Source organism: Variovorax sp., assembly GCF_965279555.1.
In the GTDB taxonomy this organism is placed as follows: domain Bacteria; phylum Pseudomonadota; class Gammaproteobacteria; order Burkholderiales; family Burkholderiaceae_C; genus Variovorax.
Window position 1 is genome coordinate 3,919,318 of the sequence record NZ_OZ257247.1, and the last position, 55,820, is coordinate 3,975,137.

Consider the following 55,820-nt stretch of genomic DNA (forward strand, 5'->3'; position numbering starts at 1 on the left):
TAGCTCAGGTCGGGAATACCCGCCCACACCGCATGCGGACGGGCCTGGCGCACCTGGTTCCAGCCCATCTGCGGCACCTTGAAGCGGCTGCCGTCGGCCTGCAGCCGCCCGGCCAGGTCGAACTTGACGACCTCGCCCGGAATGAGGCCCAGGCCGTCGGTAGGGCCCTCGTCGCTGCGCGACAGCATCATCTGCATGCCCACGCACACGCCGAACAGCGGCTTGCTGGCCGCCGCCTCGAGCACCGATTCCTGCAGGCCCGAGTCGCGCAGCTCGCGCATGCAGTCGGGCATGGCGCCCTGCCCCGGCAGCACCACGCGGGTGGCCTTGCGGACCACGTCCGGGTCGGAGGTGACGAACACCTCCACGCCGACCTGGTCGGCCGCATGGCGCACGGCCTGCGACACGGAGTGCAGGTTGCCCATGCCGTAGTCGACGACGGCGACGGTATTTGCTACAGATTTCATAGCTGATGGACGAACGCGTTCAGAGCGAGCCCTTGGTCGAGGGAATGACGCCGACGGAACGCGGATCGAGCTCGAGCGCGCCGCGCATGGCGCGCGCGAAGGCCTTGAACACGGTCTCGCACTGGTGGTGCGCATTGACGCCCTTGAGGTTGTCGATGTGCAGCGTGACGAAGGCGTGGTTCACGAAGCCCTGGAAGAACTCGTAGGTGAGCTGGCTGTCGAAGGTGCCGATCATGCCGCTGGTGAAGGGCACGTGCATCACCAGGCCGGGGCGGCCCGAGAAGTCGATGACGACGCGGCTCAGGGCTTCGTCGAGCGGCACGTAGGCATGGCCGTAGCGGCGGATGCCCTTCTTGTCGCCGATGGCCTTGGCCACGGCCTGGCCCAGCGTGATGCCGACGTCTTCCACCGTGTGGTGACCGTCGATGTGCAGGTCGCCCTGGCAGTCGATGTCGAGGTCGATCAGCCCGTGGCGGGCGATCTGGTCGAGCATGTGGTCGAAGAAGCCGATGCCGGTGGAGAGCTTGGCGCGGCCCGTGCCGTCGAGGTTGACGCTGACGGTGATCTTGGTTTCGGCGGTGTTGCGGGTGACGGACGCGATGCGGTCGCCGCTGTCCTGGCTGGTGGGGGTGGTCATAGTGAGGCTTCGAGCGCCGCGAGCATCCGCGCGTTCTCGTCGGCCGTTCCGACGGTGAGGCGCAGGCAGTTTGCGAGCAGTTCGTGCATTTTAGAAACGTTCTTCACCAGAACCCCGCGAGCCTTCATGCCTTCGAAGGTCTTGGCCGCATCGGGCACGCGCAGCAGGATCATGTTGGCGTCGCTGGGCCAGGTCTTGACGCCCGGCAGGCGGCCGAGGCCCGTCATGAGGCGCTCGCGCTCCTCGCGGATCTGGCGGGCCTGGGCCTCGAACACCTCGGCGTGCTCCAGCGCGAACAGCGCGCACTCGCAGTTGAGCACGCTGATGTTGTAGGGCGGGCGCACCTTGTCGATCTCTGCGACCAGCGCGGCCGGCCCCATGAGGTAGCCCAGCCGGATGCCGGCCAGGCCGAACTTGCTGAGCGTGCGCATCAGCAGCACATGGCGGTGCCGGGCCAGCCGGTCGATGTAGCTGCGCGCGGCGAAGGGCTGGTAGGCCTCGTCCATCACCACCAGGCCGCCCTGCGCGCCCTGGGCCTCGACGATCTTCTCGACGACGGCATCGTTCCAGAGATTGGCGGTCGGGTTGTTCGGGTAGGCCAGGTAGACGATGGCGGGCTTTTCGCGGGCGATGGCGGCCAGCATGGCGGCCTCGTCCAGTTCGAAATCGGCCGTGAGCGGCACGCCGACGAACTTCAGGCCCTGCAGCTTCGCGCTCATGGCGTACATGACGAAGCCGGGCAGCGGCGCCAGCACCGTCGCGCCGGGCAGGTCGCAGGCAATGGCCAGCAGCGAGATCAGCTCGTCCGAGCCGTTGCCCAGCATCAGCGCGAAGCCTTCGGGCATCTGCGCGTGGGCGGCCAGCGCGCGCTGCAGCTCGGCGCCGCGGTCGCCCGGATAGCGGTTCAGCGCCAGCGCGCCGAGCCGGGTGCCCAGCTCGGCCTGCAGCGCGGGCGGCAGGCCGAAGGGGTTTTCCATCGCGTCGAGCTTGATGAGGCCGCGCGCGTCCTGCACCGCGTAGGCATGCATGGACCGCACGTCGGAGCGGATGCGGTCGAGCGGCGGGCGGGCGGATTCGGGAGCGGTCATTTGGTGCAGCGGTAGCTGTTCTTCAGGGCGCCGGCCATGACCAGTTGCACAGGCATGTCGGCTTCGTAACTTTCGGCGTTGCGGGTCAGCTCGGTCTGGTAGAGCGAGCGGGCCATGGCGGGCTCGAGGCGGCGTCCCTCGACGCAGAACACGGGCTTGAGCCCATTGCGCTGCGAAGATTCGACGCCTTCCCGCAGGCCCTCGAGCACGCCCACCAGGTAATAGCTGGCGTAGGCCTTGCCGTCTTTCTCGGTGGCCTCGAGCGTGCGCAGTTCGCGGATGCTCATGGCCTGCGCGCCGGCGGCGGCAGCCAGCGCGATCAGCAGGAAGACGGCACGTTTCATGGCGTTACTGGCGATAGCGCGGCGGCGGCGCGTAGGTGCCGTCGGCCGGGAAGGCGCTGGGCGGCGGCGGCGATGCGTCGCGGCGCTGGCGGCGCGGCACGTCGCGCTCTTCGAGCTCGAACAGCGCGGCGCCGATCACGCCGATGTTGCGCACGTCGCCGGCCTCGGTGTTGGCGGCATAGGCGCGCCCGGGCGTGGCGAAACGGAAGGCGGCGACCTCGTTCTGGCTCTTGCGGAAGCCTTCGATGGTCAGCGCCTGCATCGGGCGCAGCACGTAGCCGCCGTTGCGCAGGCTGCCGGCCTTGCCGTTGAGCACGTCCAGGCCGTCGACCGTGGCGATCACCTCGTAGCTGCGCTCGCTGAGGTTGCGAAAGCGCAGCGTATAGCGCGAACCTTCGACACCAGCGAGGCGGAAAGTGTCGTCGCCGCCGCTGCCCCGGCGGGCGCGCTGCAGCGGCAGCGGGCTGCCGGTTTCGTCGAGCACCGACCATTCGACGTCGCCGTCGGCCAGCAGCAGGTTCAGGCGGCGCTCGGGGTTGTTGCCCACCGCACGGCGCACGGCACCTGCTTCGTTGTAACCCAAGGAGGCCATGTCGTCCGGTTGCTCGGACAGGCGCTTGGCGACGACCGTGCGCGTCTTCGATTCCAGGCCCTCGCCCCACTGGGTGCCGAGCCGCGGCGCGGGCGCTGCGCTGGGTGCGGTGCTGGCGGTGACCGCCTGCGGCATCTGGCTGCAGGCGGCAAGCAATGCCGCGCCGGCGACGAGGCCGGTGGCGAACTTGAAAAGTCGCGAACGATAGAGACGATCAATCATCTTGCTGGCTCCTCCCTGAGGGGTTATGGAGCCTCAGATCTTACGCAGGCGCATGCGCGCGGCCTCGGCGTGCGCCTGCAGGCCCTCGCCCTCGGCCAGCGTGACGGCGACAGGGCCGAGCACCTGGGCGCCGGCTTCGCTGACCTCGATCAGGCTGGAGCGCTTCTGGAAGTCGTACACGCCCAGCGGACTGGAGAAGCGCGCCGTGCCGCTGGTGGGCAGCACGTGGTTCGGGCCGGCGCAGTAGTCGCCCAGGCTTTCGCTGGTGAAGGCGCCGAGGAAGATCGCACCGGCATGGCGCAGCAGCGGCTCCCAGCGGTTCGGCTCGCTGCTGCTCACTTCGAGGTGTTCTGGGGCGATGCGGTTGCTGATCTCGCAGGCCTCTTCCATGCTCTTCGTGTGGATCAGCGCGCCGCGGCCGTTGAGCGAGGCGGCAATGATTTCCGCGCGCGGCATGGCCGGCAGCAGGCGGTCGATCTCGGCCTGCACGCGGTCGATGTAGGCCGCGTCGGGGCACAGCAGGATGCTCTGCGCCAGTTCGTCGTGCTCGGCTTGGCTGAACAGGTCCATGGCCACCCAGTCGGGCGGCGTGCTGCCGTCGGCCAGAACGAGGATCTCGCTCGGCCCGGCGATCATGTCGATGCCCACGGTGCCGAACACGCGGCGCTTGGCGGCGGCCACGTAGGCGTTGCCGGGACCGGTGATCTTGTCGACTGCGGGAACAGTGGCGGTGCCGTAGGCCAGCGCGGCCACGGCCTGGGCGCCGCCGATGGTGAAGCCACGCGTCACGCCGGCCACGTAGGCGGCGGCGAGCACGAGCTGGTTCTTCTCGCCCTTCGGTGTGGGCACGACCATGATGATTTCGCCAACGCCCGCCACATGCGCCGGAATCGCGTTCATCAACACGCTCGACGGGTAGGCGGCCTTGCCGCCCGGCACGTAGATGCCGACCCGATCAAGCGGCGTGACCTTCTGGCCGAGCAGCGTGCCGTCGGCGTCGCGGTAGCTCCAGCTTTCACCGCTGGCCTTCTTCTGGGCCTCGTGGTAGCTGCGTACGCGGCGCGCGGCGGCTTCGAGCGCGTCGCGTTGCCCGGCGGGCAGCGATTCGAAGGCGGCCTTCAGCTCGGCCTGCGTGAGTTCCAGTTCGGGCAGCGTCTTCGCACCCAGCTTGTCGAAGCGGTTGGTGTATTCGAGCACCGCCTCGTCGCCCCGCTTCTGCACGTCGGCGAGGATGTCGGCCACGACCTTCTCGATGGCCGCGTCGTCGTCCGCGGACCAATGCAGCCGCGCCTTGAATTCAGCATCGAAGCTGGCTGAAGTCGTGGACAGTCGGGCGGGTGCTGCTTTCAGAGTCATGGGCGTGGGGTTCGTGGGTTTCGTGGGGTTCAGGCGGAAGGAATGGCCGACGCGAACGCGTCGATGATGTGGCGGATCGGCTCGCGCTTGAGCTTGAGCGCCGCCTGGTTCACCACAAGGCGGGCGCTGATGTCCATGATGCGTTCCACCTCGACGAGGTGGTTGGCCTTGAGCGTGTTGCCGGTCGAGACCAGGTCGACGATGGCGTCTGCCAGCCCGGTGAGCGGCGCCAGCTCCATGCTGCCGTAGAGCTTGATCAGGTCGACGTGCACGCCTTTGCTTGCGAAGAAGTCGCGCGACAGGCCCACGTACTTGGTGGCCACGCGCAGGCGGGAACCCTGCTTCACGGCGGAGGCGTAGTCGTAGTCGGCGCGCACGGCCACGCTCAGGCGGCAGGCCGCGATGCGCAGGTCCAGCGGCTGGTACATGCCCTGGTTGCCGTTCTCCAGCAGCACGTCGAGGCCGGTCACGCCGAGGTCTGCGCCGCCGTACTGCACGTAGGTGGGCACGTCGGACGCGCGCACCAGCACCACGCGCACGTCGGGACGGGTGGTTTCGAGGATCAGCTTGCGCGACTTCTCGGGGTCTTCGGTGACCTCGATGCCGGCCGCTGCCAGCAGGGGCATCGTCTCTTCGAAGATGCGGCCTTTGGAAAGCGCCAATGTGATCATGCGGCGGCTCCCGTCACGCGTTCGATGTCGGCTCCGAGGCCGCGCAGCTTGGATTCCATTCGGTCGTAGCCCCGGTCCAGGTGGTAGATGCGGTCGACCAGCGTCTCGCCCTCGGCCACGAGGCCGGCAATGACGAGGCTGGCGGAGGCGCGCAGGTCGGTGGCCATCACGGTGGCACCCGACAGTTGCCGCACGCCGGTGACCATCGCGACCTTGCCTTCGACGTGGATCTGGGCGCCCAGGCGCACCATCTCGTTCACGTGCATGAAGCGGTTCTCGAAGATGGTCTCGGTGACCATCGAGGCGCCGCGCGCGATCACGTTCAGGGCCATGAACTGGGCCTGCATGTCGGTCGGGAAGCCGGGGTATTCGGTGGTGCTGAAGCTCTGCGCGTTCAGGTGTTCGTAGGCGGGACCCTTCGAGCCGATGCGCACGCCGTCTTTCTCGCAGGCCACGGTGCAGCCGGCGTCGCGCAGCTTGTCGATCACGGCGTCGAGGTGGTCGCCACGCGCATGGCGCAGGAATGCCTCGCCACCCGTGGCCGCCACCGCGCACAGGAAGGTGCCGGCCTCGATGCGGTCGGCCACCACGGCATGCTCGCAGCCGTGCAGCTTCTCGACGCCCTGGATGCGGATGTGGCTGGTGCCGTGGCCTTCGATCTTCGCGCCCATGCGGATCAGCATTTCTGCCAGGTCGACGATTTCCGGCTCCTGGGCGGCGTTCTCGAGCAGCGTCTCGCCCTCGGCCAGCGCAGCGGCCATGAGGAAGTTCTCGGTGCCGGTGACGGTGACCATATCGGTCAGGATGCGCGCGCCCTTCAGGCGGGTGCGGCCCTCCGGCAGGCGGGCGACCATGTAGCCGTGCTCGACCACGATTTCGGCGCCCATGGCCTGCAGGCCCTTGATGTGCTGGTCGACCGGCCGCGAACCGATGGCGCAGCCGCCCGGCAGCGACACCCTGGCATGGCCGAAACGCGCCAGCAGCGGGCCCAGGGCCAGCACGGAGGCGCGCATGGTCTTCACGAGCTCGTAGGGCGCCTCGGGGTTGGTCAGGTCGGCGGCGTTCAGGCGCACGGTGCCGTTGTCGTCGCGCTCGGCCGCGACGCCCATGTTGCGCACCAGCTTGAGCATGGTCGACACGTCCTGCAGGCGCGGCACGTTGTGCAGCACCACGGGCTGGTCGGTCAGCAGCGCCGCGCACAGCTCGGGCAGCGCAGCGTTCTTGGCGCCGGAAATGAGTACTTCGCCGCGGAGCTCTCGCCCGCCGCGAATCAGAAGTTTGTCCATCGAAGTTCCAGCGAAATCAGGGGGCCGCCAGGGCCGGAAAGTTATTTTTCCACTGCCGCCCATTCGGCCGGCGTGTAGGTCTTCATCGAAAGCGCGTGCACCTCGTCGGTGTGCATTTTCGCACCGAGGGTGGCGTAGACCCGCTGATGGCGCTGGATCGAGCGCTTGCCCTCGAATTCGGCCGAGACGATGGTGGCGTACCAGTGTCGGCCGTCGCCCTCGAGCGTGATGTGCTCGCACGGGAGATGGGACGTGATGATGGCCTGGAGCTGGTCAGCGGTCATGAGATGGGCATTTATTGGGGAACACCGCGGAACCGGCTTTGCCGGGCCGCTGGTGTTGCCCCGGAAGGGGGTTGGCGAAGCGACACGAAGTGCGAGAAGACTGGGGGAGAACCATGATCTAGCTACGGATCTTGTAGCCGATGCGCAGCAGGTGGACGGCAATGGCGCTCACCACCAGCCAGGCGGTGCCGACGATGCCCAGGCTCAGCCAGGGCGAGGCGTCGCTGACGCCGAAGAAACCGTAGCGGAAGCCGTCGATCATGTAGAAGAACGGGTTCAGGTGGCTCACCTTCTGCCAGAAGGGCGGCAGCGAGCCGATCGAATAGAACACGCCCGACAGGAAGGTCATGGGCATGATCAGGAAGTTCTGGAACACCGCCATCTGGTCGAACTTCTCGGCCCAGAGGCCGGCGATGAGGCCCAGCGTGCCCAGCATGGCCGCGCCCAGCAGCGCGAACACGATGATCCACAGCGGCGCCACGAAGTCGGGCACGGCGAAGAGCATGGTCACCAGGAACACGCCCAGCCCCACGGCCAGCCCGCGGATGATCGACGAGCCCACGTAGGCGAAGAACCAGCCCCAGTGCGACAGCGGCGTGAGCAGCACGAACACCAGATTGCCCATGATCTTGCTCTGGATGATCGACGACGAGCTGTTGGCGAAGGCGTTCTGCAGCACGCTCATCATCACGAGGCCGGGAATCAGGAACGCGGTGTAGGCGACAGTTCCGTACACCGTCACGCGGCCCTCGAGCACGTGGCCGAACACCATGAGGTACAGCAGCGCGGTGAGCACCGGCGCGCCGACGGTCTGGAAGCCGACCTTCCAGAAGCGCAGCGTTTCCTTGTAGAGCAGCGCGCGCCAACCCGTTACCGCCATCATGGAGCCCCCTTGCGCGGCACTGCGTGTCCTCGCCTCCCCCCGAGGGGGAGCTTCGCTTGCTTGGGGCGGCCCGGCGCGGCGCTCATCTCGCGACCTCCAGCGGCGTCTGCTCGCCCGCCATCAGGTCGATGAACACGTCTTCCAGGTCGGCCTTGCGCATTTCCACGTCTTCCACCGCGACGCCGGCTTCGCGGATCGCGGCCAGCAGTTGTTCGACTTCATGGGCGTTCTGCGCAGGCAGCTGCACGATGCGCCCGGTGATGCGCGCGTTCTTCGCGATCTCCCAGGGCAGCATGGCGTCGGTCTTGAACCGGAGCACGTTGCTCGCAGCCGACTTCAGCAGTTCGCTGGTGCGGGCCAGCGCGATCACGCGGCCCAGCTTGAGCATCGCGATGCGGCTGCACAGCGCCTCGGCCTCTTCCAGGTAATGGGTGGTGAGCAGCACGGTGCTTCCCTGCTTGTTGAGCCTGGCGACGAACTGCCAGAGCGTCTGGCGCAGCTCGACGTCGACGCCGGCGGTGGGCTCGTCGAGCACGATCACCGGCGGCTTGTGCACCAGCGCCTGCGCCACCAGCACCCGGCGCTTCATGCCGCCCGAGAGCTGGCGCATGTTGGCCGTGGCCTTGTCGGCGAGGCCCAGGCTTTGCAGCAGCTCGTCGATCCATGCCTCGTTGTTCTTGATGCCGAAGTAGCCCGACTGGATGCGCAGCGACTCGCGCACGTTGAAGAAGGGGTCGAACACCAGCTCCTGCGGCACGATGCCCAACTGGCGGCGGGCCTGCGCGAAGTCGCGCTGCACGTCGAAACCGTGGACGCTGATGGCACCCGACGTGGGGCGCGAGAGCCCCGCGAGCATGCTGATCAGGGACGTCTTGCCGGCACCGTTGGGACCGAGCAGGCCGAAGAATTCGCCCGGTTCGATCTGGAAGCTGACCTCGTCGACAGCCTTCAGCCCTTGCTTGCCTTGGGCCTTCTGCTGTTTGGAGGGGGGATAGGTCTTGGAGACCGATTGGAATGAGATCGCGGGCATGGGAGCCCGCGATTTTACGGGGCGGCTCCACAAGCTGCCGCGCAGCGGCTGATTGCCCTCATGCGGCCGCCGCCGGGCCGGCCCAAGGCGGGCCGCGCCTCCCCCTTGGGGGGTGGCGAATTACACGCAGCGAAGCGAAGTGAAAAGCCGGGGGGCCAACAGTCAAGGCGCGGCGGGCAAAAGACCCGCAACACCGTACAGCGTGGCCAGTTCGCGCAGCCGGGGCGACAGGCCCTTGACCGAGAACCCCCGGCCCAGTGCGCTTGATTCGCGGCGGCATTCCAGCAGCACGGCCAGCGCCGATGAATCGAACTGGGCCAGCGCGGTAGCGTCGACCACGGTGGACGACGAATCGGTCTGGCCCTTCAGCCCCTGCTGCAGCATGCGCATGCAGGCGGGGGCCTCGTCATGGGTGAGCCGGGTGGGCAGGACCAACATCGCTCGGCCCTCAGCCCTTGGCGTTGCCCTTGTTGCGCGCAGCCAGCGCGGCAATCAGGCCATCGATGCCGCTCTTGTTGATTTCCTGCGCGAACTGGGTGCGGTAGGTATCGACCAGCCACACGCCCAGCACGTTCAGGTTGTAGACCTTCCATCCGGCGCCCTGGCCGGGGGTCTTTTCAAGGCGGTAGTCGAGCTGGACCGGGTCGCCGCGGCCCCTGACTTCGGTGCGCACCAGCACATCGGTGTCGTCCGGCGAGCCGCGGAACGGGCGGATGGTGACGGTCTGGTCGGTCACCTGGTCGAGCGCGCCGGCGTAGGTGCGCACCAGGAGGGTCTTGAACTCGTCCTGCAGGCGCTTTTGCTGCTCGGGCGTGGCGGTGCGCCAGGCCGGGCCGACGGCGGAGGCCGTCATGCGCTGGAAGTTGACGTTCGGCATGATCTTGCTGTCGACCAGCACCATGATCTTGTTCACGTCGCCCGACTTGATGCTCGAATCGGACTTGATGGTCTCGAGCACGTCGGTCGAGAGGCGCTTCACCAGCGCATCGGGCGCTTCGTCGGCTGCGCGCGCGGGCTGCACGAAGGCGACAGCGGCCCCGAACAGCAGGGCGCCGGCCAGCATCAGGCGGCCGAGATCGCGTCGTTGCAAGGTCTTGTTGTTCATGGAGAGTCCCTCAATCAAGTTTGAAAATCTGCGAAGCACGTAGAAGCAGCGGCGTGCACAGACAAGAACGGATTCGAGCCGCGCCGGGCCTACCGGGTTCCTGTCCGGGAGGTGAAGCCTTGCAACCGGATGCAAGCAGCTTCGCCTTCCGTGCACACCGTACTCTTACTTTCCGCTGCCGTCGTCGGGCGGATTGCCGTCGTAGATCTGGCTGCGGCGGCGCTGCAGGAACGCGTCGCGCGTGAATGAATACTTGTCGAGCGCCGCATCGCCGAGCAGGCGGCCGGCCCTCAGGTACTGCGAACGGGTGTCGACCACGCGCAGCACGGTCAGCGAATTGCGCCAGGGAATGTCATGCACGTGGTTCAGCGGGTCGCCGTAGAAGTCCAGCGGCTTGGCGGCGGCGTCGCGCACGGTCGACGAGCCCAGCAGCGGCAGCACGAGGTACGGGCCCGGGCCCACGCCCCAGTAGCCGAGCGTCTGGCCGAAGTCCTTCTCGTGGCGGGGAATGCCCGCTTCGGTCGCGACATCCAGCAGGCCGCCAAGGCCGAAGAACGTGTTGACGTTCAGGCGCATGAAGGTTTCCGCGCTGTCCTGCAGCTTGAGCTGGGCCACGTTGTTGGCCAGGCTCCAGACGTCGCCGATGTTGCCGAAGAAGTTGCTCACCCCGGTACGCACCATGGAGGGCAGCGCCTTCTGGTAGGCCGTGGCTGCAGGGACGAGCACCGCGTCGTCGACGGTGTCGTTGAAGCGGGTGACACCGCGGTTGAACGGCTCGAGCGGGTCGGCCGGGTTGGCATTGGGGCCGGTGGCGCATCCGGCCACGAGCGCGAAGACCGCTGCGGCACTTGCCCAGCGCAGGCCGCTACCCATGCGTTGCACGGCGTTTGACAGATTTGATCGTGTTTTCATTTTTTGCTGGCTGTTCCGGCCGACGAGGTATTACCTTCCGCCGCCTTGCTGTACAGGAACTGACTGATCAGGTTCTCCAGCACCACGGCCGACTGGGTCGCGGTGATGGTGTCGCCTGCCTGCAGGTTCTTGTCGTCGGCGCCCGCCTCGATCCCGATGTACTGCTCGCCGAGCAGGCCACTGGTCAGGATCTTCAGAGAGCTGTCCTTGGGAAAACTGTAACGGTTTTGCAAAGCCAGTGTTACGTTGGCCTGAAAGGTCTTGTCGTTGAAGGAGATCGACTCCACGCGGCCGACCACCACACCCGCGCTCTTTACCGCGGTCTGGGGCTTGAGACCGCCGATGTTGTCGAAGCGCGCAGTCACCGAATAGGTCTTCTGGAAATTCAGGCTCAGCAGGTTGGCCGACTGCAGCGCGAGGAACAGCAGCGCCGCCGCGCCGATCAGGACGAACAGGCCGACCCAGATGTCGTTGTTGGAACGTTGCATGGTTTGCACTCTCTAGAACGATTGGGGCCCGGCCCCTTTTAGATACTGAACATCATGGCGGTCAGGAGAAAATCCAGCCCAAGCACCGCCAGCGATGCGGTGACCACGGTCTTGGTGGTCGCCCGCGACACGCCCTCGGGCGTGGGCTGGGCCTCGTAGCCCTGCAGCAACGCGATGAAGGTGACGGTGAAGCCGAACACGATGCTCTTGATGACGCCGTTGCCGACGTCGCGCCACACATCGACGCCGCCCTGCATCTGGCCCCAGAACGCGCCCGGGTCGACACCCAGCATCAGCACGCCCACCACGTAGCCGCCCATGATGCCGACCGCGCTGAACACCGCCGCCAGCAAGGGCATGGTGATGACGCCGGCCCAGAAACGCGGCGCAAGAATGCGCTGCACCGGATCGACCGCCATCATTTCCATGGCGCTCAATTGCTCGTCGGCCTTCATGAGCCCGATTTCCGCGGTGAGCGAAGTGCCGGCGCGCCCGGTGAACAGCAGCGCCGCCACCACGGGACCCAGTTCGCGCACCAGGCTCAGCGTGACCAGCAGGCCCAGCGCCTCGGACGATCCGTACCGCTGCAGCGCGTAATACATCTGCAGCCCCAGCACGAAACCCACGAAGAGCCCCGACACGCCGATGATGGCCAGCGAGAAGTTGCCCAGGAAATGGATCTGGTCGCGCACCAGGCTGAAGCGCCGCATGATCCGCGCGCCAGGGCCGACCAGGCGCATGAAGAGCTTTGCGCCATGGCCCAGGTTGGACAGATGGCGGCGCACCCCGAAGCCGACATCGGCAGGCTTCCACCAACTCATGAGCGGCCCCCTTCGACATTGCCGAAATCGGCTTCGATGCTGACGCCCGGGTAGTGGAAACGAACCGGCCCGTCGGGCAGCGCATTCACGAACTGGTGCACCAGCGGATCGGCGCTGTTGCGCACGTCGTCGGGCGTGCCCTGCGCGGCGATGCCGCCGTTGGCAAGGATGATCACGTGATCGGCGATGCGGAAGGTTTCCTCGAGATCGTGCGACACGATGATGCTGGTGAGCCCGAGCGTGTCGTTGAGCTGCCGGATCAGCCGCGCGGCGGTGCCGAGCGAGATCGGGTCGAGCCCCGCAAACGGCTCGTCGTACATCACGAGATCGGGGTCCAGGGCGATCGCGCGTGCCAGCGCCACGCGCCGCGCCATGCCGCCCGACACCTCGCTGGGCATCAGGTCGCGCGCACCGCGCAGGCCGACTGCGTCGAGCTTCATGAGCACGATGTCGCGTACCAGCGCTTCGGAGAGTTGTGTGTGCTCACGCAACGGGAAAGCCACGTTGTCGAACACGCTCATGTCGGTGAACAGCGCGCCGAACTGGAAGAGCATGCCCATGCGGCGACGCGCCGCATAGAGTGCCGTCGCGTCGAACCTGACGACATCCTGACCATCGAAAAGGACTGCGCCGCGTTGTGCGCGCTGCTGCCCGCCGATCAATCGCAGGACCGTGGTCTTGCCGCCACCCGATGCGCCCATGAGCGCCGTCACCTTGCCGCGGGGCACGGAGAAAGACACGCCGTCGAGGATGGCGCGCGCACCGTAGCCGAACGTGACGTCGCGAAACTCTACGAAAGGATGTGGCTGTGTAGCTGGGTCCATCTCAATAAAAAAGCCGGGCGCTCTTTCAAGCATCCCGGCATGCGGTTTTGCAGCGGATGATAACGGGGCCGCGACGGCGACCGCGAAATTGAAACAAAAATCAGCGCGGCAAGTCGCTGAATCCCATCAGAAACTCATCCACCGACCGCGCGGCTTGACGGCCTTCGCGGATTGCCCACACCACCAGCGACTGCCCGCGGCGGATGTCGCCGGCGGCAAAGACCTTGGGTACGTTGGTGGCATAGCCGCCGATGAAATCGACCGTTGCCTTGGCGTTGCCGCGTGCGTCCTTCTCCACGCCGAAGGCGTCGAGCACGGTGGCCACAGGGCTGATGAAGCCCATGGCCAGCAGCACGAGGTCGGCCTTGAGCACCTGCTCGCTGCCGGCGACTTCCTGCATCTTGCCGTCCCTCCATTCGACGCGAACGGTCTTCAGGCCGGTGACCTTGCCCTTCTCGCCGATGAATTCCTTGGTGGAGATCGCGAACTCGCGTTCGCAGCCCTCTTCATGGCTGGAGCTGGTGCGCAGCTTGATGGGCCAGTACGGCCAGGTCAGCGGGCGGTTTTCTTCCTCGGGCGGCTGCGGCATCAGTTCGAACTGCGTGACGCTGACCGCACCGTGGCGGTTGCTGGTGCCAACGCAGTCGGAGCCGGTGTCGCCGCCGCCGATGACGATCACGTGCTTGCCGTCGGCGCGCAGCTGGCCCTTGACCTTGTCGCCGGCGTTGACGCGGTTTTGCTGCGGCAGGAACTCCATCGCGAAATGGATGCCGTCGAGGTCGCGGCCGGGCACCGGCAGGTCGCGCGACTGCTCGGCGCCGCCGGTGAGCAGCACGGCGTCGAACTCTTTCTGCAGCTGCTCGGGAGTGACGGTTTCCTTGGCCAGGTTCGTGACCTTGGAGCCCTTGCCCAGCGGGTCTTTCGCTGCGCCGACGATCACGCCGGTGCGGAACACCACGCCTTCGGCCTTCATCTGCTCCACGCGGCGGTCGATGTGCGACTTTTCCATCTTGAAGTCGGGAATGCCGTAGCGCAGCAGGCCGCCGATGCGGTCGTTCTTCTCGAACAGCGTCACGTCGTGGCCGGCACGCGCCAGTTGCTGGGCAGCCGCCATGCCGGCCGGGCCCGCGCCCACCACCGCCACCTTCTTGCCGGTCTTGTGCTTGGCGACGCGCGGCGCCACCCAGCCTTCGTCCCAGGCGCGGTCGATGATCGCGTGCTCCAGCGACTTGATGCCGACCGCGTCGTCGTTCACGTTGAGCACGCAGGCAGCCTCGCAGGGCGCGGGGCAGATGCGGCCGGTGAACTCGGGGAAGTTGTTGGTCGAGTCGAGCACCGCGAAGGCGTTCTGCCAGTCGTTGCGGTACACCAGGTCGTTGAAGTCCGGAATGATGTTGTTGACCGGGCAGCCGCTGTTGCAGAACGGCGTGCCGCAGTCCATGCAGCGCGCACCCTGCACCTTGGCCTGTTCAGTGTTCAGGCCGACGACGAATTCCTTGTAGTGCTTGACGCGCTCGTCAACAGGCTTGTAGCCCTCTTCGATGCGCTCATGCTCCATGAAGCCGGTGATCTTTCCCATCGTGCTTTCCTTTGTTCTCTGTACTCGTGGGCGCTCAGACCGAAGCCGGGGCCGTTTGCGGTGCGGGGGCCGTCAGCGCATGCGGCTCAAGGCCGATGTGCGCGTTGTTGCCGGAGCTGGTGAGCTCGACCTTGCGGTCGTGCAGCTCGGCCAGCGCGCGCTTGTATTCGTTCGGGAACACCTTCACGAACTTGGTGCGCGACACGGCCCAGTTGTCGAGCAGCTCGCGCGCGCGCTTGCTGCCGGTCCAGCGGTGGTGCTCTTCGAGCAGCTTCTTGAGCTGGGCTTCGTCGGTCTCGCCGCCGTGCCAGATCTTGCGGTGCACGCTGGCGGTCTGCTCGGCCGAGGTCAGCACCTTGTCGAGCGACACCATCGAGAGGTTGCAGCGCGAGGCGAACTGGCCGTCTTCGTCGTACACGAAGGCGACGCCGCCGCTCATGCCGGCCGCGAAGTTGCGGCCCGTCTTGCCGAGCACGGCCACCGTGCCGCCGGTCATGTATTCGCAACCGTGGTCGCCGGTGCCTTCGATGACCGCCGTGGCGCCCGACAGGCGCACAGCGAAGCGCTCGCCGGCCACGCCGCACAGGTAGGCCTCGCCGGTGGTCGCGCCGTACAGCGCGGTGTTGCCGACGATGGTGTTGCGCACCGCCTCACCGCGGAAGTCGAGGCTGGGGCGAACCACCACGCGGCCGCCCGAGAGGCCCTTGCCGGTGTAGTCGTTTGCGTCGCCGATCAGGTACAGCGTGATGCCGCGCGCCAGGAAGGCGCCGAACGACTGGCCGCCCGTGCCTTCGAGCTGGATGCGGATCGAGTCGTCGGGCAGGCCCTGCGGATGCACCTTGGTCAGCGCGCCCGAGAGCATGGCGCCCACCGAGCGGTTGACGTTGCGCGCCACCTCGATGAACTGCACCTTCTCGCCCTTGTCGATGGCGGGACGCGACTTCTCGATGAGCTTGACGTCCAGCGCCTTGTCCAGGCCGTGGTCCTGGTTCTCGACATGGAAGCGCGGCACGTCGGCCGGCACGTTCGGCAGCGCGAACAGGCGGCTGAAATCGAGGCCGGAGGCCTTCCAGTGCTCGATGCCCTTGCGCATGTCGAGCAGGTCGGCACGGCCGATCAGGTCGTCGAACTTGCGGATGCCCAACTGGGCCATGATCTGGCGCACTTCTTCCGCGACGAAGAAGAAATAGTTGACGACGTGCTCGGGCTTGCCGGAGAACTTCTTGCGCAGCACCGGGTCTTGCGTGGCCACGCCCACCGGGCAGGTGTTCAGGTGGCACTTGCGCATCATGATGCAGCCCTCGACCACCAGCGGCGCGGTGGCAAAGCCGAACTCGTCGGCGCCCAGCAGCGCGCCGATGGCGACGTCGCGGCCGGTCTTCATCTGGCCGTCGGCCTGCACGCGGATGCGGCTGCGCAGGCGGTTGAGCACCAGCGTCTGCTGCGTCTCGGCCAGGCCGATTTCCCACGGGCTGCCCGCATGCTTGATCGACGACCAGGGCGAGGCGCCCGTGCCGCCGTCATGGCCGGCGATCACGACGTGGTCGCTCTTGCACTTGGCAACGCCCGCGGCAATGGTGCCCACGCCGATCTCGCTCACCAGCTTCACGCTGATGCTGGCGTGCGGCGCGGTGTTCTTCAGGTCGTGAATGAGCTGCGCCAGGTCTTCGATCGAGTAGATGTCGTGGTGCGGCGGCGGCGAGATGAGGCCCACGCCCGGCACGGCATAGCGCTGCTTGCCGATGTATTCGGTGACCTTGCCGCCTGGCAGCTGGCCGCCCTCGCCCGGCTTGGCGCCCTGCGCCATCTTGATCTGGATCTGGTCGGCCGAATGCAGGTATTCCGCCGTGACGCCGAAGCGGCCCGACGCGACCTGCTTGATGCGCGAACGCAGCGAGTCGCCGTCGCGCAGCGGCATGTCGACCTCGACGTTGGCCGCGCCGATCACGCTCTTGAGCGTGTCGCCCTGCTTGATCGGGATGCCCTTGAGCTCGTTGCGGTAGCGCGCGGGGTCTTCGCCGCCTTCGCCGGTGTTGCTCTTGCCGCCGATGCGGTTCATGGCCACGGCCAGCACCGAGTGCGCCTCGGTGCTGATCGAGCCGAGCGACATAGCGCCGGTGGCGAAGCGCTTCACGATTTCGGACGCAGCCTCGACCTCGTCGACGGGAATGGCCTTGGCGGGATCGATCTTGAACTCGAACAGGCCGCGCAGCGTGAGGTGGCGACGGTTCTGGTCGTTGATGAGCTGGGCGTATTCCTTGTACGTGTTCCAGTTGTTGGCGCGCGTGCTGTGCTGCAGCTTGGCGATGGCGTCGGGCGTCCACATGTGCTCTTCGCCGCGCGTGCGCCAGGCGTATTCGCCGCCGGCATCGAGCATGTTGGAGAGCACCGGGTCGTCGCCGAAGGCGGCCTTGTGCATGCGGATGGCTTCCTCGGCGATCTCGAAGACGCCGATGCCTTCCACGCGGCTGGCGGTGCCGGTGAAGTACTTGTTCACCGTCTCGCTGTTCAGGCCGATGGCTTCGAACAGCTGGGCGCCGCAGTAGCTCATGTAGGTGCTGACACCCATCTTCGACATGATCTTCGACAAGCCCTTGCCGATGGCCTTGACGTAGTTGTAGACCGCCTTGTCGGCGCTGAGGTCGCCGGGCAGGTCGGCATGCATGGCCACCAGCGTTTCCATGGCGAGGTACGGGTGCACGGCTTCCGCGCCATAGCCGGCCAGCACGCCGAAGTGATGCACTTCGCGCGCCGAGCCGGTCTCGACCACCAGGCCGGCGGTGGTGCGCAGGCCTTCGCGAACCAGGTACTGGTGCACTGCCGACAGCGCCAGCACGGCGGGGATGGCCACCTGCGTCGGGCTCACGCCGCGGTCGCTGATGATCAGGATGTTGTGGCCGCCCTTGATGGCGTCCACCGCTTCGGCGCACAGCGAGGCCAGCTTGGCTTCGACGCCCTCGTCACCCCAGGCGAGCGGGTAGGTGATGTCGAGCGCGTAGCTCTTGAACTTGCCCTGCGTGTACTTGCCGATGTCGCGCAGCTTCGCCATGTCGGCGAAGTCGAGGATCGGCTGGCTCACTTCGAGCCGCATCGGCGGGTTGACCTGGTTGATGTCCAGCAGGTTGGGCTTGGGGCCGATGAAGGACACCAGCGACATCACGATGGCTTCGCGGATCGGGTCGATCGGCGGGTTGGTCACCTGCGCGAACAGCTGCTTGAAGTAGTTGTAAAGCGGCTTGTTCTTGCTGGAGAGCACGGCCAGCGGGCTGTCGTTGCCCATGGAGCCGATGCCCTCTTCGCCGGCTTGCGCCATGGGGCTCATCAGGAACTTGATGTCTTCCTGGGTGTAGCCGAAGGCCTGCTGGCGGTCGAGCAGCGCGACCTGGCTCAGCGGCGCGGAGACCGGCTCGGCCTTGACGCTGTCGAGCTTGATGCGCAGGTTCTCGATCCACTGCTTGTAGGGCTTGCTGTTGGCGAGGTTGGCCTTGACCTCCTCGTCGTCGATCATGCGGCCCTGCTCCAGGTCGATGAGGAACATCTTGCCGGGCTGCAGGCGCCACTTGCGCACGATCTTCTGCTCCGGCACGGGCAGCACGCCCGATTCGGAGGCCATGATGACCAGGTCGTCGTCGGTCACGCAGTAGCGCGAAGGACGCAGGCCGTTGCGGTCGAGCGTGGCGCCGATCTGGCGGCCGTCGGTGAACACGATGGAGGCCGGACCGTCCCAGGGCTCGAGCATGGCGGCGTGGTATTCATAGAACGCGCGGCGGCGCGGGTCCATGGTGGCGTGCTGCTCCCAGGGCTCGGGAATCATCATCATCACGGCCTGGCTGATGGGGTAGCCGGCCATCGTCAGCAGCTCGAGGCAGTTGTCGAAGGTGGCGGTGTCGGACTGTCCGGCGAAGCTGATGGGGTACAGCTTCTGCAGGTCGGCGCCCAGCACGGGCGAGGACATGACGCCTTCGCGCGCCTTCATCCAGTTGTAGTTGCCCTTGACCGTGTTGATTTCGCCGTTGTGGGCGACATAGCGGTAGGGGTGGGCCAGCGGCCACTCGGGGAAGGTGTTGGTCGAGAAGCGCTGGTGCACCAGGCCCAGGGCCGAGACGCAGCGCTTGTCCTGCAGGTCGAGGTAGTAGGTACCGACCTGGTCGGCCAGCAACAGGCCCTTGTAGACCACGGTGCGGCTGGACATGCTGGGAACGTAGTATTCCTTGCTGTGCTTGAGCTTCAGGCGCTGGATGTTGGCGCTGGCGGTCTTGCGGATCACGTAGAGCTTGCGTTCCAGCGCGTCCTGCACGATCACGTCATTGCCGCGGCCGATGAACACCTGGCGCAGCAGCGGCTCTTTTTCGCGCACGGTGGGCGACATGGGCATGTCGCGGTTGACCGGCACGTCGCGCCAGCCGAGCAGCACCTGGCCTTCGGCCTTGATGGCGCGTTCCATTTCCTGTTCGCAGGCTTCGCGCGAGGCGTGTTCCTTCGGCAGGAAGATCATGCCGACGCCGTATTCGCCGGGCGGTGGCAGCGTGACGCCCTGCTTGGCCATCTCTTCTCGGTAGAGGTGGTCGGGCAGTTGGATCAGGATGCCTGCGCCGTCGCCCATCAGCTTGTCGGCGCCCACGGCGCCGCGATGGTCGAGGTTTTCGAGGATCTTCAAGCCCTGCAGCACGATGGCATGGCTTTTCTCGCCCTTGATATGTGCAACGAAGCCGACGCCGCAGGCATCGTGCTCGTCGGCACCGGAATACAGACCGTGTTCTTGGAGATGTTGAATCTCGGCAGCCGTCGTCATGGGCGCGCTCCTTCAGTTTTCGCAGGGAGAGGGAGCATATTGCGATGCACAAAGAATGCCAAACACTTTAATAGGGGTCAGATTCGAATTAAATGTTGAGTTTTCTTGTCAGAATTTAATTAGGGACATATTAAAAAATGTAGCAAAAGCCTGAGAACTGTCGGCGGCTTGACGCCGATTCGGCTTCAGGAAGTGGTGCTTGAAGGCGGCCGGCCTGCCTTGGCCTTGACCACGCGGCGCTCAGTCGACTTCTGCAAGGTCCCCAGAAAATCGTCATCGCCTGCCGCCCAGCCACGCAGCGTGGCCTCGGTCAGCGCATCCTGATCGGCCATGCGTACGCCGGCGCGCACCAACTCGACATAGGCGGCCTCGCGCGCGAATGGCGTGTTGCCGAGTTCCCAGTACAGGGGATGCGGTGTCAGCAGCTTGTCGTGCCGCAGTCCGGCGTAGTGGCCGTGGCTGGACCAGGGAAAATCGCGCGCGTCGACCGCGATGCCGGCCCGCACCGGGTTGAGGTCGATGTAGACCATGCAGGTCAGCAGGTAGCGGTCGGTCTGGATCAACGTGGACCTGTAGCGCCCTTCCCACAGAGTGCCGCTGCGGCCGTGGCGGTCATTGAAGTAGCGCACGTAGCTGCGCCCCACCGACTGCATGAACTGCGGCAGGCCGGTGTCGCTGTCGGGCGTCGCCAGCAGGTGGAAGTGGTTGTCCATCAGCACATAGGCGTGCAGCGCGACGCGAAAGCGCACGGCGTTCTCGGCCATCAGCGCGAGCAGCTTCTCGTGATCCGCCCGGTCCACGAAGATCGGCTGGCGGTTGTTGCCACGCTGGATCACATGGTGCGGCATGCCTGCCAGGGTAAGGCGGGGAAGACGGGCCATGGGACAAGCGGACGCGAGTTGCGCGCCGGCGTTCAGCCGAGACGGAAGCGCGTGTCGCCCAGCGCGTCGAGCCCGAACTGCGACAGCAGCTCGCCCAGGCGCGTCGCCGCGCTCGCCTTGCGCTGGCCCGTGTAGCGCGCCAGGATCAGCTCGTTCTTCATGCTGTGCTCCCAGCCGACCAGCTCGGTGACCGTCACGCTGTAGCCGTTGGCCTCCAGATACAGGCAGCGCAGCACGTTGGTGAGCTGGCTGCCGATCTCGCGCGTGTGCAGCGGATGGCGCCACAGCTCGGCCAGCGGGGTGCGCGAGAGCGCCAGCGCCTTGGTCTCGCGCAGGCAGGCGGCCACTTCGGCCTGGCAACAGGGCACCAGCACCATGCAGCGTGCTTTCTTGGCGAGGCCGAAGGCGATGGCATCGTCCGTCGCGGTATCGCAGGCATGCAGCGCGGTGACGACGTCGATCTGCGCCGGCAGCTCGCTCGCCTGAGCAGATTCGGCCACTGTGAGATTCAGGAACGACATGCGGCCGAAACCCAGCCGCTGCGCCAGGGCGCGTGAGCGCTCGACCAGCTCGCTGCGCGTCTCGATGCCGTAGACATGCCCGCCCTGCCGCGCGCGGAAGAACAGGTCATAGATGATGAAGCCGAGGTAGGACTTGCCGGCACCATGGTCGGCCAGCGTGGCCCCGGCGCCCTCTTCCGGCAGTTCGCGCAGCAGCTGCTCGATGAACTGGAACAGGTGGTAGACCTGCTTGAGCTTGCGCCGCGAATCCTGGTTGAGCCGGCCCTCGCGGGTGAGGATGTGCAGCTCCTTGAGCAGCTCCACCGACTGCCCCGGCTTCAGCACTTCGGCCAGCTCGGCGTCGGCCTTGGCGAGCTTGTTCGTCTTTGCCGCCTTGGGGGCGAATTTGGTGTTCATGGCTTGGCACTCCCGGGGCCGACGTCGAGCGCCGCCCAGCCAGCCGGGCCGAGGGCTTCGAGCGTGTCGATGTTGCGCTCGAAGATCGCTTCCGCCTCCGGAAACGCATCGACAGCACGGTCCACGCTCTCCTCGCGCAGCAGGTGCAGCGTGGGATACGGCGCGCGGTTGGAGGCGTTGCCGATGTCATCGGGCTCCGTGCCGGCGAACTGGAATTGCGGATGGAAGCTCGCCAGCTGGAACACGCCGTCGAAACCTGCGCGGGCGAGCCGGCGCTCGGCACGCGCCGTGAAATCGTTGAAATCCAGGAAATCGGCCAAGGTGTTCGGTGCAATCAAAAGGGTGGTGTCGCGCATGGCGGCGTCGAGCGCCGCGAGGTCTTTGGCTTCGGCCAGCAGCGCGTCCATCAGGTCGGCTTCTTCGGCGGGTTCGTACACGGCATAGTGGATCTGCCCCTTCACGTGTACCGCCTTCGCGAAGGGGCACAGGTTCAGGCCGATCACCGCGCGTTCGAGCCAGCGCCGCATGTCGGCGCAGGCCTGGGCGGCCCCGATTGTCGCCGGGCCGCTCATGCCATCCCCGCCGCAGGGCGAATCCGCCCCAGGCGCCGCGCGATCGTCATGCCGACCAGCGAGCAGGCCAGCGTGGCGGTCCAGGTCCAGTGCCAGCCGCCGACGCGATGCGCCACCCAGGCAACCGCTGGCGGCGCCAGGAACTGGCCCAGCGAAGAGGCCTGCTGCATCAGGCCGACAGTGGTGGAAACCGTGGTCGGCCCGGGCGCGAACCGCACGCCGAGCAAAAACAGCGTCGCCGGCACCATGCCCCCGCCCAGCGAGAAGGCGCAGACCGCGACATAGCGCAACGCGGGCGGCAGGCTCAGCGCATCGGCGCCCTGCCCGGCTTGCGCAAAAGCCGCGACGCCGCCCAGCGCCATCGTGAGGAAACCCCACTGAAGCAGCCGCTCGGGCGCCACGCCGCGCTGAAGCCAACGGCCGCCGGCAATGTTGCCGACGATGTTCATGGCGGCGGCCAGCGCGGTCAGCAAGGCATTCCAGCCGGCCGGCACGCCGGCGCCGGCGTAGATGGCCGGAAGAAAGCCGATCACCGCCATCCACTGCGCCGAGTACACGGCGAAGGTCAGCGCGATCAGCCAGGGCGCGCGCGCGCCCACCGTGGCACGCAGACGGGAAGACCATGCCGTGGAAGCGCCGCCGGCCGCGACCGGGCGCAGCCGGTCCGGCGGCACCGCCTGCCAGAGCCAGAGCGCGGCCACGGCGGAAACGACCGACAGCGCCCACCACCAGTCAGGCCATCCGCCCCAGGCGATCAGGGCCGGCCCCACCAGCAGCGCAAGCGCGACGCCGAGCGGCATGTAGGCGCCCCACAGCCCCAGCGCGGCTTTGTCGGCGCCCGGGGGCGTCAAGGCGCGGATCAGCCCCGGGCCGGGCATGACGGTCAGCAGAAAGCCGACGCCTTCGACGGCCCGCAGCACAAGCAGCCACCGGACCGCATGGGAGCCTTCCACCGCGCCGCTGCCGACCCACCCGCCCAGCAGGCTGGCCACCGTCAGCACAACGAGCCCCGTCAGCATGCTGCGCCGCAGGCCGATGCTGTCGGCCGCAAGCCCGGCAATCAGCCCCAGCGTCATGCTGGCGACCTGTACCAGCGACAGCAGGAAGCCTGCCTCGACCAATCCGATGCCCAGCGAAGCCTGCAACGCAGGCACGGCGGGCGGCAGCTTGCCGAGGTGCAAGGCGCCGCTGACGCCGCCCAGCAGGACGGCGAAGGCGGCAACCGGTACGCGGGGACGCACGGCCTGGCTCACGCGATCCCCCGCCGTCCGGTGAGCCTTTCATGCTCGCGCACGGCGAAGCGGTCGGTCATGCCGGCGATGTAGTCGGCCACCGCACGGGGCCGGTCGCGGCGGTCGGCGTACGAGGCGGGCATCTCGCCGCCGCGCTCGATGTAGGCATCGAACAGCTCCCGCACCACCTGCTGCGCCTGGTCGGTGGTCTGCGTGACCTGCGGATGGCGGTACAGGTTGCGAAAGAGAAAGCGCTTGAGCTCCTCGGATTGCGCCTGCATCGTCTCGCTGAAGGCGACGAGAGGCGGGGCATGCCGCACGGCGTCGGCATCGGCCGGCGCAACGGCTTCGATTGCCGCGCGCGTCGCGTCGATCACGTCGTAGACCTGCGCGCTGAGCATGCGCCGGATGGTCTCGTAGAGCACGCGGCGGCCCTGCAGCTGGGGGTATTCGGCAAGCGCTTCCCGGCGGTAGCGCTCGAAGAGTTCCACCTCGCCAAGCTGCTCGACGCCTATGAGGCCGGAACGCACACCGTCGTCGATGTCGTGCGCGTTGTAGGCGATGGCGTCGGCCAGGTTGCACAGTTGCGCCTCCAGGCCGGGCTGCGTGCGGTCCAGGAAGCGGCGGGCCACGCCGTCGGGTTCGGCCGCCTCCAGCCGCTCGGCATTGGCGCGCGAGCAGTGCTTCAGGATGCCCTCGCGCGTCTCGAAGCTCAGGTTCAGGCCGTCGTACTGCGGATAGCGATGCTCCAGCGCATCGACAACGCGCAGGCTCTGCAGGTTGTGCTCGAAACCGCCGTGCTCGGCCATGCAATCGTTGAGCGCATCCTGGCCCGCGTGGCCGAAGGGCGTGTGCCCCAGGTCGTGGGCCAGCGCGATCGCCTCGACCAGGTCTTCGTTGAGGCGCAGGGCCCGGGCAATCGACCGCCCCAGTTGCGCAACCTCCAGGGAATGCGTGAGCCGCGTGCGGAACAGGTCGCCTTCATGGTTCAGGAAGACCTGCGTCTTGTAGACCAGCCGGCGGAAGGCCGTGGAATGCACGATGCGGTCGCGGTCGCGCTGGAAGGCGTCGCGCGTGGGCGCGGGCGGCTCCGAATGGCGCCTGCCGCGCGACTGCGCGGGCTGGCAGGCATAGGCCGCGAGGCTCATGCCTCGCAGCACTGCGCGAGCACTTCGCGCACCAGCGCATCGGGCGCGCTGCGAACCACGGCCGAGCCGGGCTCGTCGATTACCACGAAGCGGATTTCGCCGGCTTCCGATTTCTTGTCGACGCGCATGAGCTCCAGGTAGCGCTCCGCACCGAGTGCGGGGCCGACGGTCGGCAGGCCGGCGCGTTCGATCAGCCGCGTGAGGCGCTCGACGAAGGCGGCGTCGACGCCGCCGAGCCGCTGCGACAGATGGGCCGCCATGACCATGCCGCAGCCGACCGCCTCGCCATGCAGCCACTCGCCATATCCCAGGCCTGATTCGATGGCATGCCCGAAGGTGTGGCCGAAATTCAGGATGGCGCGCAGGCCGGTCTCGCGCTCGTCCTGGCCGACGACCAGCGCCTTGATCTCGCAGCTGCGCTTGACGGCATGGGCCAGCGCGCCGGGGTCGCGTGCGTTCAGGGCCTCGATGTTGGCCTCGATCCAGTCGAAGAAGGCCATGTCGTGGATCGGGCCGTATTTGATGACTTCCGCCAGCCCGGCGCTGAGCTCGCGCGGCGGCAGCGTCTGAAGCGTGGCCAGGTCGCAGACAACAAGCTGCGGCTGGTAGAAAGCGCCGATCATGTTCTTGCCGAGCGGATGGTTGATGGCCGTCTTGCCCCCGACCGAGGAGTCGACCTGCGCCAGCAGGGTGGTCGGCACCTGCACGAAAGGCACGCCGCGCATGTAGCTCGCGGCGGCGAAGCCGGTCATGTCGCCCACCACGCCGCCGCCGAGGGCGAACAGCACGGTCTTGCGGTCGCTGCCGTGGCCCAGCAGGTCGTCGAAGATCAGGTTCAGGGTCTGCAGGTTCTTGTGCACTTCGCCGTCGGGCAGCTCGAGCAGGTGCACGGCGCGGAAACGGCCGGCCAGGGCGGCCTGCAGCGCTTTCGCGTAGAGCGGCGCCACCGTGGTGTTGCTCACGATCAGGGCGGAGGCTGCGGCCGGCGCGGCGGCAAAGCTCGCGGGGTCGTCCAGCAGGCCGGCACCGATCAGGATCGGGTAGCTGCGGTCGCCAAGCTGGATGTCGACGCGTTCTGGCGGAGCGGAAAGTACGGACAGGGACATGGCAGCGAGTTTAGGCGCTGCGGCCGGCGCCGGCTCAGTCGGAGGGCTCTTCCGGGTGGGCGCCCGGCTCGACGATCCCGGCCAGCTCCAGTTGCATGACGATGATGTTCACCAGCATGGCGATGGACGGCCGGCCGGTGTCGACCACGTCGTGCGCCGTGGCCCTGTAGAACGGATCGCGTGCATCGTGCAGTTCGCGCAGCCTGCCCAGCGGGTCGGCCACTTGCAGCAAGGGGCGCTTGACGTCGTGGCGCAGGCGCCGGAACAGGTCTTCGGGAGAGGAACGCAGATAGATCACATGGAAGTGATCGCGCAGCTGGATGCGGTTGGCTTCCCGCAGCACCGCACCGCCGCCGGTGGCCAGCACGCCTTGGGCGTTGGCTGCCAGGTCGGCGATCACTGTTTGTTCGAGATCCCGGAAGGCGGCCTCCCCTTCCCGGTCGAAATAGTCACGGATCGAGCAGCCGATGCGGTGCTCGAGCACGTGGTCGGTATCGACGAATGGAAGGTCCAGCCGCATCCCCAGGCGCCGGCCCACTGCGGATTTTCCGGCGCCGGGCAAGCCGACGAGTGCGACCGCCACGCGGTGGCTGCTACGCCCGCGCGTCAGCGCGCGGCGTTGCGGTCGGTAATCATCTTCGGGGTGATAAAGACGAGCATTTCAGTCTTGTTGGCAACGCGTTCGCGCTTGCGGAACAGTGCCCCCAGGTAGGGCACTTCACCCAGCACCGGCACGCGCGATTCGTCATTGGTTTCGGTGAGTTCGAAGATACCACCGATGACGACCGTGCCGCCGTTCTCGACCAGCACTTCGGTCTGCACGTGCTTGGTGTTGATGGCCGGGCCGGCGGAAGTGTTGACGCCACGGGCGTCTTTGCTCACGTCCAGGGTCAGGATGATGTTGCCTTCGGGCGTGATCTGCGGCGTCACTTCCAGCTTCAGCACGGCCTTGCGGAACGAGATGGAGGTCGCGCCGCTGGACGTCGCCTGCTGGTACGGGATTTCCTCACCCTGCTCGATCAGCGCCTTGGTCTGGTCGGCCGTGATGACGCGGGGGCTGGAAACCAGCTTGCCCTTGCCATCGGCTTCGAGCGCGGAGATTTCGAGGTTCAGCATGCGCGAGAAGCTCGAATTGAAGAGCGAGAACGCAAAGGAACCTGCCGAGTTACCAGTGCCGCCCGCATCGCCTGCCGGCAGGTTGATGAAATTGCTGCTGGTCGGCGAGCCGAACGTGACGGTCGGGCTCGTGGTGGTCGAGCTCAGCGTCGTGGTACCGCCGGTCGTTGTGGACGACGAGGTGGTCCCCCCGCCAGTCACCGAGGGCCAGGTGCCGAACGAGTTGTTCCGGTTGATCACGCCACCACCCAGCTTGACGCCCAGCGATTTGCCGAAGGTGTCGGAAGCTTCGACGATTCGGGCTTCGATCAGCACCTGCCGAACCGGAATGTCCAGCTTCTGGATAAGGTCCGCGATCTGTGCAAGCCGCGACGGGATGTCCGAGACGAACAGCTGGTTCGTGCGGGATTCCGCGATCACGCTGCCACGAGGGCTCAGGATACGGGTGGTCGTACCACCTCCGCCCCCACCACCGCTGGAGGCACCCGTGCCGGTCAAGCCTTGCGCAATGGCAATGGCCTTGGTGTAGTTGAGCTGGAACGACTGAGTCCGAAGCGGCTCGAGATTCTCGATCGTTGCCTTGGCCTCGAACTCGAGCTTTTCCTTGGCATTGATTTCATCCTTTGGCGCAATCCACAGCACGCTGCCGTTCTTGCGCATGCCCAGGTTCTTCGCCTGCATGATGATGTCGAGCGCCTGGTCCCAGGGCACATCCTTCAGGCGAAGCGTCAGGGCACCGGTCACGGAGTCCGAGGTCACGATGTTGAAGTTCGTGAAGTCGGCGATCACCTGAAGGAGCGAGCGGATTTCAATGTTCTGGAAGTTCAGCGAGAGCTTCTCGCCGTTGTAGCCGACGCCTTGGGTCAGCTTGGTCGGATCGACCTTGCGGGCCCGCATTTCGACCACGAACTGGTTTTCGCTCTGGTAGGCGCTGTGCTCCCAGTCGCCCTTGGCCTCGATGGTCATGCGCACGCGGTCACCGGCCTGCTGCGAGGTGATCAGTTGCACCGGGGTACCGAAGTCCGCCACGTCGAGGCGGCGGCGCAGGCCTTCGGGCAAGGTCGACTTGGTGAATTCCACGACGAGGTTCTTGCCCTGCTGCTTGACGTCGACACCGACCTGGTTGTTCGGCAGATCGACGATCACGCGGCCGGTGTTGTCGGAGCCGAGGCGGAAGTCGACATCGCGCAGCGGCAGCGTGTCGCGGTTGCGGTTCTCGGCGAAGGTGGTGGCGGCAGACACGGCAAGCGCCGTGCCGGCCACGGGCTCGAGCACTACCAGCAGCGACTTGCCCTGGATTTCGGCCTTGTAGGCAGTCGCCTGCTTCAGGTTCAGCACCACGCGGCTGCGGTCACCGGCCTGGACCACATTGACCGAACGCAGGTTGCCCTGGTTCACTTCGATCGCGGAGCGTCCGATGGCGTTCGTGACACCCGGGAAATCAAGCGCAATGCGCGCAGGCGTCTGCACGGCGAATCCCGCCGGCACCGCGGTGAGCGGCTGCGCGAGATCGATGCGGATCACTCCGCGCCGGATTGCGTCGAGCTGGTGACGGATTCGATTGCGTTCTGCGCATGGGCCACGGCCCAGACGCTCAAGGTCAGCAGACCCAGCCCGGCAGCGCGCAGCCACTGTGCCATCGTTGATTTTTTCTGGTTCATTTCGCACTCTCTTGCAACTGCAGCGTGGCTACGCGTTCGATCCATTCACCGGCGGCGTCCTGCACGATTTCGCGCAAGGCAACTTCGGTTTCGTTGATACGGGTGATACGCCCGTAGTTGAGTCCCAGGTATTCGCCGACGCGCACCTTGTAGAGCAGCTTGTCGACACGGACCAGCGCCACCGGCTGGCCGTTGCGATTCATGCTGCCGACCATCGCCATGGAGTCGAGCGGGAAGGCTTCGAGCGCTTCCTTGCGGCGCGCCAGCTCAGGCGCGATCAGCTCCGAAGTGCTCGGCTGGTTCGACTCGCGACGCAGCGCCTGCGTCAGCTTCAGCATGTTGAACGGCTCGAACGAGGAAGCCTCGGTGTAGGTCTGCGGCGTGAACTTCTTGGGTTCCGTGATGCGGGGCACCGAAGGTTTCACCTGGGCGCGCTGCTCGGCCATCCAGCGTTGCAGGTCTTCCTGGTCGGACTCGCAGGCGCTGAGGCCCGCGGAGACCAGCATGACCCCGATGACTTTGATGGCGACTTTCATTTCTTCGCCTTTGGCGCTGCGGCGCGTTTCTGGGCGGCCCGCTCGTCATCGTCGAGATAACGGAAGGTACGCGCCGTGGCGTCCATCGTCAGCGTGTCCTTGTCCTTCTGCGGGGTGATCGTCACGCCGTTCAGCGTCACGATGCGCGAGAGTCCGGCGACGTCGGCTACGAAGGCGCCCATGTCATGGTATTTGCCGGTGACGCGGACCGCGATCGGCAATTCGGCGTAGTAGTCCTTGACCACCACCTGCCCGGGCCGGAACAGCTCGAATTGCAGGCTGCGGCCAAGCCCCGCCTGATTGATGTCCGAGAGCAGTGCATCCATTTCCGCCTTGCTGGGCAGTTGCTTCTCGAGCAGGGTCACGTACTGCTGCACCTGCTCGCGCTGCTTCTTCAGCAGGTCGAGGTTGGCCGCCTGCGCGACCTTCTTCTGGTAGTCGGCCTTGAGCGTGACTTCCTTGTTGCGCTCGGCCTCGAGCTCATCGTTCGAATTGGTCAGCCAGACGAACCACAGGGCCACCAGCACCAGTGCGGTCACCGCCAGGCAGAGCGCATAGCGCGGCACGGCCGGCCACACCGAGGGGTCATTCGGATTGAGCCCGCGGAACTGTTCGCTGAAACGCTGCAATGCAGCGCTGACATCCACTTTGGGTAAGGATCGTTTGCTTGCCATGATCGGTTACCCCTTGGATTGCGCCGCGGAGGTCGTCAATGCCTTGTCGGCGGCCGCCTTCTGGGCGTCGGTGGGGCGCTTAAGGCCGATGCGCATCGTGAAGTTGGCGACGCGTCGCTGGTCACGCTGGCTCAAGTTGACGTTCGCCGAAGTGATTTCGACCAGTTCCGGCTTCACCAGCCAGGGGCTGTTGTTGCCCAGGTTGCGCAGCAGTTCGGACACCCGCTCGTTCGACTGCGCCATGCCCTGCAGCGTGACGGTCTGGTTGTCCTGCTTCATGCTGGTCAGGTAGACGCCGTCGGGCAGCTGTCGCACCAGTTCGTTGAACAGGTGCACCGGAAGATTCCGGTCGCCCTGAAGGTCTTCGACCGCCTGCTGGCGTGCGCGCAGGGCTGCGATTTCTTCCTGCAAGGTCGAGATCTCCTTGATCTCGACTTCGAGCTTCTTGATCTCCGCCTGGAGAAAGCTGTTCTTCGATTGCTGAGCGGAAATCTGGGCTTCGTACCAGAGGTACCCCAGCGCGGAAATGAGTACACCCAGGAGAGCCGCGGCACCCAAGGTTCCATAGAACGCCTCGCGACGCCGCTTTCGAGCGGCTTCGCGGTGCGGGAGCAGATTGATCAGGATCACTGCAGAAATCTCCGCATGGCCAGCCCGCACGAGGTGAGATATGAAGGTGCTTCGCGCCGCACCTTCTTCTCCCGGATGTTGGGGCCGAAGTCCATGCCGTCGAAGGGATTCACCAGGGAACAGGCGAACGAGGTCTGGCGCGTCACTGCATTGGTCAGCCCGGGCAGCGAAGAGGAACCGCCCGCAAGCAACACATAGTCCACGCGGTTGTGCGGCGTGCTCGTGAAGAAGAACTGCAGCGCACGCGCGATTTCCTGCGCGATGCTTTCCACGAAAGGCTTGAGCACTCCGGAGCCGTAGTCGTCGGGCAGGTCGCCGCTGCGCTTCTTGGCCTCGGCCTCTTCCGCGGAAAAACCGTACTGCCGAACGATCAGCTGGGTCAATTGGGCACCGCCGAATGCCTGGTCTCGGTCATACAGCACTTCCTGGTTGCGCAGCACCTGCATGCTGGTGGTGAAAGCGCCCACTTCGAAAAGCGCGACCACGGCATCCACACCCTTGCCGGGCAATTGCTCGATCAGCCGTGCGGTCGCAAGGCGCGATGCATAAGACTCGACGTCCAGGATCATCGCCTTCAGCCCTGCCGCTTCGGCCAGGCCTTCGCGATCCTGGACCTTTTCCTTGCGGGAGGCGGCAATCAGCACCTCCACGTCGCCGGCCGAAGTCGCACTCGGGCCCGTCACGCAGAAATCGAGGCTCACTTCATCCAGAGAGAACGGGATGTATTGATTGGCTTCCGACTCGACCTGAATCTCGAGCTCCTGCTCGCTCATGCCGCCCGGAAGAATGATCTTCTTGGTGATCACCGCCGAAGGAGGCAAGGCGAGAGCGACGTTGCGCGTGCGCGTGCCGCTCTTGCGGACGACGCGGCGCACGGCTTCGGCCACTTCGTCGAATTTCTCGACGTTGCCGTCGGTGATCCAGCCACGCTCGAGGGGCTCGATGGCACAGCGTTCCAGAACCAGCTTGCCGCTGGCCTCACGGCCGAGCTCGACCAGCTTGACGCTGGACGAACTGACGTCCAACCCCAGCAAGGGAGCGTTCTGACGACGAAACAATGATCCAAGAGAAGCCAAGTGAGGTCCCTTTTCCCCTGTATTTGTAACCAATGGAAAAATTTGCGTTCGGTTGCATGCTAGCAGCAGGCGTAGCGGCAACCAAGCGACGCCAGGGGCCAAAGCTCCCGAGCGTTGTCAAAACCTGACGGCAAAGCCGCATTCTGTAACTTTTGAATTAGCGCGTCGCGAGGGTAACAAAGATCGGATGGTTCGAAGGGGACGGCTTTTTATAATGACGGGTGACTCCTCGGCCCTACATGCAAGAAAAAACTTCAAGCCCCACAGGGCCAGCCAAGACCCCTCCCCCCAAACGCCCAGCCTGGCTGAGATGGCTGCTGCGCCTGTTTTTCTGGGGGTTCGGCATTGCCGCGGCCGGCGTGCTCTCGGTCCTTTGCGTGGTGGCGGTGGCCCTGGCGGTCGCCTATCCCAATCTGCCGGATATCAGCGAGCTGTCGGACTATCGGCCCAAGCTGCCGCTGCGGGTGTTCTCGGCCGAAGGCACGCTGATCGGCGAATTCGGGGAGGAGCGCCGCAACCTGACGCCCATCTCGGCCATTCCCAAGGTCGTGAAAGACGCCGTGCTGGCCGCCGAAGACTCGCGCTTCTATGACCACGGCGGCGTCGACTACAAGGGCATGGTGCGCGCCGGCCTGGCCAACCTGAATCGGGTGAAGAGCCAGGGCGCCTCGACCATCACCATGCAGGTCGCGCGCAATGTCTACCTGAGCTCCGAGAAAACGCTGACCCGCAAGGTCTACGAAGTGCTCCTGACCTTCAAGCTGGAACACTTGCTGACCAAGGACCAGATCTTCGAGATCTACCTGAACCAGATCTACCTCGGCAACCGCGCCTACGGCTTTGCCGCCGCTTCCGAAGCGTATTTCGGCAAGCCGCTGCAGGAACTCACGATCGCCCAGGCCGCCATGCTTGCCGGCCTGCCCAAGGCGCCTGGCGCGAACAACCCGGTCAACAACCCGCAGCGCGCGCGCGGCCGGCAGTTCTACGTGATCGACCGCATGCAGGAAGCCGGCTTCATCACCGCCGAACAGGCTGCGGAAGCCAAGAAAGAAGAACTGCATCTGCGCGACGCCGCCGACCCGAACCGCCTGCATGCCGAGTACGTGGCCGAGACGGTGCGCCAGCTGATGTACGCGCAATACGGTGACAGCACCTACACGCGCGGCCTGAAGGTCTACACCTCGCTGGTGGCGGCCGACCAGGCAGCCGCCTACAAGGCACTGCGCAAGGGCATCATGGACTACGAGCGCCGCCAGATCTATCGCGGCCCCGAGAAGTTCGTCGACCTGCCCGCCGACGCCAAGGACCTCGACGAAGCGGTGGACGACGCACTCAGCGACCATCCCGACAACGGCGACGTGATGGCCGCCGTGGTGCTCAAGGCCACGCCCAAGCAGATCGACGCGGTGCGCGCCAATGGCGACGCGGTGCAGATCACAGGCGAAGGCCTCAAGCCCGCGCAGTCCGGCCTCTCGGACAAGGCGCCGCCCAACATCAAGATCCGCCGCGGCGCGGTGATCCGCGTGGTGAAGACGCCCAAGAACACCTGGGAAATCACCCAGTTGCCCGAAGTGGAAGGCGCCTTCGTCGCCATGGATCCGCGCGACGGCGCCATCAAGGCGCTGGTCGGCGGCTTCGATTTCGGCAAGAACAAGTTCAACCACGTGACCCAGGCCTGGCGCCAGCCGGGCTCGAGCTTCAAGCCCTTCATCTACTCGGCGGCGCTCGAAAAGGGCTTCACCCCGGCCACCGTCATCAACGACGGCCCGCTCTTCTTCGACGCCGGCACCACCGGCGGCCAGCCATGGGAGCCGAAGAACTACGGCGGCGGCTACGACGGCCCGATGTCGATGCGCACAGCGCTCATGAAGTCGAAGAACCTCGTGTCGATCCGCATCCTGCAGTCCATCGGCACGCGCTACGCCCAGGAGTGGATCACCAACTTCGGCTTCGACAAGGACAAGCACCCCGCCTACCTGCCCATGGCATTGGGCGCGGGCTCGGTCACGCCGATGCAGATGGCGGTGGGCTACTCGGTGTTCGCCAACGGCGGCTATCGCGTCAACCCCTACCTCGTGACCCGCATCACCGACCACAAGGACAAGGTGCTGGTAGACAAGCAGCCGCCGCTGCTCAACGAGTCGCTGCGCGCCATTCCCCAGCGCAACGCCTTCATCATGGACACGCTGCTGCAGTCGGTGGCGCGCGCCGGCACCGCCGCCAAGGCACAGGCCATGCTCAAGCGGCCCGACCTCTACGGCAAGACCGGCACCACCAACGACTCGCTAGACGCCTGGTTCGCGGGCTTCCAGCCCACCATGACGGCCATCTCGTGGATCGGCTACGACACGCCGCGCAACCTGGGCGACCGCGAGACCGGTGGCGGCCTGAGCCTGCCCATCTGGATCAACTACATGGAAACCGCCATCAAGGGCGTGCCGGTGACCGACATCGCGACCGCACCGCCCGCCGGCATTGTGAACGTGGGCGGCGAGTGGTACTACGACGACTATGCGCCCGGCCGCGGCGTAGCGACCCTGGGCGTGGAAGCCACGCCCGCTGCGCCGGTGGAGTCCCTGACCGGCGCACCGGTGAGCCCGCCGGCCCCGCCCGAGGAACGCAGCCGCATCCTCGACCTCTTCAGGAACTGACGCAGTGGATCAGGCCGCCGCGAATTCCAGCGGCTGCCCGGCCTGCAAGGTCGCTTCGCGCGAGAGATTGGCGAAGAGTTCTTCGCCGGTCTTGGTGTCGACCCAGGCCTTGCCGTCGTGCCGGTAGTGATAGCCGCCCGAACGCGCGGCCAACCAGATTTCCTGCAGGGGCTTCTGCAGATTCACGATCAACTGGCTGCCGTTCTGGAATGAAATCGTGATCATCCCGCCAACCCTCTGGTTGTCGATGTCTGCATCGGTCGCGTCGTTGATGCGGTCGCAGCTCTCCTCGATGGCGGCGAGCGCGGCTTCGGCGCGGTCCATGTACTCAATGTCGGTCATTACAATTTCGCTATGTTGAACGTTCGCCAAATTCTAGTGAGCACCCGCGTCCGCGCTGTGCTCATGGTCTGCCTCGCCGCAGCCACCACCGGTCTGGCCGCTTGCGGCCAGAAGGGAGCCTTGTACCTCCCGACCGATCCCGCGGCCGTCCAACGGGCCACGTTGCCGCAGTTGCTGACGCCGGGCGGATCCGGTTCTTCGTCGAGCACAACCACCGCTCCCGCGCCCGCCACCCCGGCCAGCGGAACCACCACCGACAGCAACGACAGCACCGGAACCCGCAAATGACCGGCAGCGTCCCGTCCCCCCTGCCAGGCCAACCGCACGTTGCCGAGCGCGACGGCGCACTGCACGTCGAAGGCGTCGCGCTCGACGCGCTGGCCCGCGAGCACGGCACCCCCCTCTTCATCTATTCGAAGCAGTGGATGCTCGACGCCCTGGCCGCCTACCAGCGCGGCTTCGAGGGGCGCGATGCCCTCATCTGCTACGCCATGAAGGCCAACTCGTCGCTCGGCGTGCTGCGCGTGTTCGCCGAGGCAGGCTGCGGATTCGACATCGTCTCGGGCGGCGAGCTGTCGCGCGTGCTGGCGGTCGGCGCCGATCCGAAGAAGATCATCTTCTCGGGCGTGGGCAAGACGCGCGCCGAGATGCGCCAGGCCCTCGCGGCCGGCATCGCCTGCTTCAACGTCGAGAGCGAGGCCGAGCTCGACGTGCTCAGCGAAGTGGCCGCTGCCGAAGGCAAGCGCGCGCCGATCAGCATCCGCATCAATCCGAACGTCGATCCGAAGACGCACCCGTACATTTCCACCGGCCTCAAGGGCAACAAGTTCGGCATCGCGCATGACCGCGCGGTCGAGGCTTACCGCCACGCCGCAAGGCTGCCGGGCCTCGAGGTGGTCGGCATCGACTGCCACATCGGTTCGCAGATCACCGAAGCCTCTCCCTACCTCGACGCCTGCGACCGCGTGCTGGACCTCGTCGAAGCCATCGAGGCAGCGGGCGTGCCGATCCATCACCTGGACTTCGGCGGCGGCCTGGGCATCGACTACAACGGCGAAGTGCCGCCCAAGGCCGATGCGCTCTGGCAGCAGTTGCTCGCCAAGCTGGACGCCCGCGGCTTCGGCCAGCGCAAGCTGGTCATCGAACCCGGCCGCTCGCTGGTCGGCAACGCGGGCGTGTGCGTAACCGAGGTGCTCTACACCAAGCCCGGCGAAGACAAGAACTTCTGCATCATCGACGCGGCCATGAACGACCTGCCGCGGCCCGCGATGTACCAGGCATTCCAGCGCATCGTGCCGGTGCGCACCCGCGCCGGCGACGCACCGGTCTATGACGTGGTCGGCCCGGTCTGCGAAAGCGGCGACTGGATCGGCCGCGACCGCGCGCTCAACGTGGTGGCAGGAGACCTGCTCGCCGTGCTGTCGGCCGGCGCGTATTGCATGAGCATGTCCAGCAACTACAACACGCGCGGCCGTGCCGCAGAAGTGCTGGTGAGCGGCGCGACCGCAAAGCTGATCCGCCGTCGCGAGACGATGGAAGACCAGCTGCGCGCCGAGATCGACGGCTGATCCTTCCTCGCCCGGCCGTCAGCCGGTGCGCAGCGGCTTGTTGCCGCCGCGTGCCGCGGCCGCCACTACGGCTGCGGCCCTTGCCTTCCGCTTGCTCGCGAAGTCCCACACGCGCCATGCAAGCAGCACCCCGATGATCGCCACGTAGACAAACACTTCGGCGAAGTTGTTCTTGCCCGCGCGCATCCAGAAGAAGTGCAGCAGGCCGAGCCCCGCGATCACATACACCAGCTTGTGCAGCATCTGCCAGCGCTTCGCACCCATCGCCTTGATCGCGCGGTTGAACGAGGTGGCCGCCAGCGGCGTCAGCAGCACGAAGGCGGTGAATCCCACCAGGATGAACGGCCGCTTCGCGATGTCCTTGACGATGTCGCCCCACTCGAAGCCCATGTCGAACCAGCTGTAGCACAGCAGGTGCAGCACCACGTAGAAGTACGCGAACAGGCCCAGCATGCGGCGATAGCGCGCAAGCGCATTCCACTTGCTCATCACGCGCAGCGGCGTCACGGCCAGCACGATGCAGATGAAGCGCAGCGTCCAGTCGCCCGTGGCGCGAATCAGGAACTCGGCCGGGTTGGCACCGAGCCCGTCGGTGAATGCACCGTAGGCCAGCCGCGCGAACGGCAGCAGGCACAGCAGAAAGATGACCGGCTTGGTCGCCGGATGCATGAGCAGCTTGTTCATGAGGCAACGGCCGGACGACGAAGCAGGCTCAGTAGTTCTTCTTCAGGTCCATGCCAGCATAGAGCTGGCCGACCTGGGCTTCGTAGCCGTTGAACATCTCGGTCTTGCGGCGCTTGGCGAACAGGCCGCCGCCGTCGCCGATGCGGCGCTCGGTGGCCTGGCTCCAGCGTGGGTGGTCGACGTTCGGATTCACGTTCGAATAGAAGCCGTATTCGTTGGCCGCCGCCTTGTTCCAGGCCGTGCTCGGCTCCTTTTCGACGAAGCGGATCTTGACGATCGACTTGGCCGACTTGAAGCCGTATTTCCAGGGCACCACCAGCCGCACCGGTGCGCCGTTCTGATTGGGCAGCACCTCGCCGTACATGCCGAAGGCCAGCAGCGTGAGCGGATGCATCGCCTCGTCCATGCGCAGGCCTTCGGTGTAGGGCCAGTCGAGCACACGCGAGCCGACGAAGGGCATGGTCTTGGGGTCGGCCAGCGTCACGAACTCGACGAACTTGGCATTGCCCTGCGGCTCGACCTTCTTGATCAGCTCGGCCAGCGAGTAGCCGACCCACGGAATCACCATCGACCAGCCCTCGACGCAACGCAGGCGGTAGATGCGCTCTTCCTGCGCGCTGAGCTTGAGCAGGTCTTCGATGCCGTACTTGCCCGGCTTCTTGATCAGGCCCTCGACCTCCACCGTCCACGGCCGGGTCTTGAGCGTGCCGGCATTCTTGGCCGGGTCGGCCTTGTCGGTGCCGAACTCGTAGAAGTTGTTGTAGGTGGAGGCGTCCTTGTAGTCGGTGAGCTTGTCCATGGACATGGCACCCGGCACGGCCGATTTGGCGCCCGGCAGCGCCGCGAGCTTGCCCGGCGCCGCCGTCTGGGCCCACGCCTCGCGCGCAGCGAAGCTCGCCAGAGCAGCGCCCGCAGCGCCGCCGGCCATGAGTTTCAGCATGTCGCGCCGGCTCTCGTATGCAGCGCGCGGCGTGATTTCGCTGGGCACCGGGTGGATGAAGCCGTTGTCGTCGCTGCTATGGCGGCGAAGCGGACGGGAATGAAACGACATGGCAAGCCTTTCGCTGGAATCGTTGTGCTCAGGGTAGTTCGTGACCGGCCCCGATTTGGTTACGCGCCGGCACCGCGCGCGGTTTCAATTCTTCGCGAAAGACTGCGGGCTTGCGCCTACAGCGTTCCGTAGCTGTGCAGGCCGCTCAGGAACATGTTGACGCCGAGGAAGGCGAAGGTCGTGACCGCCAGGCCGCCCAGCGCCCACCATGCCGCCACGGTGCCGCGCAGGCCCTTCACGAGCCGCATGTGCAGCCAAGCCGCGTAGTTGAGCCAGACGATCAGCGCCCAGGTTTCCTTCGGGTCCCAGCTCCAGTAGCCGCCCCAGGCGTCGGCGGCCCAAAGGGCGCCGAGCACGGTGGCAATGGTGAAGAAGGCGAAGCCGACCGTGATCGACTTGTACATGACGTCGTCGAGCACCTCGTTGGCCGGCAGCCGCGCCGCGATGCGCTTGCGCCCCAGCAGGATGCCAGCGGCAATCAGCGCCGAGATGCCCGCATAGACCACCCAGTAGCTGCCGCCGGCTTCCTGCACGCGCTGGCGGAAGGCCACGGGCACGAAGCACAGCGCCACGCCCAGCAGCCAGATCGGCGTGAGCTTGTACCAGCGCTTCTCGTCGGCCTGTTCCTTGATGAGATACGCGAAGGCCACCATGGCCGCCAGCGAGAAGGTACCGTAGCCGATGAAGTTGGCCGGCACGTGCAGCTTCATCCACCAGCTCTGCAATGCGGGTACCAGCGGCTGGATTTCGTGCGCCTCGCGCACGATGGTGTACCAGAGCAGGAAGCCGACCGCCGCGCTGACGACCAGCATCACGAAGGCGCCGAGCGCACGCGTGTTGTAGCGCTCTTCGAAGTACAGATAGAACGCTGCCGTGAGCCAGCAGAACAGCACGAACACCTCGTACAGGTTGCTCACCGGGATGTGTCCGATGTCCGGGCCGAGCTGGTGGCTCTCGTACCAGCGCACCATGGTGCCGATCAGCGCCATCGTGACGGCGGCCCAGGCGAGGCGCGAGCCGATCATGTCGAAGGTGTCCGACTGCTTGCCGCCGAAGAAGCCGAGCCAGTAGAACAGCGTGCTCATGAAGAACAGCACGCTCATCCACAGGATGGCCGACTGGCTCGACAGGAAGTACTTGAGCCAGAACACCGTGTCCGCGCGCGCCAGGTCGCCCTGGTAAGAGCTGATGGCCAGCAGCGATGCGGCGGCCACCACGATGGCCAGCACGCGCAGCGGCCGCCAGAACCAGCCGATGGCGATCATCGAGATCACCGCGGCGGCGAGGATCGGCTTCTCGTAGTAGTCCATCGACCCCGCATAGCGCGTGAACGCGAACAGGCCGCCCGCCAGCACCAGCGCCGCGAATACCCAATCGAACAGGTTGCGGCGCGAGAGCCAGCTTTCATTGAGCGTGAGGGTCGTGGTGTTCATGTTGTCTCGGGTTCCGTCTTTTTCAGGGCGAGCAGCTTGTACTTGAGGTGCTCGAATTCGCGGTCGCTGTCCATGGTCTTGCGATTGACCGAGAACGCCATCGTGGCGGTCGTGGCGCCGTCGGCCGAGTTGCCATCGGGCGTCAGCCACACCCAGAGGCGCCGTTCGCGCACGTACAGCATGGCAAAAATCCCGATGATCAGCAACAGGCAGCCCAGATAGACGACGTTCTTGCCGGGGGCGCGCGCCACCTGGAACACGCTGGCCTGCACCTGGGTGAAGTCGGTCATCATCATCGCGACCGGGGCGGGGTAGAAATGCGCGTCGCTGATGGCCAGCACGGCCTGCGTGAGATAGGCCTGCGACTTCTCGTCGCTCGGCAGCACGGCCAGGCCGGCGCCTTCGCGGCTCAGGTTGAGCACCTCGAACAGCACGTCGTTGAGGATGCGCACCAGCACGCCGCCCGCGCGCTCGCGCTCGGCCTCGGGCACGTTGACTTCCATGAACTCCGCAATCGCCTGCCAGCCGCCCACGGTGGTGGCGTCCGGCCTGGCGCGCTCGCTGCCCGAGAACAGCGCCAGCGCGCGGGTGGCCGACACCCGCAACTGCTCGGCCATTTCGGGGCGCTTCGGGTCGGTGGCCTTGGCGATGTAGCGCTCGATGGCGCGCGCGCGGATGTCGGGGTCGGCGAGCGCGGCGCGCATGCGCACGAACCCGTCCATGGAGCCCTGCTCGTCGGCCGGCACGCGCAGGTAGCGGAACGGGTCTTCGGGCTTCTCGCGCATGCCGAGCAGGAATACCGGCTGGCCATCGCCGGTGTCGACCGGCACCATGTAGTTCTGGTACTCGCGTGCCTGGCCGGCGGCGTCGCGCAGCTTGTAGCCGATGCTCGGGCCGATGTTGCGCAGCACCTTCGGCTTGTTGACCTTGTTGGCCGCGCCCAGGCGCGACTCGATGTCGTGGCGCAGGTCGACCTTGCGCACGTCGGCGCCGCTGGTCATGGCGCCGGCATCGGCGAAGTTCTCGACGTTGATCACGCGCAGCGCGGCGTATTCGAGCGTGAGCTTGTCCTTGCCGTTGGTGATTTCGGTGCTCGGGCCGCCGATGATGCCCTCGACCTCGAAAGGCTTGGCCGCGGCCGCCATCGGCACCGCCTTGAGCTTCACCTTGGAGCCGCCGTCGTCGAAGCTCGACTGATAGATCTCCACGCCCTTGTAGCTGGCCGGGTGGTTGACCTCGATGCGCGCGGGCACCTGCTCGCCGGTTTCGCGGTCGTGCAGCACCACTTCGCTGGCAAACAGCTTGGGCATGCCGGTCGAGTAGTAGTCGACGATGAACTTCTTCAGTTCGATGGAGAACGGCAGCTCCTGCAGCAGCACGCCGTCGGCCTGGTTGAGGATGGCCACGCTGCCCTGCCCGCCCTCGGGCACGAGGATGTTGCCGCGGAAGGTCGGGTTGCTGGCCGACAGGCGGTGCTCGGGCGCCACGTCGGCGATCATGCCGCCACCGGTGAATACGCTCTTGCCGTTGAACCAGGTCTGCGCGCGCACGATGAGGTCGCCGTCCAGCAGGCCGCCGATGCACACCAGCACGATCGCGCTGTGGGCCGCGATGTAGCCCAGCTTGTGGGCACCGCCGGCACGCGCCGCGACCATCCAGCCCGCGCCGGTCGGGCGGCTGCCATTGGTGGCCTCGCGCTGCTGCAGCTTGACCTTCCAGCCGCCGCTCACCAGCAGTTGCCCGATGCGACTGGCAGCGGCCTCCGGCGTTTCGCCCAGGCGGTTCTCGGCGCGCTGGCCGAAGGCCTTCAGGCTCTGCGCGCGGATGTCTTCCTTGAAGGTCTTGAGGTCGACCAGGATGCGCGGCGTGTTGCGCGCGACGCACAGCGAAGTGCTGATCACCAGGAACAGCAGGATCAGCATGAACCACCAGGCGCTGTAGACCGTGTCGAGCCGCGCCGCGCGGAACAGCTCGGCCCAGAAGGGCCCGAACTGGTTGATGTAGTTGTTGATGGGCTCGTGCTGCTTGAGCACGGTGCCGATGATCGACGCGATGCAGATGACGGTGAGCAGCGCGATCGCGAAGCGCATCGACGACAGCAGCTCCACCGCCGCGCGAAGCATTTGCGGGCCGCGATGAACGCGAAGGCCATGGGTGGAGACGGACATCGGGGCGAAAGGTAAGGGAAGACGGGAGAAAAGCAAAAGGGCGGGCCATCCTTCTGGATCGGCCCGCCCTTTGTTTGGGGTTGTTGTCGGCGGTTAGTTCACGCTCTGGAGCGCGTGGTCATCAGCGCAGGCCGGCAATGTAGTCGGCAACGGCGGCGATTTCGCGGTCGTTGAGCTTGGCGGCGACACCGGTCATGGGGCCGCTGTTGGTGCGAACGGGGGTGCCGTCGCCGCGGAAGGCCTTGAGCTGGGCCACGGTGTAGTCGGCGTTCTGGCCGCCCAGCCGCGGGTATTGGGCGGGCAGGCCGGCGCCGTTGGGGCTGTGGCAGCCGGCGCAGGCGGGAATGGAGCGCTCGCCGATGCCGCCGCGGTAGATCTTCTCGCCCAGGGCGACGGTGTCCTTGCTCTTCGAGAAGCCGGTCTTGATCTTCTTGGAGGCCACGAACCAGGCGATGTCGCGCATGTCCTGGTCGCTCAGGTTGGCCGCCATGGGGCTCATGACGCTGTTCTTGCGCTTGCCGGACTTGAAGTCCTGCAGCTGCTTGAGGATGTATTCGGGGTGTTGTTGCGCCAGCTTGGGGTTGGCGGCGATGGTCGAGTTGCCGTCGGCGTTGTGGCACGAGGCACAGCTCTGGACCGTGGGCGTGCTCGCGCTGAACAGCGTGTCCCCCTTGGCGGGGTCCGGCTTGGCCGGTTTGGCCGGCGCCGCAGCGGGAGCCGCGGCGGGTTCATCGGCTGCAAAACTCACGCTGGATGCGAGGCCCACGAGGGCCGCAAGCACAATATTGGCAAACAACTTCATATCGGGGGCTTCGAATTTATTGGCGCAAAACCTCACGATTCTACAATGTGGGTCTAGTTTCGAAAGTCCGTAGATGCCCTCCCCGCGCGCCAAGCCCGCTGCCTATCCTCCCCGCGCGGCGCCCGCCGCGGACCCCCAGGTCGCCGAACGAGAGCGCGTTGCGCTCGGCTGGCTGCACACCGCCCACTTCCTCACCAGCGCCCCGCAGCTGGAGCACCTCCCCCCTGTAGACCTGCCCGAGATCGCCTTCGTCGGCCGCTCCAACGCGGGCAAGTCGACCGCCATCAACACCCTGACGCAGCAGACGCGCCTGGCCTTCGCCTCCAAGACGCCGGGCCGCACGCAGCACATCAACCTGTTCGGCATCGGCAAGCAGAAGGTCGACGACGCGGTGCTGGCCGACCTGCCCGGCTACGGCTATGCGGCCGTGCCGCGCGAGGCCAAGCTGCGCTGGCAGCGCGTCATGGGCAACTACCTGATGACGCGCGAGAGCCTGCGCGGCGTGGTGCTGATGTGCGATCCGCGCCACGGCCTGACCGAACTCGACGAGATCCTGCTCGACGTGATCCGCCCGCGCGTGGAGCAGGGCCTCAAGTTCCTGGTGCTGCTGACCAAGTCCGACAAGCTCACGCGCAGCGAAGCCGCCAAGGTGCTGTCGATTACGCGACTGAACGCCGGCGGCGGCGAGGTGAAACTGTTCTCCGCGCTGAAGAAGCAGGGCGTCGGCGAGGCCGCCGAGCTGCTGTGGCGCTGGGTGCACCCGGAAGGCGGCGAGGCGCCGCCGGAGCCCCCCGCGCCACCGCCGGAGGCCTGACCCGGAAGCAGGCTGCACCGGGCGTCCCATCTGCGTAGTTCACTATCAAAAAAATAGCGACAGTCAACCCAAGGAGACAAGAAGCATGATCGAGACATTCCAGCGCAGCCTGCCCAACGGCACCAGCCTGAGCTGCCGCGCCACCGGCGAGCCGGGCCGGCCGCTGATGGTGTTCCTGCACGGCTTTCCGGAGGCCGCGTTCATCTGGGACGAACTGCTCGAATACTTCGCGGACCCCGCCCACGGCGGCTACCGCTGCGTGGCGCCCAACCTGCGCGGCTTCGAGAAGTCGAGCGCGCCGACCGATGTGGCGGCCTACAAGCCCCACCTTCTGATCCAGGACATCCAGCAGCTCGTCGCCACCGAGAGCGCTGACGGCACCATGGCCGCGCTGGTGGCCCACGACTGGGGCGGCGCCTTCGGCTGGGGCTACGCCAACGCCTTCCCGCAGCAGGTCGGCAAGCTGGTCATCATCAATTCGCCGCACCCGGGCACCTTCACCCGCGAACTGCGCAACAGCGCGGCGCAGCAGCAAGCCAGCGCCTACATGAACTTCCTCGCGCGCCCCGATGCCGAGGCGCTGCTCGCGGCCGACGACTTCAAACGCATGTGGCCCTTCTTCACGCTGATGAAGGCCGGCCCGGACGGCTTCGGCTGGCTCACCGAAGAGGTGAAGCAGAAGTACCGCGAAGTCTGGGGCGCGGGTCTCACAGGCGCCTGCAACCTCTACCGCGTGACGCCGATGAAGCCGCCGCTGCCGGGCCAGACCATCGACGGCATTCCGGTGCTGCCGCGCGAACGGCTCACGGTGAATGTTCCTACCTTCGTGTTCTGGGCGCTCGACGATGCGGCGCTGCTGCCCGGACTGCTCGAAGGGCTGGAGGACTACGTACCGAAGCTCGAGATCAAGAAAGTGCCGGACGCGACCCATTGGATCGTGCACGAGCAACCGCAACTGGTCGCCCGCGAGATCGAAGGCTTCCTGCAGCGCAATTGAGGCGGCCGCCGCCGGGCCCCCCAAGGCGAGCCGCGCCTCCCCCATGGGGGGTGGAGTTACACGCAGCGAAGCGAAGTGAAAAGCCGGGGGGCTTTCAATATATTGGAGGCTCGCCCTCCGGGCGGGTCTTGAAGCGGCGGTGCACCCAGTAGTACTGGGAAGGCATCGTGTCGATGTAGCCCTTCAGCCGCTCGTTCATGAGCGCCGTGTCGGCCTCGACGTCGTCGGTCGGAAAGTTCTGCCAGGTCGGCAGCACCTGTATTTCGTAGCCGTCGCGCGTGAGCTTCGACACCACCGGCACCACCTTGGCCTTGCCCAGCCGCGCAAAGCGCGACAGCGAAGGCACTGTGGCCGCCTGCACGCCGTAGAACGGCACGAAGATGGTCTGGTCGCGGCCGAAGTCCATGTCGGGCAGCAGGTACAGCAGGCCGCCCTTGCGCAGGCCCTGCAGCACGGGCTTGATGCCGTCCACCCGGTTGAGCGCCGCCACGTCGCCGAAGCGCGTGCGGCCTTCGCGGATCCAGGCGTCGACCATCGGGTCGCGCTGGGTCGTGTAGATGGTGGCCGAGGGGCGCGCCGTGTGCATGGTCAGCGCGGTGGCGGCGGCATCGAGGCCGTAGAAGTGCGGCGCGAACAGGATCATCGGCGCGTCGCCCTCGGCGATCTCGCGGATCTCCGAAGCCGCGCCGATCACCTTGAGCCGGCTCGCCACCACCTTCTCGGGGGCATGCCAGAGCCAGCCGCGGTCGAGCCACGACTGCGCCACGAAGACGAAGGTCTCGCGCGCGATGGCGCGGCGCTCGGCCTCCGACTTCTCGGGGAAGCAGACCGCGAGGTTGGTGTCGACCACGCGCCGCCGCGGCACGGCAACGGTGTGCAGGATGCGGCCGAGGAACGCGCCGAAGCCGCGCACCAGCGGCAGGGGCAGCGGCGCGATCGCGCGCATGAAGCCGATGCCGAGTCGGGAACCAAAGCTCATGCGGCCTCCCCGGTGGCGGCGGCCACGCGCTCGGCGCGCGGCTCCTTGTAGCGGGCGTAGTCCCACACATACTGGCCGGGCAGGCTGTGGATCAGCCGGCCGATGCCGTCGTTCATGGCAGCGGCGGCCTCCTCGATGGAGGCGGAGGGGTCGGTCAGCGCGGTGCCGACGATCGGCTCGAAGCGGATCACGTAGCCGGCGCCCTTGGGCAGGCGCTCGCAGACGCTGAGGAAGCAGGCCGCGCCGGTCTGTTGCGCGAGGCGGGGAAGCAAGGTGATGGTGTAGGCGGGGCGGCCCAGGAACGGCGCCCAGACGCCCTGCCCCAGCGGCGGCACCTGGTCGGGCAGGATGCCGGTGTAGCCGCCGCCGCGCAGCGTGCGGATCAGGCCGCGCACGCCGCTGTTGTTGGTAGGAAGCGTCTGCAGGCCGGGCCGGTCGCGCGAGCCTGCGGCGATCAGGTCGGCCATCCATTTCTTGCGCGCCGGACGAAACAGCGCCGTGATGGGCCCGTAGGCCGCCAGGAAGCGCTCGCCGATGGCCTGGCCGCACATTTCCCAGCTGCCCAGGTGCGGCGCGACGAGGATCACGCCCTTCTTGGCCTGCATGGCGGCTTCGAAGGCTTCCACGCCTTCCCAGCGCACCACGCGGTCCAGCACGGTCTGGCCATGCGGGCGCAGCCAGAGCCAGGGCAGCTCGGAAGCCATCTTGCCGGCGGCGGCGATGGCGGGGCGGTATTGGCCGGGGGCGAAACCCGCGCTCTCGGCATTGGCCTTGAAGCGGCGGCGGTAGCCCGGCGCGCACCACCAGACCAGCCAGCCCAGCATGGCGCCGAGGCGATGCATCAACGGCATCGGCAACCGGGCAAGCAGGCGAAACAGGGTGATCATTGAAGACGGGAGGGGGTCAAAAAACGGACGCGCGCGCATGGTAGGCGCGGCTCGAATAGAATCCAAATTGTCGCCGAGTTACGGAACAACTTGCAGGGCGACAAACACAAGCGCGAAGGCGATTGTGCCCCGCCGGTCCGCCGGCATCTGCTAAAGCGTTCGCCAGGGCTCCGCAGAGTTGGCAACGCGCCAAGTCACTTCAAGGAGTTTTGAACAAATGGCGAACGATTTCCTCTTCACTTCCGAATCCGTCTCCGAAGGCCACCCCGACAAGGTCGCCGACCAGATCTCGGATGCCATCCTGGACGCGATCTTCGAGCAGGACCCCCGCAGCCGCGTGGCCGCCGAGACGCTGACCAACACCGGCCTCGTGGTGCTGGCCGGCGAAATCACGACCAACGCGCACGTCGACTACATCCAGGTCGCGCGCGACACCATCAAGCGCATCGGCTACGACAACACCGACTACGGCATCGACTACAAGGGTTGCGCCGTGATGGTCTGCTACGACAAGCAGTCCAACGACATCGCCCAGGGCGTGGACCACGCGTCGGACGACCACCTGAACACCGGCGCCGGCGACCAGGGCCTGATGTTCGGCTACGCCTGCGACGAAACGCCCGAGCTGATGCCCGCGCCCATCTACTACGCGCACCGCCTCGTCGAGCGCCAGGCCCAGCTGCGCAAGGACGGCCGCCTGCCCTTCCTGCGCCCCGACGCCAAGAGCCAGGTCACGATGCGCTATGTGGACGGCAAGCCGCACAGCATCGACACCGTGGTGCTCTCCACCCAGCACAGCCCCGACCAGAGCGAGACGCCGACCAAGATGAAGGCATCGTTCAACGAAGCCATCATCGAGGAGATCATCAAGCCAGTGCTGCCCAAGGAGTGGCTCAAGGACACGCGCTACCTGATCAACCCCACCGGCCGTTTCGTCATCGGCGGCCCGCAGGGCGACTGCGGCCTCACCGGCCGCAAGATCATCGTCGACACCTACGGCGGCGCCTGCCCGCACGGCGGTGGCGCGTTCTCGGGCAAGGACCCGTCGAAGGTCGACCGCTCGGCCGCCTACGCAGCGCGCTACGTAGCCAAGAACATCGTGGCCGCTGGCCTGGCGCGCCAGTGCCAGATCCAGGTGGCGTACGCCATCGGCGTGGCCGAGCCGATGAACATCACGGTCTACACCGAAGGCACCGGCGTGATCTCCGACGAGAAGATCGCCGAACTCGTGCGCGAGCACTTCGACCTGCGCCCGAAGGGCATCATCCAGATGCTCGACCTGCTGCGTCCGATCTACCAGAAGACCGCCGCCTACGGCCACTTCGGCCGCGAAGAGCCCGAGTTCACCTGGGAAGCCACCAACCAGGCAGCCGCCCTGCGCGCAGCCGCCGGCATCAAGGGCTGATCGGCCCCGGCCGCCGCTTCTTCAGGCGGCGGCGGCAGTTGAAGGAAAACGCACCGTGACCAGCAGCCCCCGCGCCTCGCGCGGATTGGCTGCCAGGTCCACGTTCGCATCGAAGGCGCGTGCGATCTCCCGCACGATGGCCAGCCCCAGGCCCGTTCCCTCGGTGTCCTGCGACACCCGGTAGAAGCGCTCGAACACGCGCTCGCGCGCCTCGGCTGGAACGCCGGGGCCGTTGTCTTCCACGGTCAGCTCGACCATGCCTTCCACCTTCCGCACGCCGACCGTCACCCTGCCGCCTTCCTGCGTGTAGCGCAAGGCGTTGTCCAGCAGGTTCGTGGCCAGCGCATCGAGCAGCGCCGGCTGGGCCTGCACGACGGCCTCGCCCGGCCCGGCCTCCGACTCCAGACCCAGGTCGATGCCGCGGTGGTCCGCCAGCGCCGCGAGTTGCTCGACGCAGCGCAGCGCTACCGCCCCAAGGTCGACCGGCTCCAGCCGCGTGTGCGCATCGCCGTGCTCGGCCTGCGCCAGCAGCAGCAGCTTGTTCGTCACGTCGACCAGCCGGCGGTTGCTGGTCTGCATCTCTTGCCACATCGCGTCCATGTCGGCGCGGCGCGTGTCCCATTCGCCGCGGTGCTGCCGCGTGTAGCGCGCGAACTCGATCTGCGATGCCTGCATGGCCAGCGGCGTGCGAAGCTGGTGCGCCGCGTCGGCAATGAAGCGCCGCTGCGCCTCGGAGTGGGCCTTGAGCTGCGCCACGAAACGGTTGATGGTGTCGGCCACCGGCCGCAGCTCGGAGTGCAATGCGCCGGGGTCCACCACCAGGTCGAGGTGCAGCGGGTCGCGCTGCGCGAGCTGCTGGCTCAGCCGCACGATGGGGCGCAGCTCGAGCGTCAACGCCGCCACGGCCAGCGCGATGGAGAGCGCCAGCGCAACCAGCAGATACTCCATCGACGGCCACCAGAGCGTGCGCAGCATGTGGTCGCGGCTGCCTTCGGTCTTGCCGACGGCGATGGTGATGTCGCGCGCGCCGCCGGCCTCGTACATCGCGCGCGTGGTGACCACGGCGCGCAGCGGCACGCCGGCGAAGTGGGTGTCGTACCACTGCGCCCGGTCGATTCCCTCGGGCTTGCGCACGGCGGGCAGCGGAAAGTCGGCCGAGCCGGCCAGCACCTCGCCGTTGGCGCCCGTCACGCTGAGGAACACGCGGTCGCGCTCGGGCGACACGAACAGGCTCAATGCCGACGGCGGCACGCTGGCCTTCACGTCCTCGTCTTCCCAGATCAGGCGGTCCGACAGCACCTTGGCCGAGGACAGCAGGTCGTGGTCCTGCACATAGTCGGCCACCTCCGCGGCGTTGCGCCAGTTGAGGTATCCGCAGATGGCCACGAACACCGACATCGGCAGCAGCAGCCACAGCGCAAGGCGAAGGCGAAGGCTGGCGCGCTTGGGCACCCTAGTCTTCCTGGCGCGTGCGCAGCAGGTAGCCCACGCCGCGCAGCGTGATGATCGTTGCCTGGCTCGCCTCGAGCTTCTTGCGCAGCCGGTGGATGTAGATGTCGACCGCATCCGCGCTGGGTTCGTCGTCCAGGCCGAACATCGCGTCGATCAGCGCCTGCTTCGACACGGTGCTGCCGGCCTTCAGCATCAGCGTCTCGAGCAGCGTGCGTTCGCGCGGCGGCAGGGAAAGCTCTTCGCCCGCCAGCGCGAACTGGCGCGTGCGCAGGTCGTAGCGCAGGTCGCCGCAGGCGATGTCGTTGGCCTTGCCGGGCATCTGCCGGCGCACCAGCACCTTGATGCGCGCCACCAGCTCGCGGATCTCGAAGGGCTTGACGAGATAGTCGTCGGCGCCGATCTCCAGGCACAGCACCTTCTGGTCGAGCGACGCCGTGGCCGTGAGGATGATCACCGGCACCGTGTCGCCGCGCTCGCGCAGCCTGCGCAGCACGGCCTTGCCGGAAAGCTGCGGGATGTTCAGGTCGAGCAGCACCACGTCGTAGGCCGTCTGCATGAGCAGGCGATCGGCGGCGTCGCCGTTGTCCACGTGGTCGACCACGAACTCCTGCTCGCGCAACAGGCTGGAGAGCCAGTGCGCGAGTTGCGGGTTGTCTTCGATGAGCAGCAGCTTCATGGGGTCGGGGGTGGTGGCCGTGGATTCTAGGAAGCATCGGCAAGTCCTAGGGATAACCATGACAAATCATGCAGGCGGCCGAAAGCTGGCCGAAAGACGCCGCTTCCTAGACTGGCCTCGTCCTGCGGCAGATGTGCGCGGACTTCCAATTCAATACCAATACGGAGAGACATCATGTCCCTGTCGACGCTCGCCACCCGCCGCACCCTGCTGGCCGCCGCCCTGTGCACCGCCCTTGCCGCCACCGCGCCGCTCGCGCAGGCCGCCGATGCGCCCATCACCATCATGGTGGGCGGCATCAACAAGATCATCTACCTGCCGGCCAAGCTCACCGACGCGCTGGGCTACTTCAAGGACGAAGGCCTGAATGTCGAGCTGCAGTCGCAGCCGGCCGGCGTCGACGCGGAGAACCAGCTGATCGCCGGCGCCGTGCAGGGCGTGGTGGGCTTCTACGACCACACCATCGACCTGCAGAGCAAGGGCAAGGAGATCCAGGCCATCGCCGTGTTCTGCAAGGTGCCGGGCGAAGTCGAGCTGGTCTCGACCAAGGCTGCCGCCGCCGGCTTCAAGACCATGGCCGACGCCAAGGGCGGCAAGACGCTGGGCGTGACCGGACTGGGCTCTTCCACCGACTTCCTCACGCGCTATCTGGCCGACCGCGCCGGCGTGGCCTCGAAGGACTACTCGCTGCTGCCCGTGGGCGCGGGCAACACTTTCATCGCGGCCATGAAGCAGGACCGCATCCAGGCCGGCATGACCACCGAGCCCACCGTGTCGCAGATGCTCAAGACCGGCGACGCCAAGGTGCTGGTCGACCTGCGCACCGAGCCCGACACCATCAAGGCGCTGGGCGGCCTCTACCCCGCGGCCAGCCTGTACGTGCAGAACACCTGGGCCGAGTCGCACAAGGCCGAAGCCACCAAGCTGGCCCGCGCCTTCGCGCGCACCATGGAATACATCCACACCCACAGCGCCGAAGAGATCGCCGAGAAGGTGCCGCGCGACTACTACGGCAACGACAAGGCGCTGTACGTCGAGGCGCTGAAGGCCTCGCTGCCGATGTTCACCACCGACGCCAAGATGCCCGCCGGCGGCCCCGAGACCGTGCTGAAGGTGCTCGCCACCTACAAGCCGCTGGTCAAGAGCAAGAACATCGACCTGTCGAAAACCTACACCAACGCCTACCTGGCGGCAGCGGCGGCGAAGTGACCATGCGCAACGGAACACCCCCCAGCAGCAACGGCAGCGCCGTGACCTCGGCGATCGACTTCAACGACGTCTCGCTGCGCTTCATCTCGCAGGACGGCAACGCCACCGTGGCGCTGCGCAACTTCAGCATGTCGGTGGCGCGCGGCGAGTTCGTCGCCATCGTCGGGCCCACGGGCTGCGGCAAGTCGACCACGCTGAACATGATCACCGGCCTGCTCAAGCCCACCGTGGGCGACGTGAAGGTGATGGGCAAGCCCGTGACCGGCGTCGATCCGCGCATCGGCTTCGTGTTCCAGGCCGATGCGGTGTTCCCTTGGCGCAGCGTGGAAGACAACGTGGCCGCCGGCCCGATCTTCCGCGGCAAGCCGAAGAAGGAAGCGATGGACCTGGCGCAGGAGTGGATCCACCGCGTGGGCCTCTCGAAGTTCGGCAAGCACTACCCGCACCAGTTGTCGGGCGGCATGCGCAAGCGCGTGGCGCTGGCGCAGACATTCATCAACAACCCCGAGATCCTGCTGATGGACGAGCCCTTCTCGGCGCTCGACATGCAGACCCGCACGCTGATGCAGGACGAGCTGCTGCAGCTGTGGTCGGGCAACGGCGGCAGCGTGGTGTTCGTCACGCACGACCTGGAAGAGGCAATTGCCCTGGCCGACCGCGTGTTCGTGCTGTCGGCGCGCCCCGCCACGCTCAAGCGCGTGTACGAGATCGACCTGCCGCGCCCGCGCGTCATGTCCGAGGTGCGCTACGACCCGCAGTTCATCGAGCTCTCGAAGCGCATCTGGGACGACCTGCGCGAAGAAGTGGTGATCCAGTGAACACAACAACGACAAGAACCATGACGACGCCCTCCACCACCACCCCCACGGCAGCGGTGCTGCCCACGTCGCTCAGCGACGCCGCGCTGGCGCGCGAATCCGAGGTCGCGCAGGCGGCCATCCGCGGCCGGCGCCGCATGATCATCGGGCTGCGGCTGGCCGTGCTGGTGATCGCGCTCGGCGGCTGGGAGATTGCGGCGCGCCTGAAGTGGATCGACCCGTTCTTCTATTCGATGCCTTCGATGATCTACGACCAGCTCGTGGAGTGGATGCGCGACGGCACCTCGCAAGGCTCGCTGTGGATGCAGGTGGCGGTGACGCTCGAGGAAACGGTGATCGGCTTCCTGATCGGCTCGATCGCCGGCGTGCTGTGCGGCATCGTGCTGGGGCGCAACAAGCTGCTGTCGGATGTGTTCAGCCTCTACATCCAGATTGCCAACTCGATTCCGCGCGTGGTGCTGGGCTCGATCTTCGTGATTGCGCTGGGCCTGGGCATGGCCTCGAAGGTGGCGCTGGCGGTGGTGATGGTGTTCTTCGTGGTGTTCGGCAATGCCTTCCAGGGTGTGCGCGAGGCCGACAAGTACATGATCGCGAACGCACAGATCCTCGGTGCCTCGCCGCGGCAGGTGACGATGTCGGTGGTGATTCCGTCGGCCATGTCGTGGATCCTGGCAAGCCTGCACGTGAGCTTCGGCTTTGCGCTGGTGGGTGCGGTGGTGGGCGAGTTTCTCGGCGCCAAGGAAGGCATCGGCCTACTGATCTCCACGGCCCAAGGCGCGTTCAATGCCAGCGGTGTGTTCGCGGCGATGATCGTGCTGGCTGTGGTTGCTTTGGCGGCTGACTTCCTGCTCAGTTCGCTGGAGAAGCGGCTGTTGAAGTGGCGGCCTGCTGCGTTCTGACCCTCTCGACTCGGTTGTGTAAAACGGCGGGCTTGTTGCCCGCCGTTTTTGCTTTCGGGGCGCGTGCGAAGGCCACCGGGTAGCTCCCTCCGCGAATGTCCCCCGTCGGCGGGATCGCGCCACGAACGAACGAACGCAACGTCAGAACCGATAGGCCCCGCTCAGCCCCAAGGTCCAGTTCCGGCCAAGCGCGGGTTCGTAGAAACGCCCGTTGCCTTCATTGACGATCACCGAGCCTGCGTAGCGGCGGTCGAACAGGTTGTCGACACGCGCGAAGGCATTGAACTCCCAGCGCTCCCACTTCTTCAGGTAGCCGGCATACACCGCTGCGACCGCATAGCCCGACGCCACGGCGGTGTTGACGTCGTTGGCCAGGATGCGCCCGAGCGCGCGCACTTCCGCGCCGGCACGCCAGCCCTCGGGTGGTACCCAGCCCAGCGACGCGAACAGCGATTGCCTCGCGATGCCCGGAATGCGGTTGCCCGCCGCCACGGCATTGCCAGTGCCGCAAGGCGACGGCGAGCAGAAAGCATCGCGGTAGGTCGCGTCCAGCAATGTGTAGGCCAGTTGCGTGCGCCAATGGCTGGCTGTCTCGTGCTGCCAGCCCAGCTCGAAGCCGTTGCGCCTGGTGCGGCCCGCGTTCTGGAAGGTCGCGCGGCCACCGACGTTGGTGTCGGTCACGATCTCGTCGCGCGTGCGGGTCTGGAACAGCGCCGCAGTGAGCAACCCGCCCGCGAGCCGGGCCTTGGCGCCGACCTCCAGGCTGTCGTTCACCGACGGCCGCAGCGCGAAGTTGAGGCCGCTGGCGCCATTCGCGCGGTACGACAGTTCGTTGAGCGTGGGCGTCTCGAAGCCGCGGCCGACGGAGCCGTACAGCGCGAGGTCGGGCGTGGCCTGGTAGCGCAGCGACGCCACGGGCAAGGTCTTGCTGTAGCGCGCGCTGCCGCTGTCGTCGCGGTTGGTGCCGATGATGTAGCGGTCCTGCGAATCGAAGTGCACGCTGCTGCGGCGAACGCCGGCCTCGAGCGTCCAGCGCTCGGCAAGGCGCCATGTCGCCTGCGCGTAGGGGTCGAGGTTCCAGACGGTGTTGAGCTCGTTGCGGCGCAGGCGCCCCTGCACGCCGAGGACCGGATTGGCGAGCGGCCCCAGGTAGTTCTCGTAGCCGCGCCGCTTTTCTCGCAGGTTGTCGTAGCCCAGCCCGGCGACCACGTCGAGCGGCCGGTCTGCAAGCTGCAGCGCGGCGCTCCAGCGCAGGTCGATGCCGCCGTACTGCCGCGACAGGTCGATCACGCCGCCCGCATGCAGCGGGTTCTGCTGCGCCGACGGCGGAATCGACTGGTACTGCGTTGTCTTGCGCTCCCCGCCATAGACCATGAGGCGCAGCGCCTGGGTGGCGTCGATGCGCCGCTCGTAGAGCAGTCCGGCCTGCGTCTGCTCGACCGTCTTGCGCGTGTTGTACTGGGTGGCGAGCGGCGCGTTGCGCGGCGCCAGCGCGTACTGGTCGGCGGTGAGGCCGAGCGGGTCTTGCGCATCGATGCGCACGCTGTTCATGACCAGCGTGAGCTTGTCGCCGTTGTCCAGCGCAACGCCCAGCTTGCCGTTGGCGATGTCGCGCCGCGCGGCACTGTGCTCGCGCCAGCCGTCGGTGCGGAAGCGGCTGGCATCGAGCATGTAGTCGACCGCGCCCTGCGAGCCGCTCAGTTGCAGCGACTGCCGCCAGGTGCCGAAGCTGCCGCCCGCAAGCGAATACGCCAGCCGTGGCGCCCCCTCGCCCGAGGCAGTGAAGGCCTGCACCACGCCGCCGGAAGAATTGCCGTAGAGCGCGGAGAACGGTCCGCGCAAGACCTCGACACGGTCCACCGAGCCGATGTCGATGTTCGAGGTCTGGCCCTGCCCGTCGGGCAAGGTGGCGGGAATGCCGTCGACGTACAGCCGCACGCCGCGCACGCCGAAGGTGGAGCGCGCGCCGAAGCCGCGAATGGAGAGTTGCAAGTCTTGTGCGTAGTTCTGCCGGTTCTGCACCTGCAGCCCGGGCACGGCGCCCAGGCTTTCGGAAAGATTGACCTGCAGGCGGCTGTCGCGCATTTCGTCGCCGTCGACCCGGTCCACCGAACCGGGCACGTTGAACGGCGCGACCTCGCCGCGCGGCGTGGAAACCGTGATCTCGCGCAGCGCGCCCGGCGCCGCTTCCTGCGCATCGGCAGGCAACGAGGCGTGAAGCAACAGGCAGGCAACGGCGGCAGCGGCAACGGGCGAGAGTTTCATCGCGCCCATTCTGGGGCCATGCCGTCCGCCTGCGACCTCAGGCTTTCACCGGGTGCCAGCGCGAGCCGGGCGTTCTAGCGATCGTGAGAACGCAGCCAGCCGAACCAGACACACACGATCACCGGAACGCCCAACGCGATCCAGGCAACGATGTCGCCGAAACCGCCGTCGCTGAAGAGCGCGGAGACCAGGCCCAATGCCGTGAGCAGGCCGAGCACGATCGGCCAGCCCCACATGCGCCAGAAGCCGTGTCGATGTTTCATGCCCGGGCCTTCATTGCCGCGGCGCTGTCGGGTGGCTGCGCGGCGGGTGCGGCGCTGCCGCGCTTGAGCCACAGGTACAGCCCGCTGCCCAGCACGATGATGGTGGCTATGTCGAGCAGCGCCCAGAGGATCTGCATCGGCATGCCGCCGTAGTCGCCGAAGTGCAGCGGCTGCGACACCAGCAGCGCCGTGAGGTACCAGGGCAGCCTGGGCGCCGCGGTGACCTCGGCGGTCTTGGCGTCGACCAGCACCGGCTGGAACAGCTTCGAACTGAACGGCTCGTTGCCGCGCAGGAAGAATGTGTTGTGGTGCGGGCTCGAGAACGACGTGCCCGGGAACGCGATGAACGACAGCTTCATGCCCGGCGCGCGCTGCAGCGCGGCTTCCATCGAACTTTGCACCGAGCCGCGCTGCGACACCGCCACCACCGGCTCGTTCTTGTATGGCGCCAGCAGCGCGCTGAGCTGGTCGTACTGCCAGTACTTGATGAGCAGGTCGGCCCATGTGTTGATCATGCCGGTGGAGCCCACCACGAACAGCCACACCAGCGTGACCACGCCCAGCAGGTTGTGCAGGTCGAGCCACTTCAGGCGCGGGCGCTTGTCGCGCCGCACCGTGCCGAATTCGAGCTTGCGCATGAACGGCGAATAGAGCACCACGCCCGAGACGATGGCCACCAGCAGCAGCAGGCCCATGAAGCCGAGGAACAGCTTGCCCGGCAACCCGGCGAACAGGTCGACGTGCAGCTTGAACATCACGTACATGAAGCCCTCGTCGAACCTGGGCTGGGCGAGCACGTCGCCCGTGCGCGCGTCGACCGCGACCGACTTGAAGTCGTCCGTTGGCGCCGGCGTGGGCGTGAGCGTGACGAACCACAGGCCATTGTCGTCCTCGGGCTGCGAGGCGAACTGCACCACGCGATCGGGGTGTTTGGCCTTGGCGATCTCGAGCACGCGGTCGAGGCTGATGCGCGGCGTGTCCGCCGGCATCTTAGGCGCCTCTACTTCGGTGCCGAGCAGGTGGCCGATCTCGTGGTGGAAGATCAGCGGCAGGCCCGTGATGCAGAGCAGCAGCATGAACACGGTGCACACGAGGCTGCTCCACTTGTGCACCCAGGCCCAGGTCTTGATCGTTCGGCTGTTCATGGCGTGGTGGCTTTGCTCGAAGGGTGGCAACTAGAAGCGATAGGTGGCGCTCGCGACCACATTGCGGCGCGCGCCATACCAGCAGTCGCCGCGCGACAGGCAGGTGCTGAAGTAGGTCTTGTCGGTTGCGTTGTTGATGTTCAGCGCGTACCGCCACCTGGCCGATTCGTAGGCCAGCATCAGGTCGAGCAGGGTCACCGAGGGCACGCGCGGCCCGGCGCTGGTGCCGTCCACGTCGGTGAAGCCGCTCATGTAGCGCACGCCGGCGCCGGCGGAGAAGCCCGGCACCCCGGCGATGGAGAAGCGGTACTTGCCCCATACCGAGGCCTGGTTGCGCGGCTGCTCGGTGAGCTTGGCGTCGACGTCGATGTTGGTGTAGTTG

At 66.6% G+C, this 55,820-nt stretch carries 53 protein-coding genes and 1 pseudogene (2 of these 54 only partly in view); 9 read left to right on the forward strand and 45 right to left on the reverse strand.

Annotation, left to right across the window (positions count from 1 at the left end; all coding sequences use genetic code 11):
• The 31 genes and pseudogenes from hisH to ACQY8B_RS18705 form a co-directional block, all read right to left on the reverse strand.
• On the reverse strand, window positions 1–467 hold the 5' portion of the coding sequence (hisH, locus tag ACQY8B_RS18555) for an imidazole glycerol phosphate synthase subunit HisH (RefSeq protein WP_422088048.1). The gene continues 190 nt to the left of window position 1, outside the view; 467 of the gene's 657 nt are visible here — the first part of the coding sequence; the start codon lies at window positions 465–467; its stop codon lies off the left edge, out of view.
• A 19-nt stretch (window positions 468–486) separates the two neighbouring features.
• The gene (gene hisB / locus ACQY8B_RS18560; protein WP_422088049.1) at window positions 487–1,104 is read right to left on the reverse strand and encodes an imidazoleglycerol-phosphate dehydratase HisB; all 618 of its coding nucleotides are present in this window, start codon (window positions 1,102–1,104) and stop codon (window positions 487–489) included.
• Complete coding sequence (gene hisC / locus ACQY8B_RS18565) at window positions 1,101–2,192, reverse strand: histidinol-phosphate transaminase (RefSeq protein WP_422088050.1); 1,092 nt, start codon at window positions 2,190–2,192, stop codon at window positions 1,101–1,103. The genes hisB and hisC overlap by 4 nt, the downstream gene beginning before the upstream one ends.
• Entirely contained in the window at window positions 2,189–2,536 is a 348-nt protein-coding gene (locus tag ACQY8B_RS18570; RefSeq protein ID WP_422088051.1) for a hypothetical protein, read from the reverse strand. The genes hisC and ACQY8B_RS18570 overlap by 4 nt, the downstream gene beginning before the upstream one ends.
• Window positions 2,537–2,540: 4 nt before the next feature.
• Entirely contained in the window at window positions 2,541–3,350 is an 810-nt protein-coding gene (locus tag ACQY8B_RS18575; RefSeq protein WP_422088052.1) for a hypothetical protein, read from the reverse strand.
• Between the two features lie 33 nt (window positions 3,351–3,383).
• The gene (gene hisD / locus ACQY8B_RS18580; protein ID WP_422088053.1) at window positions 3,384–4,706 is read right to left on the reverse strand and encodes a histidinol dehydrogenase; all 1,323 of its coding nucleotides are present in this window, start codon (window positions 4,704–4,706) and stop codon (window positions 3,384–3,386) included.
• A 29-nt stretch (window positions 4,707–4,735) separates the two neighbouring features.
• Window positions 4,736–5,377, reverse strand: a complete 642-nt coding sequence (hisG, locus tag ACQY8B_RS18585) for an ATP phosphoribosyltransferase (protein ID WP_422088054.1) — start codon at window positions 5,375–5,377, stop codon at window positions 4,736–4,738.
• The gene (gene murA, locus ACQY8B_RS18590; RefSeq protein ID WP_422088055.1) at window positions 5,374–6,663 is read right to left on the reverse strand and encodes a UDP-N-acetylglucosamine 1-carboxyvinyltransferase; all 1,290 of its coding nucleotides are present in this window, start codon (window positions 6,661–6,663) and stop codon (window positions 5,374–5,376) included. The genes hisG and murA overlap by 4 nt, the downstream gene beginning before the upstream one ends.
• A 41-nt stretch (window positions 6,664–6,704) precedes the next feature.
• Window positions 6,705–6,947, reverse strand: a complete 243-nt coding sequence (locus ACQY8B_RS18595; protein ID WP_081266452.1) for a BolA family protein — start codon at window positions 6,945–6,947, stop codon at window positions 6,705–6,707.
• Between the two features lie 118 nt (window positions 6,948–7,065).
• Window positions 7,066–7,830: an ABC transporter permease gene (locus tag ACQY8B_RS18600; RefSeq protein WP_422088056.1), complete on the reverse strand. Its 765-nt coding sequence runs from the start codon at window positions 7,828–7,830 to the stop codon at window positions 7,066–7,068.
• 82 nt (window positions 7,831–7,912) lie between these two features.
• Window positions 7,913–8,860, reverse strand: coding sequence for an ABC transporter ATP-binding protein (locus ACQY8B_RS18605; protein WP_081266454.1), 948 nt, complete (start codon window positions 8,858–8,860; stop codon window positions 7,913–7,915).
• Window positions 8,861–9,022: 162 nt separating this feature from the next.
• Window positions 9,023–9,298 carry an STAS domain-containing protein gene (locus ACQY8B_RS18610; protein ID WP_237678947.1) on the reverse strand — a complete coding sequence of 92 codons (276 nt, stop codon included), beginning with the start codon at window positions 9,296–9,298 and terminating at the stop codon, window positions 9,023–9,025.
• A 10-nt stretch (window positions 9,299–9,308) separates the two neighbouring features.
• Window positions 9,309–9,965: an MlaC/ttg2D family ABC transporter substrate-binding protein gene (locus ACQY8B_RS18615; protein WP_422088057.1), complete on the reverse strand. Its 657-nt coding sequence runs from the start codon at window positions 9,963–9,965 to the stop codon at window positions 9,309–9,311.
• A gap of 165 nt (window positions 9,966–10,130) precedes the next feature.
• Complete coding sequence (locus ACQY8B_RS18620) at window positions 10,131–10,838, reverse strand: MlaA family lipoprotein (RefSeq protein ID WP_422089074.1); 708 nt, start codon at window positions 10,836–10,838, stop codon at window positions 10,131–10,133.
• 35 nt (window positions 10,839–10,873) lie between these two features.
• Window positions 10,874–11,365 (reverse strand): outer membrane lipid asymmetry maintenance protein MlaD, encoded by a 492-nt coding sequence (mlaD, locus tag ACQY8B_RS18625; protein WP_422088058.1) that lies wholly within the window; start codon window positions 11,363–11,365, stop codon window positions 10,874–10,876.
• 38 nt (window positions 11,366–11,403) lie between these two features.
• A complete protein-coding gene (gene mlaE, locus ACQY8B_RS18630) occupies window positions 11,404–12,186 on the reverse strand; it encodes a lipid asymmetry maintenance ABC transporter permease subunit MlaE (RefSeq protein WP_422088059.1) in 783 nt (260 codons plus the stop codon).
• On the reverse strand, window positions 12,183–13,043 hold the full coding sequence (locus ACQY8B_RS18635) for an ABC transporter ATP-binding protein (RefSeq protein WP_422088060.1): 861 nt from the start codon (window positions 13,041–13,043) through the stop codon (window positions 12,183–12,185). The genes mlaE and ACQY8B_RS18635 overlap by 4 nt, the downstream gene beginning before the upstream one ends.
• 67 nt (window positions 13,044–13,110) lie before the next feature.
• Window positions 13,111–14,589, reverse strand: coding sequence for a glutamate synthase subunit beta (locus ACQY8B_RS18640; RefSeq protein WP_422088061.1), 1,479 nt, complete (start codon window positions 14,587–14,589; stop codon window positions 13,111–13,113).
• A gap of 34 nt (window positions 14,590–14,623) precedes the next feature.
• Window positions 14,624–19,381, reverse strand: a complete 4,758-nt coding sequence (locus ACQY8B_RS18645; protein ID WP_422088062.1) for a glutamate synthase-related protein — start codon at window positions 19,379–19,381, stop codon at window positions 14,624–14,626.
• Window positions 19,382–19,566: 185 nt separating this feature from the next.
• Window positions 19,567–20,262 carry a transposase gene (locus ACQY8B_RS18650; protein WP_422088063.1) on the reverse strand — a complete coding sequence of 232 codons (696 nt, stop codon included), beginning with the start codon at window positions 20,260–20,262 and terminating at the stop codon, window positions 19,567–19,569.
• Window positions 20,263–20,294: 32 nt separating this feature from the next.
• Window positions 20,295–21,179, reverse strand: a complete 885-nt coding sequence (locus ACQY8B_RS18655) for a class I SAM-dependent methyltransferase (RefSeq protein WP_422088064.1) — start codon at window positions 21,177–21,179, stop codon at window positions 20,295–20,297.
• Window positions 21,176–21,751 carry a DUF1415 domain-containing protein gene (locus tag ACQY8B_RS18660; protein ID WP_422088065.1) on the reverse strand — a complete coding sequence of 192 codons (576 nt, stop codon included), beginning with the start codon at window positions 21,749–21,751 and terminating at the stop codon, window positions 21,176–21,178. Before ACQY8B_RS18660 ends, ACQY8B_RS18655 begins: the two co-directional genes overlap by 4 nt.
• A complete protein-coding gene (locus tag ACQY8B_RS18665) occupies window positions 21,748–22,992 on the reverse strand; it encodes a CynX/NimT family MFS transporter (RefSeq protein ID WP_422088066.1) in 1,245 nt (414 codons plus the stop codon). The genes ACQY8B_RS18660 and ACQY8B_RS18665 overlap by 4 nt, the downstream gene beginning before the upstream one ends.
• An 8-nt stretch (window positions 22,993–23,000) precedes the next feature.
• A complete protein-coding gene (locus ACQY8B_RS18670; protein WP_422088067.1) occupies window positions 23,001–24,131 on the reverse strand; it encodes a deoxyguanosinetriphosphate triphosphohydrolase in 1,131 nt (376 codons plus the stop codon).
• A complete protein-coding gene (gene aroB, locus ACQY8B_RS18675; protein WP_422088068.1) occupies window positions 24,128–25,237 on the reverse strand; it encodes a 3-dehydroquinate synthase in 1,110 nt (369 codons plus the stop codon). The genes ACQY8B_RS18670 and aroB overlap by 4 nt, the downstream gene beginning before the upstream one ends.
• A gap of 34 nt (window positions 25,238–25,271) precedes the next feature.
• The gene (locus ACQY8B_RS18680) at window positions 25,272–25,820 is read right to left on the reverse strand and encodes a shikimate kinase (protein WP_422088069.1); all 549 of its coding nucleotides are present in this window, start codon (window positions 25,818–25,820) and stop codon (window positions 25,272–25,274) included.
• Between the two features lie 23 nt (window positions 25,821–25,843).
• Window positions 25,844–28,014: pseudogene (gene pilQ / locus ACQY8B_RS18685) on the reverse strand (type IV pilus secretin PilQ).
• Window positions 28,011–28,550 (reverse strand): pilus assembly protein PilP, encoded by a 540-nt coding sequence (locus tag ACQY8B_RS18690; RefSeq protein WP_422088071.1) that lies wholly within the window; start codon window positions 28,548–28,550, stop codon window positions 28,011–28,013. Before ACQY8B_RS18690 ends, pilQ begins: the two are co-directional and overlap by 4 nt.
• Complete coding sequence (locus ACQY8B_RS18695) at window positions 28,547–29,224, reverse strand: type 4a pilus biogenesis protein PilO (RefSeq protein ID WP_422088072.1); 678 nt, start codon at window positions 29,222–29,224, stop codon at window positions 28,547–28,549. Before ACQY8B_RS18695 ends, ACQY8B_RS18690 begins: the two co-directional genes overlap by 4 nt.
• A gap of 6 nt (window positions 29,225–29,230) precedes the next feature.
• Window positions 29,231–29,854, reverse strand: a complete 624-nt coding sequence (locus ACQY8B_RS18700; protein ID WP_422088073.1) for a PilN domain-containing protein — start codon at window positions 29,852–29,854, stop codon at window positions 29,231–29,233.
• Window positions 29,851–30,930, reverse strand: coding sequence for a pilus assembly protein PilM (locus ACQY8B_RS18705; RefSeq protein WP_081266475.1), 1,080 nt, complete (start codon window positions 30,928–30,930; stop codon window positions 29,851–29,853). The genes ACQY8B_RS18700 and ACQY8B_RS18705 overlap by 4 nt, the downstream gene beginning before the upstream one ends.
• Before the next feature lie 239 nt (window positions 30,931–31,169).
• Here ACQY8B_RS18705 and ACQY8B_RS18710 point away from each other — a divergent pair, with 239 nt between their 5' ends.
• Complete coding sequence (locus ACQY8B_RS18710; protein ID WP_422088074.1) at window positions 31,170–33,581, forward strand: penicillin-binding protein 1A; 2,412 nt, start codon at window positions 31,170–31,172, stop codon at window positions 33,579–33,581.
• 9 nt (window positions 33,582–33,590) lie between these two features.
• Here ACQY8B_RS18710 and cyaY read toward each other — a convergent pair whose 3' ends face one another.
• On the reverse strand, window positions 33,591–33,923 hold the full coding sequence (gene cyaY, locus ACQY8B_RS18715; RefSeq protein ID WP_081266477.1) for an iron donor protein CyaY: 333 nt from the start codon (window positions 33,921–33,923) through the stop codon (window positions 33,591–33,593).
• Window positions 33,924–33,986: 63 nt separating this feature from the next.
• On the opposite strand from cyaY, the gene lptM reads away from it, so the two are divergent.
• Together lptM and lysA are read left to right on the forward strand one after the other, a co-directional pair.
• Window positions 33,987–34,211, forward strand: a complete 225-nt coding sequence (gene lptM / locus ACQY8B_RS18720; RefSeq protein ID WP_422089075.1) for an LPS translocon maturation chaperone LptM — start codon at window positions 33,987–33,989, stop codon at window positions 34,209–34,211.
• A complete protein-coding gene (gene lysA / locus ACQY8B_RS18725) occupies window positions 34,208–35,491 on the forward strand; it encodes a diaminopimelate decarboxylase (RefSeq protein ID WP_422088075.1) in 1,284 nt (427 codons plus the stop codon). The genes lptM and lysA overlap by 4 nt, the downstream gene beginning before the upstream one ends.
• Window positions 35,492–35,509: 18 nt before the next feature.
• Here the strand turns inward: lysA and ACQY8B_RS18730 are convergent, their stop codons facing one another.
• The 5 genes from ACQY8B_RS18730 to ACQY8B_RS18750 all read right to left on the reverse strand — a co-directional run bounded on the left by ACQY8B_RS18730 (window position 35,510) and on the right by ACQY8B_RS18750 (window position 41,629).
• The gene (locus ACQY8B_RS18730) at window positions 35,510–36,175 is read right to left on the reverse strand and encodes a sulfite oxidase heme-binding subunit YedZ (RefSeq protein WP_422088076.1); all 666 of its coding nucleotides are present in this window, start codon (window positions 36,173–36,175) and stop codon (window positions 35,510–35,512) included.
• Between the two features lie 28 nt (window positions 36,176–36,203).
• Window positions 36,204–37,226 (reverse strand): protein-methionine-sulfoxide reductase catalytic subunit MsrP, encoded by a 1,023-nt coding sequence (msrP, locus tag ACQY8B_RS18735; protein ID WP_422088077.1) that lies wholly within the window; start codon window positions 37,224–37,226, stop codon window positions 36,204–36,206.
• Between the two features lie 116 nt (window positions 37,227–37,342).
• Window positions 37,343–38,659 (reverse strand): c-type cytochrome biogenesis protein CcsB, encoded by a 1,317-nt coding sequence (gene ccsB / locus ACQY8B_RS18740; RefSeq protein WP_422088078.1) that lies wholly within the window; start codon window positions 38,657–38,659, stop codon window positions 37,343–37,345.
• Window positions 38,656–40,827, reverse strand: a complete 2,172-nt coding sequence (locus ACQY8B_RS18745; protein ID WP_422088079.1) for a cytochrome c biogenesis protein ResB — start codon at window positions 40,825–40,827, stop codon at window positions 38,656–38,658. Before ACQY8B_RS18745 ends, ccsB begins: the two co-directional genes overlap by 4 nt.
• Before the next feature lie 121 nt (window positions 40,828–40,948).
• Window positions 40,949–41,629: a c-type cytochrome gene (locus ACQY8B_RS18750; RefSeq protein WP_422088080.1), complete on the reverse strand. Its 681-nt coding sequence runs from the start codon at window positions 41,627–41,629 to the stop codon at window positions 40,949–40,951.
• A 73-nt stretch (window positions 41,630–41,702) separates the two neighbouring features.
• On the opposite strand from ACQY8B_RS18750, the gene yihA reads away from it, so the two are divergent.
• Window positions 41,703–42,443 carry a ribosome biogenesis GTP-binding protein YihA/YsxC gene (gene yihA, locus ACQY8B_RS18755; protein WP_081268056.1) on the forward strand — a complete coding sequence of 247 codons (741 nt, stop codon included), beginning with the start codon at window positions 41,703–41,705 and terminating at the stop codon, window positions 42,441–42,443.
• Window positions 42,444–42,528: 85 nt separating this feature from the next.
• A complete protein-coding gene (locus tag ACQY8B_RS18760) occupies window positions 42,529–43,440 on the forward strand; it encodes an alpha/beta fold hydrolase (RefSeq protein WP_422088081.1) in 912 nt (303 codons plus the stop codon).
• Window positions 43,441–43,534: 94 nt separating this feature from the next.
• On the opposite strand, the gene ACQY8B_RS18765 is transcribed toward ACQY8B_RS18760, so the two are convergent.
• Complete coding sequence (locus tag ACQY8B_RS18765) at window positions 43,535–44,419, reverse strand: lipid A biosynthesis acyltransferase (RefSeq protein WP_422088082.1); 885 nt, start codon at window positions 44,417–44,419, stop codon at window positions 43,535–43,537.
• Window positions 44,416–45,306 carry a lysophospholipid acyltransferase family protein gene (locus ACQY8B_RS18770; RefSeq protein ID WP_422088083.1) on the reverse strand — a complete coding sequence of 297 codons (891 nt, stop codon included), beginning with the start codon at window positions 45,304–45,306 and terminating at the stop codon, window positions 44,416–44,418. The genes ACQY8B_RS18765 and ACQY8B_RS18770 overlap by 4 nt, the downstream gene beginning before the upstream one ends.
• Before the next feature lie 217 nt (window positions 45,307–45,523).
• Here ACQY8B_RS18770 and metK point away from each other — a divergent pair, with 217 nt between their 5' ends.
• The gene (gene metK, locus ACQY8B_RS18775) at window positions 45,524–46,711 is read left to right on the forward strand and encodes a methionine adenosyltransferase (protein ID WP_081268060.1); all 1,188 of its coding nucleotides are present in this window, start codon (window positions 45,524–45,526) and stop codon (window positions 46,709–46,711) included.
• Between the two features lie 21 nt (window positions 46,712–46,732).
• On the opposite strand, the gene ACQY8B_RS18780 is transcribed toward metK, so the two are convergent.
• Window positions 46,733–48,163 carry a sensor histidine kinase gene (locus tag ACQY8B_RS18780; RefSeq protein WP_422088084.1) on the reverse strand — a complete coding sequence of 477 codons (1,431 nt, stop codon included), beginning with the start codon at window positions 48,161–48,163 and terminating at the stop codon, window positions 46,733–46,735.
• A gap of 1 nt (window position 48,164) precedes the next feature.
• Entirely contained in the window at window positions 48,165–48,839 is a 675-nt protein-coding gene (locus tag ACQY8B_RS18785) for a response regulator (protein WP_422088085.1), read from the reverse strand.
• Between the two features lie 174 nt (window positions 48,840–49,013).
• Between ACQY8B_RS18785 and ACQY8B_RS18790 the strand changes: the two genes are divergently transcribed.
• From ACQY8B_RS18790 to ACQY8B_RS18800, 3 genes are read left to right on the forward strand one after another with little or no spacing between them, the layout of a single operon-like run.
• A complete protein-coding gene (locus ACQY8B_RS18790) occupies window positions 49,014–50,048 on the forward strand; it encodes an ABC transporter substrate-binding protein (protein ID WP_422088086.1) in 1,035 nt (344 codons plus the stop codon).
• Window positions 50,049–50,050: 2 nt separating this feature from the next.
• On the forward strand, window positions 50,051–50,866 hold the full coding sequence (locus ACQY8B_RS18795) for an ABC transporter ATP-binding protein (RefSeq protein ID WP_422088087.1): 816 nt from the start codon (window positions 50,051–50,053) through the stop codon (window positions 50,864–50,866).
• A gap of 20 nt (window positions 50,867–50,886) precedes the next feature.
• Window positions 50,887–51,765, forward strand: coding sequence for an ABC transporter permease (locus ACQY8B_RS18800; RefSeq protein WP_422088088.1), 879 nt, complete (start codon window positions 50,887–50,889; stop codon window positions 51,763–51,765).
• Window positions 51,766–51,906: 141 nt separating this feature from the next.
• Here ACQY8B_RS18800 and ACQY8B_RS18805 read toward each other — a convergent pair whose 3' ends face one another.
• From ACQY8B_RS18805 to ACQY8B_RS18820, 4 genes are all read right to left on the reverse strand, one after another.
• Window positions 51,907–54,030 carry a TonB-dependent receptor domain-containing protein gene (locus ACQY8B_RS18805; RefSeq protein ID WP_422088089.1) on the reverse strand — a complete coding sequence of 708 codons (2,124 nt, stop codon included), beginning with the start codon at window positions 54,028–54,030 and terminating at the stop codon, window positions 51,907–51,909.
• A 74-nt stretch (window positions 54,031–54,104) separates the two neighbouring features.
• Window positions 54,105–54,293, reverse strand: a complete 189-nt coding sequence (locus ACQY8B_RS18810; RefSeq protein WP_422088090.1) for a hypothetical protein — start codon at window positions 54,291–54,293, stop codon at window positions 54,105–54,107.
• A complete protein-coding gene (locus tag ACQY8B_RS18815) occupies window positions 54,290–55,438 on the reverse strand; it encodes a PepSY-associated TM helix domain-containing protein (protein WP_422088091.1) in 1,149 nt (382 codons plus the stop codon). Before ACQY8B_RS18815 ends, ACQY8B_RS18810 begins: the two co-directional genes overlap by 4 nt.
• Window positions 55,439–55,468: 30 nt before the next feature.
• Window positions 55,469–55,820, reverse strand: the 3' end of a protein-coding gene (locus ACQY8B_RS18820; protein WP_422088092.1) for a TonB-dependent siderophore receptor. 1,769 nt of this gene lie beyond the right edge of the window; the window shows 352 of its 2,121 coding nt (coding positions 1,770–2,121); its start codon lies beyond the right edge, outside the window; the stop codon is at window positions 55,469–55,471.

Bases quoted from the DNA above. Each gene is read 5' to 3' on its own strand.
- hisB (WP_422088049.1), bottom strand. From the start codon at position 1,104: ATGACCACCCCCACCAGCCAGGACAGCGGCGACCGCATCGCGTCCGTC.
- hisC (WP_422088050.1), bottom strand. From the start codon at position 2,192: ATGACCGCTCCCGAATCCGCCCGCCCGCCGCTCGACCGCATCCGCTCC.
- ACQY8B_RS18570 (WP_422088051.1), bottom strand. From the start codon at position 2,536: ATGAAACGTGCCGTCTTCCTGCTGATCGCGCTGGCTGCCGCCGCCGGC.
- ACQY8B_RS18575 (WP_422088052.1), bottom strand. From the start codon at position 3,350: ATGATTGATCGTCTCTATCGTTCGCGACTTTTCAAGTTCGCCACCGGC.
- hisD (WP_422088053.1), bottom strand. From the start codon at position 4,706: ATGACTCTGAAAGCAGCACCCGCCCGACTGTCCACGACTTCAGCCAGC.
- hisG (WP_422088054.1), bottom strand. From the start codon at position 5,377: ATGATCACATTGGCGCTTTCCAAAGGCCGCATCTTCGAAGAGACGATG.
- murA (WP_422088055.1), bottom strand. From the start codon at position 6,663: ATGGACAAACTTCTGATTCGCGGCGGGCGAGAGCTCCGCGGCGAAGTA.
- ACQY8B_RS18595 (WP_081266452.1), bottom strand. From the start codon at position 6,947: ATGACCGCTGACCAGCTCCAGGCCATCATCACGTCCCATCTCCCGTGC.
- ACQY8B_RS18600 (WP_422088056.1), bottom strand. From the start codon at position 7,830: ATGATGGCGGTAACGGGTTGGCGCGCGCTGCTCTACAAGGAAACGCTG.
- ACQY8B_RS18605 (WP_081266454.1), bottom strand. From the start codon at position 8,860: ATGCCCGCGATCTCATTCCAATCGGTCTCCAAGACCTATCCCCCCTCC.
- ACQY8B_RS18610 (WP_237678947.1), bottom strand. From the start codon at position 9,298: ATGTTGGTCCTGCCCACCCGGCTCACCCATGACGAGGCCCCCGCCTGC.
- ACQY8B_RS18615 (WP_422088057.1), bottom strand. From the start codon at position 9,965: ATGAACAACAAGACCTTGCAACGACGCGATCTCGGCCGCCTGATGCTG.
- ACQY8B_RS18620 (WP_422089074.1), bottom strand. From the start codon at position 10,838: ATGGGTAGCGGCCTGCGCTGGGCAAGTGCCGCAGCGGTCTTCGCGCTC.
- mlaD (WP_422088058.1), bottom strand. From the start codon at position 11,365: ATGCAACGTTCCAACAACGACATCTGGGTCGGCCTGTTCGTCCTGATC.
- mlaE (WP_422088059.1), bottom strand. From the start codon at position 12,186: ATGAGTTGGTGGAAGCCTGCCGATGTCGGCTTCGGGGTGCGCCGCCAT.
- ACQY8B_RS18635 (WP_422088060.1), bottom strand. From the start codon at position 13,043: ATGCTTGAAAGAGCGCCCGGCTTTTTTATTGAGATGGACCCAGCTACA.
- ACQY8B_RS18640 (WP_422088061.1), bottom strand. From the start codon at position 14,589: ATGGGAAAGATCACCGGCTTCATGGAGCATGAGCGCATCGAAGAGGGC.
- ACQY8B_RS18645 (WP_422088062.1), bottom strand. From the start codon at position 19,381: ATGACGACGGCTGCCGAGATTCAACATCTCCAAGAACACGGTCTGTAT.
- ACQY8B_RS18650 (WP_422088063.1), bottom strand. From the start codon at position 20,262: ATGGCCCGTCTTCCCCGCCTTACCCTGGCAGGCATGCCGCACCATGTG.
- ACQY8B_RS18655 (WP_422088064.1), bottom strand. From the start codon at position 21,179: ATGAACACCAAATTCGCCCCCAAGGCGGCAAAGACGAACAAGCTCGCC.
- ACQY8B_RS18660 (WP_422088065.1), bottom strand. From the start codon at position 21,751: ATGAGCGGCCCGGCGACAATCGGGGCCGCCCAGGCCTGCGCCGACATG.
- ACQY8B_RS18670 (WP_422088067.1), bottom strand. From the start codon at position 24,131: ATGAGCCTCGCGGCCTATGCCTGCCAGCCCGCGCAGTCGCGCGGCAGG.
- aroB (WP_422088068.1), bottom strand. From the start codon at position 25,237: ATGTCCCTGTCCGTACTTTCCGCTCCGCCAGAACGCGTCGACATCCAG.
- ACQY8B_RS18690 (WP_422088071.1), bottom strand. From the start codon at position 28,550: ATGAAAGTCGCCATCAAAGTCATCGGGGTCATGCTGGTCTCCGCGGGC.
- ACQY8B_RS18695 (WP_422088072.1), bottom strand. From the start codon at position 29,224: ATGGCAAGCAAACGATCCTTACCCAAAGTGGATGTCAGCGCTGCATTG.
- ACQY8B_RS18710 (WP_422088074.1), top strand. From the start codon at position 31,170: ATGCAAGAAAAAACTTCAAGCCCCACAGGGCCAGCCAAGACCCCTCCC.
- cyaY (WP_081266477.1), bottom strand. From the start codon at position 33,923: ATGACCGACATTGAGTACATGGACCGCGCCGAAGCCGCGCTCGCCGCC.
- lptM (WP_422089075.1), top strand. From the start codon at position 33,987: ATGGTCTGCCTCGCCGCAGCCACCACCGGTCTGGCCGCTTGCGGCCAG.
- lysA (WP_422088075.1), top strand. From the start codon at position 34,208: ATGACCGGCAGCGTCCCGTCCCCCCTGCCAGGCCAACCGCACGTTGCC.
- ACQY8B_RS18730 (WP_422088076.1), bottom strand. From the start codon at position 36,175: ATGAACAAGCTGCTCATGCATCCGGCGACCAAGCCGGTCATCTTTCTG.
- msrP (WP_422088077.1), bottom strand. From the start codon at position 37,226: ATGTCGTTTCATTCCCGTCCGCTTCGCCGCCATAGCAGCGACGACAAC.
- ccsB (WP_422088078.1), bottom strand. From the start codon at position 38,659: ATGAACACCACGACCCTCACGCTCAATGAAAGCTGGCTCTCGCGCCGC.
- ACQY8B_RS18745 (WP_422088079.1), bottom strand. From the start codon at position 40,827: ATGTCCGTCTCCACCCATGGCCTTCGCGTTCATCGCGGCCCGCAAATG.
- ACQY8B_RS18750 (WP_422088080.1), bottom strand. From the start codon at position 41,629: ATGAAGTTGTTTGCCAATATTGTGCTTGCGGCCCTCGTGGGCCTCGCA.
- yihA (WP_081268056.1), top strand. From the start codon at position 41,703: ATGCCCTCCCCGCGCGCCAAGCCCGCTGCCTATCCTCCCCGCGCGGCG.
- ACQY8B_RS18760 (WP_422088081.1), top strand. From the start codon at position 42,529: ATGATCGAGACATTCCAGCGCAGCCTGCCCAACGGCACCAGCCTGAGC.
- ACQY8B_RS18765 (WP_422088082.1), bottom strand. From the start codon at position 44,419: ATGAGCTTTGGTTCCCGACTCGGCATCGGCTTCATGCGCGCGATCGCG.
- ACQY8B_RS18770 (WP_422088083.1), bottom strand. From the start codon at position 45,306: ATGATCACCCTGTTTCGCCTGCTTGCCCGGTTGCCGATGCCGTTGATG.
- metK (WP_081268060.1), top strand. From the start codon at position 45,524: ATGGCGAACGATTTCCTCTTCACTTCCGAATCCGTCTCCGAAGGCCAC.
- ACQY8B_RS18785 (WP_422088085.1), bottom strand. From the start codon at position 48,839: ATGAAGCTGCTGCTCATCGAAGACAACCCGCAACTCGCGCACTGGCTC.
- ACQY8B_RS18790 (WP_422088086.1), top strand. From the start codon at position 49,014: ATGTCCCTGTCGACGCTCGCCACCCGCCGCACCCTGCTGGCCGCCGCC.
- ACQY8B_RS18795 (WP_422088087.1), top strand. From the start codon at position 50,051: ATGCGCAACGGAACACCCCCCAGCAGCAACGGCAGCGCCGTGACCTCG.
- ACQY8B_RS18800 (WP_422088088.1), top strand. From the start codon at position 50,887: ATGACGACGCCCTCCACCACCACCCCCACGGCAGCGGTGCTGCCCACG.
- ACQY8B_RS18805 (WP_422088089.1), bottom strand. From the start codon at position 54,030: ATGAAACTCTCGCCCGTTGCCGCTGCCGCCGTTGCCTGCCTGTTGCTT.
- ACQY8B_RS18810 (WP_422088090.1), bottom strand. From the start codon at position 54,293: ATGAAACATCGACACGGCTTCTGGCGCATGTGGGGCTGGCCGATCGTG.
- ACQY8B_RS18815 (WP_422088091.1), bottom strand. From the start codon at position 55,438: ATGAACAGCCGAACGATCAAGACCTGGGCCTGGGTGCACAAGTGGAGC.